Source organism: Halobacillus aidingensis (assembly GCF_900104185.1).
Lineage (GTDB): Bacteria > Bacillota > Bacilli > Bacillales > Halobacillaceae > Halobacillus > Halobacillus aidingensis.
In genome coordinates this window covers 1-57671 of the sequence record NZ_FNIZ01000001.1, presented here as the reverse complement: position 1 = coordinate 57671, position 57671 = coordinate 1, and the positions used below count along the sequence as shown (strand labels likewise).

General features: G+C 41.8%; 54 protein-coding genes, 2 rRNA genes and 1 other annotated feature (1 of these 57 running past the window's edge). Of the genes, 16 read left to right on the top strand and 40 right to left on the bottom strand.

The window, feature by feature from the left end:
* Both BLS23_RS00275 and BLS23_RS00270 read left to right on the top strand, forming a co-directional pair.
* A protein-coding gene (locus BLS23_RS00275) for an NAD kinase (protein ID WP_089650518.1) crosses the window boundary here: on the top strand, nucleotides 1–525 show its 3' portion. It extends 279 nt beyond the left edge of the window; only the last 525 of its 804 coding nucleotides appear in the window; its start codon lies off the left edge, out of view; its stop codon occupies nucleotides 523–525.
* A gap of 216 nt (nucleotides 526–741) precedes the next feature.
* Complete coding sequence (locus tag BLS23_RS00270) at nucleotides 742–939, top strand: hypothetical protein (RefSeq protein ID WP_089650517.1); 198 nt, start codon at nucleotides 742–744, stop codon at nucleotides 937–939.
* Between the two features lie 225 nt (nucleotides 940–1164).
* Here BLS23_RS00270 and BLS23_RS00265 read toward each other — a convergent pair whose 3' ends face one another.
* The 5 genes from BLS23_RS00265 to ezrA all read right to left on the bottom strand — a co-directional run bounded on the left by BLS23_RS00265 (nucleotide 1165) and on the right by ezrA (nucleotide 7476).
* A complete protein-coding gene (locus BLS23_RS00265; RefSeq protein ID WP_208599152.1) occupies nucleotides 1165–2754 on the bottom strand; it encodes an amidohydrolase in 1590 nt (529 codons plus the stop codon).
* 208 nt (nucleotides 2755–2962) lie between these two features.
* Nucleotides 2963–4174, bottom strand: coding sequence for a tRNA uracil 4-sulfurtransferase ThiI (thiI, locus tag BLS23_RS00260; protein WP_089650516.1), 1212 nt, complete (start codon nucleotides 4172–4174; stop codon nucleotides 2963–2965).
* Between the two features lie 5 nt (nucleotides 4175–4179).
* Nucleotides 4180–5319 (bottom strand): cysteine desulfurase family protein, encoded by a 1140-nt coding sequence (locus tag BLS23_RS00255; RefSeq protein ID WP_089650515.1) that lies wholly within the window; start codon nucleotides 5317–5319, stop codon nucleotides 4180–4182.
* Nucleotides 5320–5439: 120 nt separating this feature from the next.
* A complete protein-coding gene (locus BLS23_RS00250) occupies nucleotides 5440–5772 on the bottom strand; it encodes a hypothetical protein (RefSeq protein WP_089650514.1) in 333 nt (110 codons plus the stop codon).
* Nucleotides 5773–5784: 12 nt separating this feature from the next.
* Nucleotides 5785–7476, bottom strand: a complete 1692-nt coding sequence (gene ezrA / locus BLS23_RS00245; protein ID WP_089650513.1) for a septation ring formation regulator EzrA — start codon at nucleotides 7474–7476, stop codon at nucleotides 5785–5787.
* Nucleotides 7477–7635: 159 nt separating this feature from the next.
* Here ezrA and hisJ point away from each other — a divergent pair, with 159 nt between their 5' ends.
* Entirely contained in the window at nucleotides 7636–8439 is an 804-nt protein-coding gene (hisJ, locus tag BLS23_RS00240; protein WP_089650512.1) for a histidinol-phosphatase HisJ, read from the top strand.
* On the opposite strand, the gene refZ is transcribed toward hisJ, so the two are convergent.
* A complete protein-coding gene (gene refZ / locus BLS23_RS00235; RefSeq protein WP_089650511.1) occupies nucleotides 8429–9028 on the bottom strand; it encodes a forespore capture DNA-binding protein RefZ in 600 nt (199 codons plus the stop codon). The two genes, hisJ and refZ, sit on opposite strands and share 11 nt — an antisense overlap.
* Nucleotides 9029–9150: 122 nt before the next feature.
* On the opposite strand from refZ, the gene BLS23_RS00230 reads away from it, so the two are divergent.
* Nucleotides 9151–9630: a GAF domain-containing protein gene (locus BLS23_RS00230; RefSeq protein WP_089650510.1), complete on the top strand. Its 480-nt coding sequence runs from the start codon at nucleotides 9151–9153 to the stop codon at nucleotides 9628–9630.
* 42 nt (nucleotides 9631–9672) lie between these two features.
* Here BLS23_RS00230 and BLS23_RS00225 read toward each other — a convergent pair whose 3' ends face one another.
* On the bottom strand, nucleotides 9673–11556 hold the full coding sequence (locus tag BLS23_RS00225) for a sensor domain-containing diguanylate cyclase (protein ID WP_089650509.1): 1884 nt from the start codon (nucleotides 11554–11556) through the stop codon (nucleotides 9673–9675).
* A 622-nt stretch (nucleotides 11557–12178) separates the two neighbouring features.
* Here BLS23_RS00225 and rpsD point away from each other — a divergent pair.
* Nucleotides 12179–12781: a 30S ribosomal protein S4 gene (gene rpsD / locus BLS23_RS00220; protein WP_089650508.1), complete on the top strand. Its 603-nt coding sequence runs from the start codon at nucleotides 12179–12181 to the stop codon at nucleotides 12779–12781.
* Nucleotides 12782–12941: 160 nt separating this feature from the next.
* Here the strand turns inward: rpsD and tyrS are convergent, their stop codons facing one another.
* Entirely contained in the window at nucleotides 12942–14210 is a 1269-nt protein-coding gene (gene tyrS / locus BLS23_RS00215; protein ID WP_089650507.1) for a tyrosine--tRNA ligase, read from the bottom strand.
* 90 nt (nucleotides 14211–14300) lie between these two features.
* Nucleotides 14301–14508, bottom strand: a binding site (T-box leader).
* A gap of 120 nt (nucleotides 14509–14628) precedes the next feature.
* Between tyrS and BLS23_RS00210 the strand changes: the two genes are divergently transcribed.
* The 4 genes from BLS23_RS00210 to BLS23_RS00195 all read left to right on the top strand — a co-directional run bounded on the left by BLS23_RS00210 (nucleotide 14629) and on the right by BLS23_RS00195 (nucleotide 20398).
* Nucleotides 14629–17805, top strand: a complete 3177-nt coding sequence (locus BLS23_RS00210) for a transglycosylase domain-containing protein (protein WP_089650506.1) — start codon at nucleotides 14629–14631, stop codon at nucleotides 17803–17805.
* 127 nt (nucleotides 17806–17932) lie between these two features.
* Nucleotides 17933–18577 carry a GNAT family N-acetyltransferase gene (locus BLS23_RS00205; protein WP_089650505.1) on the top strand — a complete coding sequence of 215 codons (645 nt, stop codon included), beginning with the start codon at nucleotides 17933–17935 and terminating at the stop codon, nucleotides 18575–18577.
* Nucleotides 18578–18581: 4 nt separating this feature from the next.
* Entirely contained in the window at nucleotides 18582–19229 is a 648-nt protein-coding gene (locus BLS23_RS00200; RefSeq protein WP_089650504.1) for an acetoin utilization AcuB family protein, read from the top strand.
* Entirely contained in the window at nucleotides 19226–20398 is a 1173-nt protein-coding gene (locus tag BLS23_RS00195; protein WP_089650503.1) for an acetoin utilization protein AcuC, read from the top strand. Before BLS23_RS00200 ends, BLS23_RS00195 begins: the two co-directional genes overlap by 4 nt.
* Before the next feature lie 49 nt (nucleotides 20399–20447).
* Here the strand turns inward: BLS23_RS00195 and motS are convergent, their stop codons facing one another.
* The 14 genes from motS to BLS23_RS00125 all read right to left on the bottom strand — a co-directional run bounded on the left by motS (nucleotide 20448) and on the right by BLS23_RS00125 (nucleotide 35571).
* Nucleotides 20448–21233, bottom strand: coding sequence for a flagellar motor protein MotS (gene motS, locus BLS23_RS00190; protein WP_089650502.1), 786 nt, complete (start codon nucleotides 21231–21233; stop codon nucleotides 20448–20450).
* Nucleotides 21223–22050 carry a flagellar motor protein MotP gene (gene motP, locus BLS23_RS00185; RefSeq protein ID WP_089650501.1) on the bottom strand — a complete coding sequence of 276 codons (828 nt, stop codon included), beginning with the start codon at nucleotides 22048–22050 and terminating at the stop codon, nucleotides 21223–21225. Before motP ends, motS begins: the two co-directional genes overlap by 11 nt.
* Before the next feature lie 51 nt (nucleotides 22051–22101).
* The gene (gene ccpA, locus BLS23_RS00180) at nucleotides 22102–23100 is read right to left on the bottom strand and encodes a catabolite control protein A (protein ID WP_089650500.1); all 999 of its coding nucleotides are present in this window, start codon (nucleotides 23098–23100) and stop codon (nucleotides 22102–22104) included.
* Nucleotides 23101–23397: 297 nt separating this feature from the next.
* The gene (locus BLS23_RS00175; RefSeq protein WP_089650499.1) at nucleotides 23398–24456 is read right to left on the bottom strand and encodes a bifunctional 3-deoxy-7-phosphoheptulonate synthase/chorismate mutase; all 1059 of its coding nucleotides are present in this window, start codon (nucleotides 24454–24456) and stop codon (nucleotides 23398–23400) included.
* Between the two features lie 204 nt (nucleotides 24457–24660).
* On the bottom strand, nucleotides 24661–24978 hold the full coding sequence (gene ytxJ, locus BLS23_RS00170; protein ID WP_089650498.1) for a bacillithiol system redox-active protein YtxJ: 318 nt from the start codon (nucleotides 24976–24978) through the stop codon (nucleotides 24661–24663).
* 61 nt (nucleotides 24979–25039) lie between these two features.
* Entirely contained in the window at nucleotides 25040–25462 is a 423-nt protein-coding gene (locus BLS23_RS00165) for a YtxH domain-containing protein (protein WP_089650497.1), read from the bottom strand.
* A 14-nt stretch (nucleotides 25463–25476) separates the two neighbouring features.
* A complete protein-coding gene (locus BLS23_RS00160; RefSeq protein WP_089650496.1) occupies nucleotides 25477–25896 on the bottom strand; it encodes a DUF948 domain-containing protein in 420 nt (139 codons plus the stop codon).
* A 537-nt stretch (nucleotides 25897–26433) separates the two neighbouring features.
* The gene (gene murC, locus BLS23_RS00155) at nucleotides 26434–27729 is read right to left on the bottom strand and encodes a UDP-N-acetylmuramate--L-alanine ligase (protein ID WP_089650495.1); all 1296 of its coding nucleotides are present in this window, start codon (nucleotides 27727–27729) and stop codon (nucleotides 26434–26436) included.
* A 198-nt stretch (nucleotides 27730–27927) separates the two neighbouring features.
* A complete protein-coding gene (locus BLS23_RS00150; protein ID WP_089650494.1) occupies nucleotides 27928–29043 on the bottom strand; it encodes a nicotinate phosphoribosyltransferase in 1116 nt (371 codons plus the stop codon).
* Between the two features lie 105 nt (nucleotides 29044–29148).
* Complete coding sequence (locus BLS23_RS00145; protein ID WP_244157013.1) at nucleotides 29149–32199, bottom strand: DNA translocase FtsK; 3051 nt, start codon at nucleotides 32197–32199, stop codon at nucleotides 29149–29151.
* Between the two features lie 153 nt (nucleotides 32200–32352).
* Complete coding sequence (ytpR, locus tag BLS23_RS00140; protein WP_089650493.1) at nucleotides 32353–32958, bottom strand: YtpR family tRNA-binding protein; 606 nt, start codon at nucleotides 32956–32958, stop codon at nucleotides 32353–32355.
* Between the two features lie 3 nt (nucleotides 32959–32961).
* The gene (locus BLS23_RS00135) at nucleotides 32962–33780 is read right to left on the bottom strand and encodes a DUF1444 domain-containing protein (RefSeq protein WP_089650492.1); all 819 of its coding nucleotides are present in this window, start codon (nucleotides 33778–33780) and stop codon (nucleotides 32962–32964) included.
* Nucleotides 33781–34190: 410 nt separating this feature from the next.
* Nucleotides 34191–34508, bottom strand: a complete 318-nt coding sequence (locus BLS23_RS00130; protein WP_089650491.1) for a thioredoxin family protein — start codon at nucleotides 34506–34508, stop codon at nucleotides 34191–34193.
* Nucleotides 34509–34542: 34 nt separating this feature from the next.
* Nucleotides 34543–35571, bottom strand: a complete 1029-nt coding sequence (locus tag BLS23_RS00125) for a PTS sugar transporter subunit IIC (RefSeq protein ID WP_089650490.1) — start codon at nucleotides 35569–35571, stop codon at nucleotides 34543–34545.
* A gap of 190 nt (nucleotides 35572–35761) precedes the next feature.
* On the opposite strand from BLS23_RS00125, the gene BLS23_RS00120 reads away from it, so the two are divergent.
* Complete coding sequence (locus BLS23_RS00120) at nucleotides 35762–37882, top strand: methyl-accepting chemotaxis protein (protein ID WP_089650489.1); 2121 nt, start codon at nucleotides 35762–35764, stop codon at nucleotides 37880–37882.
* A gap of 92 nt (nucleotides 37883–37974) precedes the next feature.
* Entirely contained in the window at nucleotides 37975–38415 is a 441-nt protein-coding gene (locus tag BLS23_RS00115; RefSeq protein WP_089650488.1) for a YtoQ family protein, read from the top strand.
* A 634-nt stretch (nucleotides 38416–39049) separates the two neighbouring features.
* Here BLS23_RS00115 and BLS23_RS00110 read toward each other — a convergent pair.
* Nucleotides 39050–39550 carry a DUF84 family protein gene (locus BLS23_RS00110; RefSeq protein WP_089650780.1) on the bottom strand — a complete coding sequence of 167 codons (501 nt, stop codon included), beginning with the start codon at nucleotides 39548–39550 and terminating at the stop codon, nucleotides 39050–39052.
* Between the two features lie 145 nt (nucleotides 39551–39695).
* Nucleotides 39696–40763 carry a M42 family metallopeptidase gene (locus BLS23_RS00105; RefSeq protein ID WP_089650487.1) on the bottom strand — a complete coding sequence of 356 codons (1068 nt, stop codon included), beginning with the start codon at nucleotides 40761–40763 and terminating at the stop codon, nucleotides 39696–39698.
* A 151-nt stretch (nucleotides 40764–40914) separates the two neighbouring features.
* On the opposite strand from BLS23_RS00105, the gene BLS23_RS00100 reads away from it, so the two are divergent.
* The gene (locus tag BLS23_RS00100; protein WP_089650486.1) at nucleotides 40915–41232 is read left to right on the top strand and encodes a PepSY domain-containing protein; all 318 of its coding nucleotides are present in this window, start codon (nucleotides 40915–40917) and stop codon (nucleotides 41230–41232) included.
* 34 nt (nucleotides 41233–41266) lie between these two features.
* Here the strand turns inward: BLS23_RS00100 and BLS23_RS00095 are convergent, their stop codons facing one another.
* Both BLS23_RS00095 and trmB read right to left on the bottom strand, forming a co-directional pair.
* The gene (locus BLS23_RS00095) at nucleotides 41267–42121 is read right to left on the bottom strand and encodes a YtnP family quorum-quenching lactonase (RefSeq protein ID WP_089650485.1); all 855 of its coding nucleotides are present in this window, start codon (nucleotides 42119–42121) and stop codon (nucleotides 41267–41269) included.
* 69 nt (nucleotides 42122–42190) lie between these two features.
* On the bottom strand, nucleotides 42191–42835 hold the full coding sequence (gene trmB / locus BLS23_RS00090; RefSeq protein WP_089650484.1) for a tRNA (guanosine(46)-N7)-methyltransferase TrmB: 645 nt from the start codon (nucleotides 42833–42835) through the stop codon (nucleotides 42191–42193).
* Nucleotides 42836–43084: 249 nt separating this feature from the next.
* On the opposite strand from trmB, the gene BLS23_RS00085 reads away from it, so the two are divergent.
* Nucleotides 43085–43270, top strand: a complete 186-nt coding sequence (locus BLS23_RS00085) for a hypothetical protein (RefSeq protein WP_089650483.1) — start codon at nucleotides 43085–43087, stop codon at nucleotides 43268–43270.
* 650 nt (nucleotides 43271–43920) lie between these two features.
* Here BLS23_RS00085 and BLS23_RS00080 read toward each other — a convergent pair.
* Both BLS23_RS00080 and BLS23_RS00075 read right to left on the bottom strand, forming a co-directional pair.
* The gene (locus tag BLS23_RS00080) at nucleotides 43921–44727 is read right to left on the bottom strand and encodes a phosphotransferase family protein (RefSeq protein WP_208599151.1); all 807 of its coding nucleotides are present in this window, start codon (nucleotides 44725–44727) and stop codon (nucleotides 43921–43923) included.
* Between the two features lie 158 nt (nucleotides 44728–44885).
* Nucleotides 44886–45815, bottom strand: a complete 930-nt coding sequence (locus BLS23_RS00075; protein WP_089650482.1) for a diacylglycerol/lipid kinase family protein — start codon at nucleotides 45813–45815, stop codon at nucleotides 44886–44888.
* Nucleotides 45816–45903: 88 nt separating this feature from the next.
* Between BLS23_RS00075 and BLS23_RS00070 the strand changes: the two genes are divergently transcribed.
* A complete protein-coding gene (locus BLS23_RS00070) occupies nucleotides 45904–46923 on the top strand; it encodes an EAL domain-containing protein (protein ID WP_089650481.1) in 1020 nt (339 codons plus the stop codon).
* Here the strand turns inward: BLS23_RS00070 and BLS23_RS00065 are convergent.
* From BLS23_RS00065 to BLS23_RS00045, 6 genes are read right to left on the bottom strand one after another with little or no spacing between them, the layout of a single operon-like run.
* Nucleotides 46910–47827, bottom strand: a complete 918-nt coding sequence (locus BLS23_RS00065) for an NERD domain-containing protein (RefSeq protein WP_089650480.1) — start codon at nucleotides 47825–47827, stop codon at nucleotides 46910–46912. The genes BLS23_RS00070 and BLS23_RS00065 overlap by 14 nt on opposite strands.
* 1 nt (nucleotide 47828) lies before the next feature.
* On the bottom strand, nucleotides 47829–48386 hold the full coding sequence (thpR, locus tag BLS23_RS00060) for an RNA 2',3'-cyclic phosphodiesterase (RefSeq protein WP_089650479.1): 558 nt from the start codon (nucleotides 48384–48386) through the stop codon (nucleotides 47829–47831).
* On the bottom strand, nucleotides 48383–49564 hold the full coding sequence (locus BLS23_RS00055) for an MFS transporter (RefSeq protein WP_089650478.1): 1182 nt from the start codon (nucleotides 49562–49564) through the stop codon (nucleotides 48383–48385). The genes thpR and BLS23_RS00055 overlap by 4 nt, the downstream gene beginning before the upstream one ends.
* Before the next feature lie 18 nt (nucleotides 49565–49582).
* Nucleotides 49583–50686 carry a Sapep family Mn(2+)-dependent dipeptidase gene (locus BLS23_RS00050; RefSeq protein WP_244157012.1) on the bottom strand — a complete coding sequence of 368 codons (1104 nt, stop codon included), beginning with the start codon at nucleotides 50684–50686 and terminating at the stop codon, nucleotides 49583–49585.
* Nucleotides 50653–50958 carry a zinc-binding metallopeptidase family protein gene (locus tag BLS23_RS21945; protein ID WP_244157011.1) on the bottom strand — a complete coding sequence of 102 codons (306 nt, stop codon included), beginning with the start codon at nucleotides 50956–50958 and terminating at the stop codon, nucleotides 50653–50655. The genes BLS23_RS00050 and BLS23_RS21945 overlap by 34 nt, the downstream gene beginning before the upstream one ends.
* Before the next feature lie 2 nt (nucleotides 50959–50960).
* The gene (locus BLS23_RS00045) at nucleotides 50961–51980 is read right to left on the bottom strand and encodes a potassium channel family protein (protein WP_089650477.1); all 1020 of its coding nucleotides are present in this window, start codon (nucleotides 51978–51980) and stop codon (nucleotides 50961–50963) included.
* A 184-nt stretch (nucleotides 51981–52164) separates the two neighbouring features.
* Here BLS23_RS00045 and BLS23_RS00040 point away from each other — a divergent pair, with 184 nt between their 5' ends.
* Nucleotides 52165–52362 carry a DeoR family transcriptional regulator gene (locus BLS23_RS00040; protein ID WP_370551134.1) on the top strand — a complete coding sequence of 66 codons (198 nt, stop codon included), beginning with the start codon at nucleotides 52165–52167 and terminating at the stop codon, nucleotides 52360–52362.
* Between the two features lie 68 nt (nucleotides 52363–52430).
* Here BLS23_RS00040 and BLS23_RS00035 read toward each other — a convergent pair whose 3' ends face one another.
* Together BLS23_RS00035 and BLS23_RS00030 are read right to left on the bottom strand one after the other, a co-directional pair.
* Complete coding sequence (locus tag BLS23_RS00035) at nucleotides 52431–53156, bottom strand: pseudouridine synthase (protein ID WP_089650475.1); 726 nt, start codon at nucleotides 53154–53156, stop codon at nucleotides 52431–52433.
* Nucleotides 53157–53174: 18 nt separating this feature from the next.
* Complete coding sequence (locus tag BLS23_RS00030) at nucleotides 53175–54782, bottom strand: putative polysaccharide biosynthesis protein (protein WP_089650474.1); 1608 nt, start codon at nucleotides 54780–54782, stop codon at nucleotides 53175–53177.
* A 103-nt stretch (nucleotides 54783–54885) separates the two neighbouring features.
* On the opposite strand from BLS23_RS00030, the gene BLS23_RS00025 reads away from it, so the two are divergent.
* Nucleotides 54886–56145 (top strand): BaiN/RdsA family NAD(P)/FAD-dependent oxidoreductase, encoded by a 1260-nt coding sequence (locus BLS23_RS00025; protein WP_089650778.1) that lies wholly within the window; start codon nucleotides 54886–54888, stop codon nucleotides 56143–56145.
* A 442-nt stretch (nucleotides 56146–56587) separates the two neighbouring features.
* On the opposite strand, the gene BLS23_RS00020 is transcribed toward BLS23_RS00025, so the two are convergent.
* From BLS23_RS00020 to BLS23_RS00005, 4 genes are all read right to left on the bottom strand, one after another.
* Entirely contained in the window at nucleotides 56588–56827 is a 240-nt protein-coding gene (locus BLS23_RS00020) for a hypothetical protein (protein ID WP_244157010.1), read from the bottom strand.
* Nucleotides 56828–56894: 67 nt separating this feature from the next.
* Entirely contained in the window at nucleotides 56895–57164 is a 270-nt protein-coding gene (locus tag BLS23_RS00015; protein WP_089650473.1) for a hypothetical protein, read from the bottom strand.
* 184 nt (nucleotides 57165–57348) lie between these two features.
* Nucleotides 57349–57462, bottom strand: a 5S ribosomal RNA gene (rrf, locus tag BLS23_RS00010).
* Between the two features lie 91 nt (nucleotides 57463–57553).
* A 23S ribosomal RNA gene (locus BLS23_RS00005) occupies nucleotides 57554–57671 on the bottom strand; the annotation flags it as partial.

Sequence of the window (57671 nt, the reverse complement as noted above, 5' to 3'; positions counted from 1 at the left end):
ATCGATGCGATGACGAATTCTGAAGTTGAAGTACGCCGCTTCCCAGTCATTGAAACAACAATCAATAATGAATCCACATTCATGTGCCTTAATGAATGCAGTGTCCGCTCAACGTTGATCAAGTCAATCGTCATTGATGTCCACATCGATGACTTGCATTTTGAAACCTTCCGTGGAGACGGCTTAATAATTGCCACTCCTACTGGAAGCACCGCTTACAATAAATCCATCAACGGTGCGGTTGTGGATCCGAAACTTCCGTGTTTCCAGATCAGTGAGCTTGCTTCACTTAACAATAACCGCTACCGTACCCTCGGCTCTTCCTTTATTTTAAGCGGAGAACGATCATTAAAACTCAAAGTCCGCCAAGATGGAAATGACCATCCGATTATTGGCATGGATAACGAAGCCTTTTCCGTTCGTAACATTCACGACGTCACGATCAACCTCAGTGAAAACGTCATAAAGACTGTTAAACTTAAAAACAATACGTACTGGGACCGCGTGAAACGTACGTTCCTATAATATCTTTTAACACCTGAAAAAGGAACTTCCAAAACATCGGAAGTTCCTTTTTAGTTAAAAATATCCATATTATCAGATAAGCTCCCGATTGTGGAAGACAAAGTTTCGGGATGTTTGATGAGTGAATAGCGGCGAATGGAAACCGCTCGCTTTCCATTGGACTGCTAAGAGCACCTATCAAAAGTCAAAGGAAGCCTTGCCTAGATGAAATAATGAATGACGATTCCTAGCCATGGATACGGGGTCAGGGAAACGACGATTTGGATTGTTTTGGATCAGTTAGTAGAGAAAACACACACGTTCATGTCTCCTTTAGGTTTACATGCGGACGTTTCCCAGACCCTTTTTCCTCGCCTTATTGGTGCAGTTTCTATGGTTGAAATCACTAAAACGACATGGTTGATCAAAACTTAATTTCAGATTTCGGCCGTTTATTTTAAGAAAGATTTCGAGAACCTCATAATATAAAGGGGCGGAGGGGAATGGGGAGACCCCGCAGGACGGAGCCCGAGGAGGCTCATCGCGGCTCCCGCGGAAAGCGAGTCATTCCCTGCCGCCCCGATCCACTCACACAAATATCTCGAAATCAAGTCTTCCACAATCCTGCCATATAGTTTAATAACTTGTTTTGATAAGCAATCAGGAGCGCTGATATACGATTTCTTCGTCTACAACGGTCATAGTAACCGTAGCGTCTGCGAGTTCATGAGATTTCAATGCAAAAAGATCCCTATCTAATACTGTAAAGTCAGCAAGGAACCCTTCCTGAATCATCCCTTGTTCATTCTCCTTGTGGATCGCTTGAGCACTCCCTTTCGTATAAAGAGAAATGGCTTCATAAACGGTAAGCTTCTCTTCCGATTGATAAACGGCGTGATCATAAGATGCCCTTCTGTCTACGGCTGCTCTTATGCCAAGCAGAGGGTTGATTTCCTCTATAGGGGCATCCGATCCTCCCGCACACTTAATTCCTGCATCCAACAGCGTTTTCCAGGAGTAGGAATTTTTCAACCTTAAGTTCCCCAGGCGTTCAATGACCCACGGAAAGTCAGATGCAACGAATGTTGGCTGAATATCCAAAACGATATTTAAGCGCTGCAATTGGTGAATTAACGCAGGACTTAGAATTTGCGCATGAATAATACGGTCACGTTCCCCATTCTTAAGAGGATTGGACGCAATGGCGTTGGCCACCGCTTCGACAGCTCCGTCACCAATGGCGTGTACAGCCACTGGCATGTCTCTTTTCCTTGCTTCTTTCACAAGTTGATCAAGCTCTTCATTCGTGTGGATGGCCACTCCATGATTTTCCGGATCATCTGCATACGCATCTTTTAACCATGCCGTCCTACCGCCTAACGCTCCATCAGAGAAAATTTTCAACGCCCCTAATTCTACAAAATTGGTCCCTTTTTTGAATCCCAGCCCTTCTTGATCTACCTGTTCAATCACACCATGGTGAATGAGAAGGTGGGCCCGGAATTTTGTTTCCTTTCCATCAATGACATGCAGAAAAGCGTCGTACGTTTTTCTGAAACCACCATAATAATTCAAGTCTTCACTATGGCCGCCTACAAGACCAAAAGAATGCATATCCATAACAGCTAAGTCCGTGGCTTTTCTTAGATACTCAGGTGTAACTTCAGGCATGGCACCTTTAATAAGTTCCTGTGCCTGATCATGGAAATATCCAGTCGCATCCCCTTGATCGTCTCTTACGATTACCCCTCCCTGCGGATCTGGGGTGCTTTTCTTAATTCCAGCCATGTTCATCGCTTTTGTGTTAGCTAGTAAGGCATGTCGGCATACCCTTGTCAGCATCATCGGGTGTTCGGAAGAAATTTCATCAAGCTCATCTTTATGTATGATGCGTTTTTCTTCCCATTGATTTTCATTCCAACCATCACCAATGATCCATTCTCCAGGCTGCAGTTGTTCTGCATGTTGTTGTAACGCCTGTTTCACTTCTTCTGCCGACTTCATAAACGAAAGGTCAAGCCTCATTAGGCGTTCCCCATGGCCGATGATGTGTAAATGACTATCCGTAAATCCAGGATACATGACAGCCCCTTTTAAATCGTGTTCTTCTGTGATTTGATCTTTGTAGGTTTGATATAAAAGCTGTGTATCGCCAACTGCTTTCACCTTTCCCCCGGAAGTCACAATCGCTTCCACCCATTCTCCTTCTTTTTTCATCGTATATATTTTTCCACCATACCAGAGCTTCACTTTTAACACTCCCTCTTTCTTCCTTTTATCTATACCATAATCTATATGTGGACAGAATTGAAGTACAAGCCATTGAAAGAGCAAACAGAAGTATCTGGGCTACAGTAGCGAAATGTTCAAGTTTCGACCGATTGATCTACAGCTTAAGATTTAATTATTTCCTAGACAATAAAAAACCCCTGGCCTTTGAGGCCAGAGGATAAATGATTTACAGTAAATCATCAAATTCGTCGTCTTGTTGACCCGATTGTCGATCCGGGGAGACTTCAACGATATAGGATTCTTCCAATGCTTTTTCAATATCACGGGTGAAATCTGAATTAGATTCATAATAATTGGCATTTTTTCGTGTGGGTTTCGTCTTAGGTGCTTTCGGCACAAAAACTGTACAGCAATCTTCAAAAGGGCGGATGGAAATGTCATACGTTCCAATTTTCCTGGAAATATCAATAATCTCTATTTTGTCCATAGAAACAAGCGGTCTGATAATTGGGTAATTGGTAACCTCATTGATGGTATTCATGCTTTCCATCGTCTGACTGGCTACTTGTCCTAAGCTTTCACCTGTAGTGATGGAGAGAAGTTCATTTCTAGCGGCCACTTGTTCACTGATCCGCATCATCATTCGGCGCATGATTGTCATGCTGTAACCTTCTGGCATTTCACGATGAATTTTTTGCTGGATTGCCGTAAATGGAATGACGTGAATTTTCACTCTCGAACCGAACTTGGATAAAGCTTGAGCAAGATCGATGACTTTCTGTTTCGCCCGTTCGCTTGTGTATGGAGGCGAATGGAAATGAATCGCTTCGATTTCAACTCCGCGTTTCATTGTCAGATAACCTGCGACCGGACTATCAATTCCGCCTGAAAGCATCAACAAACTCTTCCCTGTCGTACCAACCGGCAAACCACCCGCTCCTGGGTAATCTTGTGCCGTAACATAACATCCCTCATGACGAACTTCTACTTTTATTTCTACATCAGGATTATGCACATCGACCTTTACATCTTCCGTTTGACGCAGGATATGTCCACCTAATAATGGGTTAAGCTCCTGTGAAGGGATAGGGAAAGTTTTGTCCGTACGCTTTGATGATATCTTGAACGTGCGAGCATTCCTTGCGTCATGAAATGCCAGCATCACAGCTTCTTTCATTTGCTCTTCTTCTTTTTCCACCATCACAGCGAAACTAAGGCTGTGGATACCGAATACTTCCTGGCATTCTTTCATTACTTCATGAGGTTTTTCCCCATTCAGCAGGACAAACATGCGCCCTTGAGTTTTCTTTATCGTTGTATTTGGATATTTTCTCAGCTTTATGGCAATATTGCTTTGCAGTTTTTGTTCAAATGCACGTCTATTTTTCCCTTTCAACGCCATTTCACCGTACCGAATCATAATCCGATCGAAATTCATTATGCTCACCCCATCGTCGCTTGTAAGTTTTCAACTGTTTGATCTAACTTTTTCAAAAACAGATCGATTTCATCTTTTTCATTCGTTGTAGAAAGACTAACGCGTAAAGCAGAAGTCGTCCGCTCATAATCCAAGTTACACGCCTTGAGTACAGCACTCACGTCCGGCTGTTTGGAAGAACAGGCAGATTTAGTGGAAATGAAAATCCCTTCTTCCCCTAGGGCGTGAATAATGACTTCGGGTTTATATCCTGGAATGGAAAAATTTATTATATGAGGGGCCCCGTCCTCCGGTGAATTGATTTTACAATAGTCTCGAAGCATAAGCCCTTCCCATAGTATTGTTCTCATTCTACGTAAGTGGTTGACTTTTTGTTTGTGATCTTCATGAAGCAGCCGCAGGGCTTTTACAAACGCTACCGTTCCAGGTAGGTTTTCTGTTCCCGCTCTGACCTCTGCTTCTTGGCTTCCTCCATGCAACAGAGGAAAAACACGCACATGCTTTTGCATGAGTAGAGCCCCGGTCCCTTTCAATCCATGAATCTTATGCCCGGAAAGGGTACAAAGGTCAATGCCCCATTCTTTAACGGAAAGCTCTATTTTTCCTAACCCTTGAACATGATCGACATGAAAGAATACTTTAGGGTAAGCCTTGAGCAGTTCCCCGATTTTTTGAACGGGCTGAATGGTACCAAGCTCATTGTTCACACTCATCACGCTGACAAGAATCGTATCGTCTCTTAACGCTTGCTGAATATCTTCGGGATTAACTTTCCCGTTCTGATCAACATTTATATAAGTGACTTCAAAACCCAATGTTTCCAGTGCCTTGAATGCTTCCATCACAGAAGGATGTTCAATCAGAGTCGTAACTAAATGTTTCCCTCTATTTTGATGTTGAAGCGCAATCCCTTTGATCGCCATGTTATTTCCTTCGGTCCCCCCGGATGTGAAAATCACTTCCTGAGGATCGACGCTCAAAAGCTGGGCCGCTTGTTTCCTCGACCGATCCAATAGACGTTCAGCCTCACTCCCGAAACGATGAACGGATGAGGGATTGGCAAAATATTGGTCTGCGACCTTTTGAAAACTCTCCAACACTTCATAGTGTGGATGAGTTGTGGCACTGTTATCTAGGTAAATCATGGGCTTTGACTCCTTTATTTTCGAATTGCAGCTCATTATTTTATCATAACACGAAGTCAAATGAAACACCTGCCCTATTAACAATAAAAGAGCATCTGCTTTATGCAGATGCTCTTCACCCTAACTATTGTCGGTATCATTTAATTCAAGAGATTCAAGGAGGGTATCGATACTTAGTTTTCCATCTTCACGAACATCGTTGACCCAGTCTTTCGTCAATGTTTTTTCTCCAATGATCGTTCGTACCTCATTGTCCACTTCTATGTTTCTTTCAAAAAAATCAGCGGATATTTGATCATTCAAGCTTTTGCCTTCAGTATGGATGGACCTAGTAAAACCATGCTCCTTGCTATCTAAAACCTTCGCATTCGAAGTCAGAAAAAAAACCGCAAGAACACTTGACCATATGAGAACTGTTCCCGAAATTAATCCGATGATGATTCGCTTCTTCAACTGAACCACTTCCTAAACCAGGACTTCTTCCTCTTTGTCAATTTTGGACAGCGCGGCCGGATCCACTTCTTTAATGGCCTCTGTAGCAAGCGTCAGTGCTTGATCATAGTGATAAGACCTGAATTTTTCCTCTGCTTCAAGGAGTTTAGCTGCTAAGATTGGATATTTGCTTCGATAGCGATTGCCGCATTGAATCACTCGTTCTGCAAGCTGAGCTGTTTCCATAATCTTTTCAGCATCCTGACTCAACTGCTCTGTCATTTCCATTGCCTCATCCAGTTTTTCATTGACTACAGCCATATCAAGCGGCTGTGCTTCAAGACTTTGAAATACCTCATCCACTTTATGGCTCGCTGCTTTCATATCTTCATAGATGGATGTGGGGATTCCTGGGATATTGCTTCTCTTCAATCGACGATGAGTATCTAAAAGAAGGCTTTCCATCTTCGTCATTTTCTGCTTAGCTTCTCGTTCATCTTTTCTCAGGTTTTGAACACGCTCATGGAAATACCCATGCTGTTCTTCGAGCTCTTGCAATTGTTTCTCCGTATCTTCCACTTCTTCACGGAGAAGGGCGTAGGAGGTTTCTCCATCTGCTCGTCTGAAATCGAGACTCGTTACGCGTTTGCGCATTTGATTAAACCACTTGATCAAGCTTCGGTGAGACTCCAAATGTCCTTCCTCCACTTGATACGTTTGTTGTATTTCCTCTAATTCCCGCTCCGTGTCCGCCAAAACATATTCCAACTCATCCAACTGAGCTTTAAGTGGTACAAATTGCTTCTCCACATAATGATGAGCCACTGCTTCTCTTTCTAGCAGCTGATACATTTCCTGGATTCTTGTTTGAATTTCTGTTAAAGCATCTTCAATCCCTGATTGGTCTCCCTGCTCCATTTGCACAAGCATTTCCTCCAGAGACCGCTCATAGTTATGTAACTCTGGAAGAAAATCGAAATGAGAGATGCGGTAACCTTCCGCCTTCATCTCTTCCACACCGCTTTTAAGCTCTTTCAGCTGTTCAGGTAATTCAATCTTCACTTGTTTCAAACGATCAGGGAAGTGATGGACATCCTCCTGCAATTGTGTAGTCTCTTGACGTATCGTTTGCACAAGGGTATTGGCTTCGATGTAATCCCCTTGATCGGTTAACTGTTCATATTCACTGAGCTTATCCTTCAATTCACCCACTCTTTGTTCAAAAACACGGACCGCTTTGCCATATTGATGGCGGTTTTGAATAAGGAGTTTAGTAAGTTCTTTCAATTCCGGCTGCATCGATTCAATTTCCAAACGGCTTTGCTTTTCAGAATCAAGGAGGTCTTCCAGTTCTTGAAGCATCATTTTAATGTCTTCCTCAATGGCTACTAACTTTTTCTCTGTGTTTGCCAAGACGACTTTAACGCGTTTAAAACGATAGCGATCCGCCGCTTCTTCTGCATCGAAAAGGTCTTCCTCCAGCTCAGGCAGCTCTTTTGTCAAAATTTGATCCCAACGAGCCCGCCACGCTTCGAACTTTTCCTGAGTCTCACCAGAAAGGTTTAAACTTTTCACTTTGGATAATTCTTCGGTGACGCGCCGGTTCATGATATCCATTTTCCAACCTTCCAGGCGATCCACTTCATCATAGACCTTTTTCCGCCAGATCAGCCCTATGATGAACAATGCGATGAGTAGTAAAATAGCCCCGATGACGTACTTCATAAATAGCCTCCTTACAATAAACGTGCCATACGGATGTATTACGTTCCGAATTGTGATTTAGTTGTTTATAATGATACCATGTAAAACATCCTTTTGGCTAAAATATTTCAAATTTATTATCATATTGACAAAAAATTCAAGCACAAAGGAGAGACGACTATGATTGATGGTCACATCCATACACCTTATTGCCCCCATGGCTCTTCAGACACCCTTAAAAGTTACATTGAACAAGCCATAAAACGTGGGTATCAATCCATGACTTTCACAGAGCACGCGCCGCTTCCTTCCACATTTGAAGATCCCGTTCCAGACAAGGATAGCGGGATGTCTTTTCGACAAGTGGAAGAATATTTAAAGGAAATCGACCGGCTAAAAACAGAGTACCAACGGGAAATTTACATTCAGAAAGGATTTGAAGTAGATTATATCGAAGGGTATGAAAAAGAGGTGGAAAGCTTTCTAAATACCTATGGACCCTCTCTTGATGACAGCATCCTATCTGTTCACTTCTTAAAAGGTCATAGTCAGTGGTACTGTATCGACTACAGCCCGGACATGTATAGAGAAGCCATCCATGATTTCGGTGGAATCGATCAACTTTACCAAGCCTACTACAACACGCTCAACCAATCGGTTCTCAGTGAGTTAGGTGAATACAAACCGAACCGTGTCGGACATATGACGCTTGTGAAGAAGTTCCAATACCTCTATCCCGCACCGGAAAATTGGGAAAAGCAGGCTCATTCGTTCCTCGAACTCGTTCAGGATCATGGATATACCCTTGATTATAACGGGGCAGGAGTAGTGAAAGAACATTGCAAAGAGACTTATCCGCCATTACAAACGGCCAGACAAGCCTCTTCTATGGGCATACCTTTAATCTATGGTTCTGATGCTCATACGGCAGCAGGGCTCGGACAAGGATACGATTCTATCGACTCTCAGCTTCTCAAGCTTTAGCAAGCTCCTGGACGGAACGGTGATCGTTCATTAGCCCGCTATACATTTCTACAAAATGATTAAGAGAAGCGTCTGTAATAAATGGATCTTTAAACTCATGTGGCATCATGAACGGAGCGTTTAATAATCCCTTTAGTTGTAGTAAACATAGCTTTTCTTTGAACGTGACATCAATATGGGAGTTTTTATGGAAAAGAATTTGAGTAAGTAAATGATTCTCTTTCGCCAAATAAGTGACAAGCATTTCTCTTGCAAACGTTGTGTTCAACGTCAGCTCCCTATTTAACAAACAAGATAGTTGATAATTCGACTGTTTATAATGTAGAATTTTTTTCACTAAATCATTTAGACGATATTCGCCTTCTGAGGGTTGCTCGTTTTCCAGCATTTCAAGATAGGGCTCAAAATAGCTGACGGCGAGCGATTCAAAAAGGCCTTGCTTGCTCTTAAAGTAGTAATGGATCAACGAGACATTTACATTAGCTGCCTTCGCGATATCTCGGACGGATGTTCCATTGAAACCTTGGCTGTAAAAAAGGCGGCAGGCAACATCTAATACTTTGTCACGCGTTACATTTGGTCGGCTCATTATTTTTCCCCCTCAGGAAAAGATTCTCTCTATTTGTTGGATTTCCTGCTTGCAATCGTCCATCAAATACCGACAGAAAATTCTGTTTTTTGTCGAATACTATAAACTCAGGAGGTATATTGATGTTTCAAACCACTTCTTATACAGGTTCAAAAAAAGAAAAATACGATCTGGTCATTAAACAATTAAAAGCTCTCATCGAGGACGAACCCGATCAAATCGCAAACTTGTCTAATGCATCCTCCCTTCTCAACCAGTTCTTGGATGATGTCAATTGGGTCGGCTTTTATTTGTGGAAAGAAAGCCAGCTTGTTCTTGGCCCTTTTCAAGGCCTTCCTGCATGTGTTCGAATTCCATCAGGTAAAGGGGTTTGCGGAACAGCAGTAGCCGATAACAAAGTTCAGCGCATTGAAGATGTTCATGCGTTTCCAGGCCATATCGCCTGCGATGCCGCAAGTCAATCTGAAATTGTTGTCCCTATTGTAAAAGGTGATGAAATTTTTGGTGTCCTTGATATCGACAGTCCTTCCAAAGGAAGATTCGATGAAGTGGATGAGGAGAAACTAGTCGAATTCGTACAAACTTTACAAAATTATATTTAAAAAGAAGCCGCTGAAGTGTTTTTCACTCCAGTGGCTTCTTTTTTAGCTTCTCTCTTTAATAGGATGAGCCGTTACAATTCGGTTTCTTCCAGAACTTTTAGCTTTATATAAAGCTTGGTCCGCCTGTTGGACAATCTGCTTCCGGTTCGGCCTGAGCCATTCTGCCTTCCACGGAGCAATCCCACAGGAAACCGTTACACCAGGGGAAGTCGAAATCGCAATCTTTTCACGAATCATTTCAGTTAAATCATGGGCTTTTTCAGATGGAAGCATTGGAAGGTATACCGCGAGTTCTTCCCCTCCCCACCGTGCGGAAAGACCTTGACCCCCAATGACTGACTTGATGATATCAGCCACCTGGCAAATGACCTCGTCGCCTACCTGGTGGCCATAGGTGTCATTGATGTTTTTAAAATTATCAATATCAAATAGAATCAGACAACCCTTCTCATCATCCTTGACATGTTGTTCCACACAATGGTCCAAGTGAACCCTGGAATGAAGTTTTGTTAGATAATCAGTGATGACTGCCTTCTCCAACTCTTCTCTCAGGATTGAATTCGCAAATGCCAGCGTAGAATGGGCGACAAGCGATTGCAGAAGTTTGAAGGACTCAAACGTAAAATAATACGGCTCTTTATGGAGGACAATGGCAAGACCGCTGATATGTTCGTGATCTTTCATTGGCACGGCCATCAAAGAACGATATTGGGGTACATGTTCAATCGGTTTCGTCTCCAGATCACTTATGAAAAGTGGGGCATCTTGATGACATACGGATTCTTTCACATAATGCACCAGCGTACTTGATTCGGATGAAGCAAAGTATTCTGTACTCCCCTCAAGAACGTGATGACTTGAAAGTTCTTCATACGTAACAAAACCAACTTCATCCGCATGAAAAGACTGTTGAATTTTATACGCCATATAACTAATCTTTTCAGTTAATCGCATGTTGGAGTTGAGTTTTTGTGAGGTGGAGTTAATTAATTGCAGATCACTGTTTAACTTTCTTGATTGCTGGTAAAGCTGGGCATTTTCAAGAGCTTTCCCAGCTGTGTTTGCTATGAAGATGAAAAATTCGACATCTTTTTTAGGAAAATATAAATACCCAGGGGTCACAACCTTCAATACTCCATAGATGCCTTGTTTACCTTTAAGCGGAGCATATAAAATCGAGCACTTTTCTACTAGGTGATCTTCAATTTGTACTTCTCCTGTTATATAGGCCTGTGTACTTGCACTTGACTCAAGGTCCATATCGTAGGTGAGCTCGCGGACAGGGAGATCATTATCTTTCGTATAATCATTCGACAACAATAAAAAGTATTGAAAATCTGGATAGGTTTTTCTTAGGGTGTCTATAATTTCTTTTAACACTCCATCTGTATCAATAGAGGAATGGAAGTGAGAAGTCACTTTGTATAACAACTCGTATTTTTTCTCTTCCTCCATGGACGTGTAAAAGCCTTCGACCTTTTTTATACATTTCGTAACCTCTGAACTAACAGCCCGCAGCAACTCCTCCTCCATCTGTACAGCAGACGTCCCCTTCAGAACTAGATATCCAAAGATCGTTTGCCCAGAATGTAGCGAGGTGACTCTTAAAGAAGAACCAACTGCTTTTGCATCGATGATGTGTTGCACGTCTGATTGACTTTTCGTTTGGGTATATAAATCATCCAGAGAAAAGTGACTTCTTAATGATTCTTTCACAACCCCATCCTTTGAATGTATTTGAAAACGACCTTTCCACACATCCAGCAAATAAATGGCACAAAAAGAAGCTTCGGAAAACTTTTTTATTTCATCAGTCAGGTTGACAACAAACTGTTCATAGGTAAAGGGTGATTCTGAAATAAAGTATTGGAACAGACGGCTTTGTAGTTTTTCAATTCTCTTTTTTATGAGGGATTGGACAATCATTCGACTCACCTATCTTCCCTAACAAACGTTTTGAGTATATTGTACCATTACTTTAATCACAAAAACGACCATGAATATGTAAAAAGATCTTTATAAACTGTTCACTATTATATCATTCTATTTCTCTTTGGTTAGAATCATCTATCTTTGAACTTTACCCTTAAGTCGTACCTTCTTTTGTGAGAAAAACGCTTCTTCAAAACAGAGAGGACCAATAGGGAGTAATAGTAAGTAACCTTACAAAGATATAAGATTAATGAAAATTATAGAACTGAAGATGATTCAGGGATCCCTTCCCCTCACTATCACCTAGAGTTCTTATTTCAAATATCGTGAAATATAATGATTACAGTGTTTTCATTATCATCTAACCAATTCCCTATCATCATTTTTTATTTCGATCCCCTTGACTTCCATCCCTAATAAGATTACAATATTCGTTGTGTAAAATAAATGGCAGCCTATGTGAACCACCATTGTCATCATTTTGTTCCTCTATTTGAGGTGCATCGTGTAACTCTCTGCTGCTGGGGCGAAGGTGCATGAAAACATAATGAGCAATGATCGAAGGGACACACTGTTTTTATTTTATGCAAAATAAAATAAAAAGGAGGAAATTCCTATGGCACGTTATACAGGTCCAACCTGGAAAAAATCACGTCGTTATGGTATTTCTTTAAGCGGAACTGGTAAGGAGCTTGAAAAGCGCCCTTACGCTCCTGGACAACATGGTCCAAACCAACGTAAAAAACTATCCGAATTCGGTCTTCAACTACAAGAGAAGCAGAAGCTTCGTTTCATGTACGGTTTGACTGAGCGTCAATTCCGTCGCTTGTTTGAAGAAGCGGGTAACATGAAGGGGATCCACGGTGAAAACTTCATGATCCTACTTGAATCCCGTTTGGATAACCTTGTTTACCGTCTAGGTCTAGCTCGTACGCGCAACCAAGCTCGTCAGCTAGTTACTCACGGTCACGTTACTGTAGATGGCGGTCGCGTTGATATCCCATCTTACCGCGTAGCTCCTGGTCAAGCGATCAGCCTTCGTGAAAAATCTCAAAAGCTTAACGTCGTAGAAGAAGCAATCGAAGTTAATAACTTCGTACCAGAATATCTTACTTTCGACGAAGACAAGCGTGAAGGAACGTACACTCGTTTCCCTGAGCGTTCTGAGCTTCCTTCTGAAATCAACGAAGCTCTTATCGTTGAATTCTACTCTCGTTAATCTCTGCTTTAGCAGAATTACGACAAAAACGCCTTTGGAATGTTACTCACATTTCAAAGGCGTTTTTATTATTGTCAGGACAGAAAATAAAATACCGGAAAAGCTGGTATTCTCACCATAAACATAGAGGCAGACCGAAGTGGTCTGCCTCTTACTTTTATTATTGGAACTTAACCAAGAAGTACTTTTTCTTTCCGCGACGGATAATGGTAAAGCGATCCTCGATGCGATCTTCCTCACCAATCGTATGTTTAAGATCTTGGTTACGTTCTCCGTTAATATAAACAGCACCATTTCCGATATCCTCACGTGCCTGACGCTTGGAAGAGGAAATGCCAGCATTTACAAGAAGGTCCAACAGCTGTGGCTCTTTTTCTTCAGACTTGTAAGTCGGAACATCTTTGAAGCCTTGCTCAATTTCTGCACCTGATAATGTCTTGATATCTCCGCTGAATAAAGCAGCAGATATGCGCTCCGCCTGTTTCAATGCTTCCTCGTCATGGACGAGCTTTGTCATTTCTTCAGCTAGACGGCGTTGAGCCACACGTTTTTCTGGTTGAGTTTCTACTTCTTTTTCTAGTTCTGAAATTTCTTCCAAGCTTAAGAACGTGAAATACTTCAAGAAGCGAATCACATCACGATCATCCGCGTTGATCCAGAACTGATAGAATTCGTAAGGGGACGTTTTCTCAGGATCTAGCCAGATCGCTCCACCAGCTGTCTTCCCGAACTTCGATCCATCCGCTTTCGTAATCAATGGAACAGTCAAACCATAGGCTTCCACTTCTTCTTCTCCTGCAGCAGATCGTCTCAGCAATTCAAGCCCCGCGGTAATGTTCCCCCACTGATCGCTTCCACCGATTTGAAGCGTGCAATTCTCTTTTTGATACAACTGTTGGAAGTCAAGAGACTGCAAGATCATGTAAGAGAATTCTGTATAGCTGATTCCCTGCTCAATACGAGACTCTACAGAATCTTTTGCCAACATATAATTGATTCCAAAATGTTTTCCTGTATCTCGAAGGAAATCAATGATTGTCATTTGTGATAACCACTCATGGTTATTACGTGCTACCGCTGCATTTTCACCTTCATCAAAATTCAGGATTCTCGCCAATTGTTCTTTAATACTTTCACTGTACCCGTGAACAACCTCTGCACTGTTCAGTTGTCTTTCACTTGATCGGCCGCTCGGGTCCCCGATCATGCCTGTACCGCCGCCAACAAGTGCTATAGGACGATGTCCTGCTTGTTGGAACCTTTTCAACATAAGTACTGGAAGCAGATGCCCAATATGAAGACTGTCCGCTGTCGGATCAAACCCACAGTAAAGCGTTACCTGTTCCGTTTCGAGGTGCTTTTTCAATCCTTCTTCGTCTGTCATCTGGTTGATCAAACCACGTTGTTGCAAATCCTTCAAAATATCCATTGGATCACTCCTCAATCTGTTATAAGTAGACTTGTGCTAAGGTCTCAGAGATGAATTTTCTGAAAACAAAAAAAGACCTCACCCCTTGTGAAAAGGGACGAGGTCTCGCGGTACCACCCTTGTTGCACACACGTATGATGTGCCACTCCGATCGATAACGGCATTTCACCGTCTTCTGATTCATACCAGAAGAATGCTCCAGGTCGTAATTCAAAAACAACTGTGTACCGGCTCTCACCCACCGCCGGTTCTCTGAGACAGGGAATTGTTTTTTACTCCAGTCCTTCAACGCACATATATTCATCTACGTATATATTTATCACAACACAATCCAAAAAGCAATAAACCAGGGGTAGAATTATATCCTATATGCCCTGGGTATGTTATAATATTGGTGGATTTTTTAGGAGGTATTATCATGTCTAATAAACCGGAAAACGGGCGAAAAAAGCTGGATATACGCTCTTTATGGCAGAGTGGCACCATCCAGAAAAATGGCCGGATCACCTATGATGTCGTATGGAACGTCATCTTATTTTTTATCATCATCGGTGTTATCGGGTTATTTTTCGCAGGTGGTGTAGGCGCCGGCTATTTTGCTTCTCTTGTGAAAGATGAAGAGGTCAGAAGCGAAGAACAAATGAAAGAAACCATTTATAACTATTCAGAGACCTCGACCATGTTATTCAATGATGGAAAAACAGAGATTGGAGACGTCAGGTCAGATCTCTATCGTGAGGAAGTCCAATTGGAACAGGTCAGTGAAGATTTGAGAAATGCTGTGATTGCTACAGAGGATGAATATTTCGGAGAACACAAAGGTGTGGTTCCTAAAGCGGTCATGCGAGCCGTCGTTCAAGAAGTGACCAACTCCTCCGTAAAAACAGGTGGAAGTACATTGACCCAGCAGCTGGTCAAAAACCAAATCCTGACGAACGAAGTATCGTTTGAACGTAAAGCCAAGGAAATGCTGCTGGCTTTGAGAATTGAAAGATTCTTAGATAAAGATGAGATTCTGGAAGCCTACTTAAACATCGTACCTTTTGGCAGAAATGCGAATGGACAAAATGTGGCAGGCGTACAAACTGCCGCTCAAGGCCTTTTCGGTGTTGATGCCAAAGACTTAACTTTAGCACAATCCGCTTATATTGCAGGATTGCCTCAATCCCCGTTCGGATATACCCCTTTCTATAATGACGGATCTATTAAAGAACCTGAAAATTTAGAAGCGGGAATCGACCGCATGCACGAAGTTCTGGAACGTATGCATGAGGCCGGGTACATCACTCAGGCAGAGTATGATGAGGCGATGAAGTTCCAAATCAATGAAGAAACATTAACAGATCCAAAAGCTACTGTTCTAGGTACTTATCCTGCCATTAACCAGGAAGTGCACAAAAGAGCAAAAGACTTAATAAAAGATCACTTGATGAAGCAGAACGGTCATACAGAAAAAGACCTCTCAGAAGATGAAGCCTTACGTGAGGAATATAACACTATGGCAGAGCGTGAACTTTCTTCCGGTGGTTACCAGATTCATACAACACTAGACAAAGAAGTCTATGACGCCATGCAGAAAGTGAGAGATTCCTATACGGAAGGAAACTGGCCTTGGGGGCAAGAAACGGTCTTGAACAGTGATGGGCAGGAAGAAAAGGTTGACTCTCCTCTTCAGCTGGGGAGTATGATTATCGAAAACTCTACAGGTAAAATTCACGGTTTCATCGGTGGATATGATTTTGAAGAAGAAAATCTCAACCACGCAACCCAAGCCCGCCGCTCGAACGGTAGTACAATGAAGCCGCTCCTTGTATATGGACCGAGTTTTGACATGGGGGCAGCTCAGCCTGGCTCAGTCATTGCAGATGTTCCATACTACTATGATAGCGGGAAAGAAGTTCGTAACTTCTCGAGAAACCATAGAGGTTTTGTTTCTGCGCGTTATGCTCTTGCCCAATCTTATAACGTGCCAGCAGTAAAACAATACAAAAGTATACAATCTCAAGAGCCTGTAGAAAACTATCTGGTTAAAATGGGAATGGAAGAAAATTTAGTCAAAGCCGACTACACGAGCGAGTCGATGGCGCTTGGTGGTCTTACGTACGGAATCACTGTTGAAAACAACGTAAATGCCTATGCAACATTTGGAAACATGGGTAAATTTGTCGATGCATATATGATTGAAAAAATTGAAACGAAAGATGGAGAAAAAATCTACGAACATCAGGTAGAAGAAACAGAAGTGTACAGCCCACAAGCGGCTTACCTTACTGTTGATGTCATGCGTGATGTATTGGAATACGGAACAGGATCCAGGGTCCGTGGTATGTTGTATAACCGAGGCGTTGACTGGGCCGGAAAAACCGGAACATCCCAATCAACCAAGGACTCTTGGTTTGTAGCGACAAACCCTAATGTCACGGTCGGAATGTGGACAGGTTTTGCCGAAGGAAACATGCAGCACTTGAACTATAACCAGCGTACGCAAGGCTTATGGGCAGATGTTGTCAATGCTGTTTCTGAAATCCGCCCAGAGTTGATGGTTCCAGAGAACGATTTTCAGAGCCCTGGCGGATTGGTCACACGTTCTTATTGTGCAACATCAGGTTTGCTGGCATCTGATCTATGTTCCTCTGTCGGTCTTGCCAAGAGCGATCTCTACGATGCTGACTATGCACCAACGAAAGTAGATGACAGCTTGATCAGCGGTGACTTTGTACGCGTCAAAGATCAGCTGGTCGTAGCAGGTCCGAATACGCCTGGCGAATTTATTATCGATGGTGGCGGGGTTACACTCAGCCCTGAATTCTTAGAAGAAAATGGATACACAAGCTCTGAAGTACTAAGAGAACTCTTACCGAACTCAGGGGCATGGTCCAATGTGGCTCTTCCTTCCACACAAAGTATAGGATCAACAGCTTCTTCCATCGATAATGATGGACAGGCACCAGCGGCACCAGGTTCCGTAAGTGCCAGTGGATCAGCAATTTCTTGGACACCTTCATCTAGTAGCGATGTTGTAGGATACCGCGTCTATCGCGCTTCTACTCCAGGGGGATCCTTCACGTTTATTGGAAATACGACAGACAACTCCCTCGGCTACTCAGGAGGAAGCGGGATTTATGCTGTAAGAGCCGTCGATTACTTCGGCCAATCATCAGGATTATCCGGAACGACGACGGTAGGTAATCCTGGCGCACCAGAACCTTCGGATGATGAAGACACCTCATCCAATAACTCTGGAGGAAGTTCCAACTCAGAGAATGGCTCTTCCAACAACGGATCATCCAATGATGGAAACGGAAACTCTAATGGTTCAAACGGAAATGATTCTGGAGAGAGTAACTCTGGTGAAGAGAATTCAGATGGTGGAGAATCAAATGGTGACGATGAAACTGGAGATAATGATTCAGGAGATAATGATTCAGGAGATAGTGGGTCCGGAGACGACGACTCCGGAGATGATTCTGGCGGAGAAGGCTCCGGCGATGGCACTGGAGATGGTTCCGGTTCTGGTGAAGGCTCTGGATCTGGTGATGGTTCAGGAGGAAATGATTCCGAATCAGATGATGGATCAGACTCTCAGGAAAATTAAACAATAAATAAAATCCGATCGGCTTGCCGGTCGGATTTTTTATTCATCATGAAAAACAAGCATGGTTTCATGTATAATGGAGGAAATTAGTAAAATAATCTATTAATCTATGACAGGTGGTGGCTGAATGAATCATGAAAAGACCTATCATTACGAGGCATTTGACACAGAACATGGACCTGTCATCGTAGAAGGTCCATTACCCTCTGAAGATCTTGAGAAATACACATTCCATGAAGGTTTGACGGCCTTCCGTCCTCCAGAAAAACAATTCGAGGCCATTAAAGGGATTGCAGACTTTGAAGAAGGTCGCATTATTATCGCAAGGCACAATGAAGAAATCATTGGATATGTAACCTATCTGCATCCAGACCCTCTAGAACGATGGTCAGAAGGCAGTATGGAAGATCTCATAGAGCTTGGGGCTATTGAAGTCATTCCAGAGTTCCGTGGCTATCGGATCGGCTCACGTCTATTGAGAGTCTCCATGATGGATGAGTATATGGAAAACTATATCATCATTTCTACCGAATATTATTGGCACTGGGATCTCAAAGGAACGGGGCTGAATATTTGGGACTATCGAAAAGTCATGGAAAAAATGATGGCAGCGGGTGGACTCACTCCTTCTCCAACCGATGATCCAGAAATTATATCCCATCCTGCAAATTGCTTGATGGTGAAAATAGGACGCCATGTCTCCGATTCTTCTGTGGAACAATTTGATAAATTGAGGTTCTTAACAAGACATCAATACCGGACGAGGAGGTAGTTATATGTTAGTGGAAGAAATCATGAAAGAGAAAGTCATTACCCTTTCTCCTGAAGAAACCATTGAAAAAGCTCTGAAACTCCTTCACGAACATCACATTCGCCATATCCCAATCATCAACGAAGAAAATGAAGTCATTGGCATCGTCTCAGACCGTGATGTCAGAGATGCAAGCCCTTCAATCTTTGACAAAGAAACCGATCATGAAGAGCTGAAAAATCCAATTCGATCCGTCATGACCTCACCCGTGACAACGGTCCACCCACTGGATTTCGTAGAGGAAGTGGCATCGATCTTTTATGAGCAGGAAATTGCCTGTGTCCCCGTGACTCGAGATGAAAAACTGGTCGGAATTATTACTGAAAAGGATATGTTGTACACGCTCATTCAACTGACAGGCACACACGTTCAAAGTTCACAGATTGAAGTGAAAGTGATCAACAAACCTGGAATACTTCCACAGGTCACTCAAGTGTTCGGTAAAAGAAAAGTGAATATCAGCTCTGTCCTCATCTATCCTTATAAACCTGACCCTAAATATAAAATCATTGTCGTGAGAATTCAAACAATGAATCCCTTGCCTACGATTGAGGACTTAAAATCTGAAGGTTACGAAGTTCTGTGGCCTCAAATGCCAGGGATTCCATCATGACGTGTCATGCTGGATTTGTGTATTCCGAAGAATTTACGACATACCGCTTTCGAGACGATCATCCTTTCAATCAAATGCGTGTGGTAATGACAAAAGAATTGTTAGAAGCTGCAGGTGCGTTATCTGAAAAGGACATTATTGCTCCACGATTGGCTACAGAAGAAGAATTGTCGCTGGCGCACAGTAAAAAGTATATCGAAGCTGTCAAAAAAGCAGGGCAAGGGTTATTGACAGAAGATGAAGGTATGGAGTATGGGATAGGTACCGAAGATACTCCGATTTTCAAAGGCATGCATAAAGCGTCTCAGTTGCTTGTCGGGAGTACATTATCTGCAATAGATGCAGTAATGGATGGAAACGTGCAGCACGCATTGAACCTTGGCGGTGGCTTGCACCACGGTTTTGAACGTAAAGCTTCTGGATTTTGCATCTATAACGATGGAGCCGTTGGGATTAAATATATACGAGAAAAGTACAAGGCTAAAGTCCTGTATGTGGATACCGATGCGCACCATGGGGATGGTGTGCAGTGGGCATTTTATGATGACCCGGACGTATGCACTTTTTCCATTCATGAAACAGGGCGATACCTCTTTCCAGGCACTGGAAACGTGAATGAACGTGGATTAAAAGAAGGCTACGGCTACTCATTCAATATACCAATCGATGCTTTTACAGAAGATGAATCTTTTTTAAGTGTTTATGAATCCGCTTTCAGAGAAATTGTCGATTTTTTCAAACCGGATGTCATTCTTACACAAAATGGTGCGGATGCCCACCATTTTGATCCTTTAACTCATTTATGCTCCACAATGAAAATTTACGAAGCCATTCCCAAATTAGCTCATGAACTCGCTCACGAATATTGTGAAGGGAAATGGATTGCTCTCGGAGGTGGCGGATATGACATCTGGAGAGTGGTCCCACGTGCGTGGGCACAAATTTGGAAAGTAATGAGCGATCAAACCCCTTTCCGAGGTTCCTTACCAGTGGAATGGGTTCAAAAATGGCAAAAGGAAGCGCCTGTGAACTTGATGGAAACATGGCATGATCCACCTGATGCTTTCAAGCCAATTCCACGCCGGGAAGAAATAACGGAAAAAAACAAAAAAGTGTTGGCCAAAGCCTTACAACTAATCCACAATCAAAAAAAATTCAATTCTATGTAATAATAAAGAAGCCACTACTAAGAGACTCTTTTCAGTAGTGGCTTCTTTATTAAGTAGAGGAGCTTTCATAATCCGGATCAAGAATCACAATTTCCACTCTCCGGTTTTTACTCCAATTCTCTTCCGAATCATTCGGTGCTACCGGTCTTGTGTCCCCATAAGCGACGGCAGTAAAACGTTTGGCATCTAAGCCTTCCGTATTGGCAATGATATAGCGTATGACGCTGCTTGCTCTAGCACCAGATAACTCCCAATTTGAAGGATAACGATAAGTGTTGATCTGACGGTTATCGGTATGACCCTCCACTTTCACGAAATTAGGAATGTTCGTTAACAGTGTCCCGACTTTCGTCAAAAAAGGTTTCGCCCCATCCAGAATTTCAGCACGGCTCGTTTCAAACAGCAATTGTTCTTCTAATACCAGTACGACACCCCGCTCTGTTTGAGTGGCAGCAATGATGTCACTGAGTTCGTTTTCCTTTAAGTATTCATCAACTTCTTTTTTTAATTCTTCAAGATCTTCCGTCTGCTCAGCCTCATTAGATGCCACATGATCCGGGTTTTGTGTGGGGTCTTCAAACTCATTATTTTTCTCCCCATTTTCTTGAATCTTCGTCTGTTCTGTAGGATAGTCGCTCTCAATAGCCGATGGATAAAAATCAAAAATCATCCGATTACGAAAGGACTCTGCTATGGCTTCAAATTTCACTAGGTTAATTTGAGACATGGAGAATAAAAGAATGAAAAACACGAGCACCAATGTGATCATATCCGCATATGTAGTCATCCATTTAGGTGCACCTTTCTTTTTATCCTTTCTTCGCTTAAGATTCATTAGCCGTAGCTCCTAATGTATCTTCCTCTTGTTGTTCCTTTTCTTCTACTTTTTTATCACTTTCAGATAAAAATGCGCTCAGTTTCTCTTCTAAGATTTTAGGGTTTTGCCCAGACTGAACTCCAATGACACCTTCAATAATGATTTGTTTTATGAATATTTCTTCATAAGTTTTGTTTTCAAGCTTACCAGCCAAAGGGATAAAGACGAGGTTGGCAAGCAATGTACCGTAAAAAGTAGTGAGCAGTGCTACAGCCATTTGAGGGCCAAGAGTTGCAGGGTTGGATAAGCTTTGTAACATGAGAACAAGTCCGATTAGTGTCCCAATCATTCCCCAAGCAGGTGCATACTCCCCTGCTTTCTCAATGATTGCTCTGCCTCTTTGATGACGCTCCTCAACGGCCACGATTTCAGCTTTCATAATGTCGTTGATGACCTCTGGTTCAATTCCATCTACAGCAAGAAGAATTCCCTTCTTAATAAAAGGATCTTCCACTTCTTCCAGTTCTGTCTCAAGAGCAAGTAAACCTTCTCTCCTTGCTTTCTCAGATAAGCTCACGAACAAAGAAATCAATTCTCTTAAATTCATGTCACTCGTTTTAAAAGCCTCTTTGGTCACACGGAGCGTCAGCTTTACTTCACTCAAATTGAAGTTTACTAGAATTGCTGCTGCAAGCCCCCCAAGAACGATAAAGATCGAAGACACTTGAATAAACGACTTAAACCCTCCGAACCCGGCGTTTGCCATGATCCCAAACATGACCATGGCAAAACCAACCGTGATTCCGATGGGAGTCAATAAATCTTTTTTTGTCATTCCACTCTCTCCTCAGTTTCGAACAAGTACCTTATAGTACATATATCGGTACTATTTTTGCTGAGTTGAGTTTCTTTCGATAATTCTATGTGGCAAAATGACGTTCTGTTCTTCCACTTCTTCTTTATTCATGAATTTCGTAAGAAGACGCATGGCCACCGCACCAATATCATACATTGGTTGCACCACTGTAGAAAGCGTTGGACGTACCATCGTGGCTAGACGGGTGTTATCAAAGCCAAAGACCTCCATGTCCTCTGGAACACGAATGCCGCGGTCTTGTGCCCCGTGTATGACACCAAGAGCCATTTCATCGGAAGAAACGAAAATAGCAGTTGGCTGGTTGTCCATCTCCACGATCTGTTCTAAAGCTTCGAGCCCAGAATCATAAGAGTAATCACCCGTAACCATCCATTTTTCCGGCTGGTCCTCGCCACTTTCCTTCATGGCACGTTTAAAGCCTTCTACTTTTTCAGTATTAATGACCGTATTTTCAGGTCCTGAAACAAAAGCGATTTGTTTGTTATTCTCAAGCAGCACCTTCGTTGCATCATATGCAGCTTCTTCATAATTAATATTTACGGATGGAGTTTCTTTTGTCTCATCCACCGTTGCAGCCAGTGCAATCGGGACAGATGAAGTTTTGAATTCACGGATATGATCTTCAGTAATATCTCCGCCCATGAAGATCAGTCCATCCACTTGTTTTCCTAACATGGCATTGATCAAATGAAGTTCTTTATCTTTATTCTGATCAGAGTTACTCAGAATAATATTGTAATTGTACATGGTTGCGATATCTTCAATTCCGCGCGCGAGTTCAGCAAAGAAAATACTGGAGATATCAGGAATGATCACTCCGACGGTTGTCGTTTTCTTGCTTGCTAATCCACGAGCGACAGCGTTTGGTCGATACCCTAGTCTTTCTATGGCGTCATGTACTTTCTTCCGAGTCGCCGGTTTCACATTCGGGTTCCCATTCACAACCCTTGATACCGTCGCCATCGATACATTAGCCTCTCTTGCTACATCATATATTGTTACATTCATCATGCATCCTCCTTCGTCAATTCCAATCGTTCATTTTGTTCAATAGGATAATCATACGATAAATCGCTTACCCGCGCAATATTCGCAGCTTTTCTCTGTATTATTATACCCTAATTATTATAACGGATAGCCGTTTCGCTGCAAATGAATAAGATAAAGGTAACCTCAGATCTTGAGATTTCCATCGATTAGTCAACATGGGAGTCGGAAAACACAAAAAAGTTAGGCTAGCTGACCAGCCTAACTTTTTCTCTCAATTGCTCCATAACTTAGCGCCCATGACATATGGGCCTTTATTTATTTTTTTAACTCTTCCATGAAAGCATGGAACGTAGGGATATCCATCTGTTGTGCTGAGTCGGACAGGGCTACTGCTGGATCTGGATGAACTTCTGCCATGACTCCATCAGCACCAATGGCTAGAGCGGCTTTCGCAGCAGGTAGTAATAGATCACGGCGTCCGGTAGAGTGTGTAACATCCACCATGACAGGCAAGTGAGTTTCTTGTTTTAAAATGGGTACAGCAGAGATATCAAGGGTGTTTCTCGTCGCTTTTTCATACGTTCGAATGCCACGTTCACAAAGGATGATATCCTGGTTCCCTCTTGAAATGATGTATTCCGCTGCATTGATGAACTCAGAAATTGTAGCAGACATTCCTCTTTTTAGTAGTACCGGCTTATTAACAGAACCTGCCGCTTTCAGAAGTTCAAAGTTTTGCATGTTACGGGCACCAATCTGAATGACATCCAAGTAATCCAGAGCTTCTTCAAGATCCGCAGGGTTTACGATTTCACTGACAACAGCCAAATCTTGTTCGTCTGCTGCCTGCTTGAGCATTTTCAAACCTTCGATACCCAGCCCCTGGAAGTCGTAAGGCGACGTTCTCGGTTTAAATGCACCTCCACGCAATAGTTTAAGCCCTTCATCTTTCACAGCTTTTGCAACCGTTGATACTTGTTCATAACTTTCTACGGAACAAGGACCCATGATGAACGAAGGAGCTCCATTGCCGACCTTTTCTCCTTTGATTTCTACAACGGTGTCTTCAGGTTTCTTCTTCCGTGATACAAGCAGGGCTTTCCTGTGATCATCTTCTTGCAGCTCCAGGGCTGCTTTGAAAATTTCTTTGAATAAGTGAACGATTGTTGAATCCTCGAAAGGACCCTTATTATGTTGAGATAATTGATTGAGCATTGCTCTTTCCCTCACAGGGTCAAAGCGGTTCATCCCTTGCTGCTCTTTGATTTGACCAATTTCCTTTACCAGATCACCGCGTTTATTGATTAAATTCAGAAGCTGTAAATTAACCTCATCTAATTGGCTACGTAACTGGTCAAGATTTTGATTACTCATTATGTTCGTCCCCCTACCAAGAATTTTGTGTGATGAAATGGATGAATACTTTAAATAATTAGGGACAATTATAGCTAATATTTCGACAGTTGTCACCCCTAGAAAAGGTTTTCATGAAATTCTTTCACAAAAGTTTGCCAAACCTTCATCCAACGTATTGTCCTAAACAAAAAAAGGCCTGCTTTTTTACAGGCCTTGACGAAGTTAAACTTCCAATAATCTTTCTTTAGTAATGGCCGAATGACTGTCATGCCAAACAGCTTCTCCTTCTTGGAACTGAATGACCTGAGGAGACTCATGACGAATTCCTGTGTATTCAGCAATATGGCTGGATAACTCTCTTGATTCCTGTACATAAAGGATGAAGCACGGAACCGATGTTTCTTCAGCAAAACGCTCAAACTGCTGATGAGCAGCTGCACTGATTGGGCAAGTTAAACTATGCTTCAATAAGAAAAACTCTTTATATGCTTCTACGATGTTGATAAATTCCTCTTTATTTTTAATTACTTCTTGTTTCACGTTTATTCCTCCTCAACAGAAAAGATGGAGGTTGAATGTTCAACCTCCATCTCATTTTTCATTATAAATTAGATGATGTCGTGGAATCTTGTTGTTTTTCAAGCTCTTGTGCAGCTTCTTCAATGGCTTCTGCCACTTCTTGAGCTGCTTTTTCAGCTTCATCTTCTTCATTCGAACGGAAGTTCTTCACTTTATCTTTCACAGCTCCACTGAACTGCTGGGATTTTTCTGTTACGTTTTTAGAAAGTTGAGAAGAAGACTCTACAGCTTTATCTTTCCATACGCCACTTTTTTCATAAGCGACGTCTTTCCATTCACCAGCACGCTCTTTCCATTCACTGGAATTGCTATTGATATTTTCCCTAAGTTCACGACCAGACTTTGGTGCAAAAAGTAGGGCTACGGCAGCTCCTACGAGTCCACCAATTAAGGAACCTAGTACGAAATCTCTTCCATTACCATTTTGTTGATTTTGTTGACTCATAACCGAATTCCTCCTTAAGATTTAGTCTCTTCTTTCTTTGCTTTTTTCCACAAATTGATGGCCACTTGACCCCATTTCATGGCTTGAGCTGCTGTATCCGTGTTTTCATGGGCTGACTGGGTTAACCCTTTGGATACAGATCGAATGGACTGGTTGAACTCTTGAACTGTGTCACCAATTCCCTTGACTCCGTCAACTAAAGTATTTAACTTTTGTGACTTTTCTCCTACATCTTCAGCCAATTTATTGGTTTTATTCAAGAGCTCGGTTGTCTCTAAGGTGATTCCTTCCATTTGCTTTTCCACACCTTCAAGTGTGTCAGCAACATTGTTCATTGTACGGCGCACGGCCGTCAGCGTTCTCGCCAAAAATATGACAAGAACAGCAAAAGCCACTGCTGCAATTAATGCAGCAATGTACAAAATAATAATCATTCCCCCTGCACACTCCTTCTTATGTAATCAACACAGTTTAGTTTATACCCTAAATGGGCATTTCTAAACGTGGTGGCTACTATAAATGGACTTATTCGCTATCCTATCCCCAAATTCCTTCACCATTCGGATATTTTGTTCGAAAAAGTTCCCTTTTACTTTTATCCTACAATTAAAATTACATTCCACCGAACGCTTACAATACTGGCAGACTCATTTTCGTCCAAAGGCTTACCATGATAAACAGCTGATTATAGAATGCTTACTCTTATAAATCATCGAGGAATTAGAATATCCCTTTGAGTACAGGGTTCGTTTTTCCTCTCCATCAAATGGGGGTGGTTGGGAAGCTGCGAGACTTACGCTGAATGGATGGGCTGCGATAAGCCCATGGAACGAAGCTCGAAAAGGCTTGAGGTCATATGGATACAGACCCTAGTTATTCCGAAATCAAGTCATCCACAATCCTACCATTCACTTTAAAAAGGCTCATTGAAAAAGAAAAAACATGCGGCTTTTTTAAGCCGCATGTTAGTTTTAGTCGTTCTGCTTTTCATAAGCCTCTTGGAACTTTTGAATATCTCCTGCTCCCATAAACAATAGAACACCATTTTCATGTGCTGAGAGTTGTTCGACTTCCTCTAATTGTAATACGCGGGATTCTGGTATCAATTCCTGCAAATGATTGATGGTCAACTTCCCTTCATTTTCTCTTGCAGAGCCGAAGATATCACAAAGATATACTTCATCCGCTTCGTTCAGACTTTCTGCAAATTCATTAAGGAACGTTTTCGTTCTAGTGAATGTATGAGGCTGAAAAATCGCGACAACGGGGCGATCCTTATACTTTTTACGAGCCGTTTCAATCGTAGCGGTAATTTCGATTGGATGGTGGGCATAGTCGTCTACTAATATCTGATCATGCCACTGTTTTTCTGTAAACCGCCGTTTGACACCCTTAAATGTAGCAAGCTTTTTTATTTCCTCTGGTTGCATGTTTTCATAGTGACATAATGCTATGACACTTAACGCATTCAATACGGTGTGATTGCCATACTGTGGAATGGTAAAGGTATCATAATAATTGTTTCTGACGAAAACATCGAATGAAGTTCCTTCTGATGTTTCGGTTATGTTCTGAGCTTGGAAATCATTTGTATCTGCCAGTCCATAATACAGAACCGGTACATTTGCTTGAATATGTTGGAGATGCTCATCATCCCCGCAAGCAATGATCCCTTTTTTCACTTGTTTCGCCATTTCCTGAAAGGCCTGGAATACATCATCAATACTACTGAAATAATCAGGGTGGTCGAAATCAATATTCGTCATGATGGCGTAATCCGGTTCATACGAAAGGAAGTGACGTCGATATTCGCACGCCTCAAAAGCAAAGTATTGACTATTTTCATGACCCTTACCTGTACCGTCTCCAATAAGATAAGAAGTTGGATAGTTCTCAGATAAGACATGGGCCAATAATCCTGTCGTAGAGGTCTTACCATGAGCGCCAGTCACTGCAATACTTGTATAGTTTTGCAGCCACTCCCCTAAAAATTCATGATAACGATAAAATGGTAATCCCTGTTTTTTTGCTTCTTGAATTTCCTCATGATCATCGCTAAAAGCATTTCCAGCAATGATCGTCAATCCTTCTTGAATGTTTTCCTTTGAGAAAGGCAAAATTTCTATATTCTTAGATTCTAAAACTTCTTGAGTGAAAAAACGTTTTTCAACATCTGATCCTTGAACTTTCTCACCAGAATCATGAAGAATCTGGGCAAGCGAACTCATTCCTGTTCCTTTGATACCAATGAAATGGTAAGTTGTCATAAACAAGAACCTCCAAAATAAAGTGGGTCACTTTAAGTATAGTATATGTAATATTCATGGATATGCGATTTAAAGTTGCACTCTTAAAAAACTACGCATCTGCATTTCCTAATCATATCACGGAATGGACTGCAGAAAAAGTAAATATGACCCAATCAAAAGGCACAAACAACCAATGTCCGTGCCTTTCTCAAGCGATCATTCCTCTGCTCCAGTATATTCAACATATTCCAAGCGTGGATTATGTTTGTACCTTCTACCTTCTTTCGCTTCAGGTTCACCATCGATTAATACATTATCCCCTGTAAAACCGATTCCTATTTTCAATAAACTACCACCGACACCATACATATCTACAGGTACTTTCTTTTCTTCAAACGCACGAATTCGTTCCTTCGTGAATCCGCCGCTGACTACAATTTTCACATGCTTAAACCCTTCCTGATCCAAGGCACGTCTGAGGGCAAAAATTAACTCAGGGTTCACTCCCCTCGGATCAAAAGTACCCATGAGATGCTGATTTCTTAAAAAGTATTTATCCACCAAGTTACGTGAAGTATCTAGACGAACACCTTTCAATTCATCACCAAATTCTCGAGCTACCTTTAAGGAATCAGTAATGACATCATTGTTGTAATCAACCAGAGCCATCAGCTGGTCATCTGGAAATTGTTGATGATAGGCTTTCGTTGCGGCTACAACATCCCCTTTGAACATCTGGATCAGTGCATGAGGCATTGTTCCCATGCCCTCTTTCCCCCACCATTCATTCATCGCGTGTGTCGCTTGTGCCGTGGATCCACCGATAAAAGCAGAATATCCATCGCCGGATTGCTGTGTGAAATGATCATCCCGGTCCCCCATAAAAATGATTGGCTTCTGCTTGCCGGATGAACGAGCTGCTTTGACGACATTATATACATTGGTAGCGACAGAGGTTCTTCTCGCTAATATCCCGTCAATGATTCCTTCTAAAAACCCAAAATACTGATAAGGACCAGTCACTGTAAGAACTGTTTCATAAGGACTGATTTTATCTCCGTCTTTCAGAGAATGGATCTCTAGCTCTCCCGGTTGCTCGGCGAACGTATGGATCAATGCGATGACTTCATCGGTTCCACACAATACCGCATGATCCTTTTGAAAGAATTGCATCGTTACTTTATTATCAGGTAAGTGATTTTCTACAATATCTCTTGTCTTTAAAAAGTAGACAGCAGAAAACCAGCCTTCTGCTACACGTTCATCAAACTTAAACGTTTTATTTGTTAATCGGCTGATTTCTCCATTTAACTTCAGTGCTATTTCCTTCATGGCTTAACTCCTTAAACATAGAGGTCATGATCACTCTCGTTTTCATTCATTGTTAATCATATAAAATTGAGAAGTTTTGCACAAGGTTTTTGCCGAAATGATGAATTACTCCATCATTTCTTCAATTTGCTGCCTCGTTAATAAAATGTCTCTCGGCTTGCTTCCTTTTTGTTCTGAAATAATCCCATAAGCTTCCATCTGGTCGATTAATCTGGCAGCACGATTATATCCTACTTTGAAACGGCGTTGAATGAGTGAAGCACTCGCACCATTCTGCTGAACCACAAATTCTACAGCTTCATCAAATAACTCATCCGTTTCTTCTTCTGTTGAAATCTGCTTCATCAATTCTTCCTGGTGAAAGAGGTATTGAGGTGGAGCGATCTTTTTAACATAGTGCGTCACTCTTTCAATCTCATCATCAGAGACGAAAGCTCCCTGAATACGGACAGGCTGACCTGAACCATTCTCAACAAACAGCATATCCCCTCTGCCAAGAAGTTTTTCAGCTCCCCCTGAATCAATGATGGTTCTAGAATCCACTTGTGATGACACACTAAAAGCGATTCTTGTCGGGATATTCGCTTTGATCAATCCGGTGATGACATCCACAGAGGGACGCTGGGTTGCTAACAGCAAGTGAATCCCACATGCCCTTGCTTTTTGTGCAATGCGGCAAATGGCATCTTCGACATCCTGTGGGGAAACCATCATTAGATCAGCGAGTTCATCAATGACAATGACTAAATAAGGAAGTTTTTCAGAGTCTCTCTGTTGCTTCTTCATTTTTTCATTATATCGTTCAACATCCCGAACGCCTTCTTCTACGAATTTCTCATATCGTTCTTCCATTTCTTTTACAGCCCACTTCAATGCTGTTGTGGCAGCTTTGACGTCTGTAATGACCGGAGACACAAGGTGTGGGAGGTCATTATAGGGTGCAAGTTCTACCATTTTTGGATCGATAAGCAAAAACTTCACATCTTCATGATGTGCTTTATACAAAAGACTGATCAAGATGGTGTTGATGCATACACTCTTTCCTGATCCCGTCGCACCCGCAATCAATCCATGGGGCATTTTTTTCAGATTCGTAACAATGGAATCTCCACCAATATCCAAACCTAAACCAACAGTCAAAGGAGAATTGTCATTTTGGAAGGCTTCGGATTCAAATATCTCCTGCAGTCCGACCATCATGGATTGTTTGTTAGGAATTTCGATACCCACGGCTTGTTTTCCAGGGATCGGTGCCTCAATTCTTATATCTCTGGCAGCCATACTAAGTTTGATATCATCCGACAGGTTTGTGATTTTACTCACCTTGACCCCGGGTTCCGGCTGCACTTCAAATCTTGTGACTGTCGGCCCCTTCATTGCATTAACAACTTTAGCACGCACATGGAAGTGTCGAAGAGTCGTTTCAAGAAGCTCCATCTGTTCTGTTATCCAACTATCATCAAGTGATGTCGGACGTACCGGGTCTTCAAGTAAGTGTAGAGGCGTGTGATACTCGACTCTCTTGCTTTTTTCTTCTTCCACATCCCTAGCTGCAGGCTCATCTTTTTTTGGTTCAGTCTTCTCATGCTGGTTGTTTGTTTTTTTCTCGTGATCGCGGTTTCTTTTGTCCCGTGGCGTCATAAGGACATTAAAAGGCACACGACGCTTTTGTCCATCTTTCTTTTTCGAAGGCTCATGCGAATTCGAAGATGTTTTATTTTCCGTTTCATTCTGTGATTGAGGCTGTTCTTCCCTATTAGTTTTTTCCACTTCCGCTTGTTGATACATTTCCGTTTCTTCTTCGGAAGGTTCAGTTGAGGTCGAGTCATCGACTCCATCCTCAACAGGTTGTTCTTTAGCCATCTCGGATTCGGATTGCTCCGTTTTTCCTTTGGCAATCATCTCATCTTCTCTATTAGAGGGGAAGGGTTCTTCTTGATGGCGAGCTAGCACTTCATCATGGTTCACTTGCTCGCTTTCTATATCTGTTTGTTCATCGTTCTCCTGCGTCTCCGTCACTTCAAGCTCTGAATCATCCAGCTCTCCATCTTCCATACCATCCATGGTCAAGAGGGATTCCTCTTTCTCATCCAGCATGGACAAAGTTGATTCTTTGTCTTGATTGAATTTTGGCAGTTCCCTATGTTTTTCTTCATTTTCTGTCTCTGAACTTGTCTGCATTTCATTCGTTTCTTGTTCACCATCAGAAGCTTCTGATCTCGTATACTCTTCTTCTTTATCTTCGCTCGCTTCTGCCGTTTCTAATGAGTCTTCTTCTCCTCTTTTAATTGCCTCTTGCAGAGATTCTGAAAGGTTCTTTGGTCCATCCTTTACTACTCCAACCTCTTGGTGCTTTTCATCTCTTGTAGTTTCTAGAGTTTTATCCTGTTTGTCCGTTTCACCAGGACTTTCATTTTCCAGGGGTGAATGTTCATCGAGCTGTTCGTTTTCTGCTTGACCCAGCTCATCATCAGCGAATGTAAGGCCCCGATAATCTTTTGATATATTCGGTCTAATGTCTTCTGTGTACTCACTTCTGCGCTCCTCGACGGTCTCTTCAAATAAGGTGGTTTCCGAAGTAGCCGCCTCTTCCCGGTCAAGAATTTTCGGCAGCTCGGAAGCAGGTTTTGGCCTAGAGTTTTCTTCATCAACACGAGCTCTCATACGTTTCCGTAATTCCTGCCATTGTTTTTCATCATTGGAATCAGTGAAAAATTCCGGCTGTGATTGTTGTTCTTCTACGGCATACTCTAACCTTTCCAATCCTTTTGTGAGTTGTCGTGCCTGGTAGCCGTATATTGGAGATGGAACATCGGTCGGTGTAAAAGGAATCGAGGAAGTTTCCGGCAACTCCTCATGAGTCTTTTCTTCCTTCCTAGGCCTTTTCTTTCTTTGAGACATACCCTCCACAGGTTCTTGTTTTTCAACGGGCTTTTTGCGTCGAGGGCGTTGATAACTTTCATTTTCATTTTGAGCTTTTCCTGGTGCATCTGGAATGACAGGAAAACGAAACTCTCCTTGTTTCGGATAGCGGTAAGTCATTTTTGTTTTAGCGTTTACGTCATTTCTTTCTTCTATATTATGTAGCGTCTCCTGGTCTTTTTTTTCTTCTGTATCCAGCAATTTTTTCATCTTATTTCTTAAGTCTTTCCACATTGCGTTCACTCTCTTTTCAATTTTAAAATCACTTATAGGATTATCCCTATTTTAACAGGTTTGAGGCATTGGTTGGTTTACAATACCTTTAAAAATGACTTTTGAATCAAAAAAAGCAAAGCAGCTGGGCTACTTTGCTTATCTCTATCCTGATTAAACTTCAAAAGGCTGCCCAATAACAGCATCTTCGTCAAGAACTAAGATTCCTTTTTCTTTTGGTGCATCTGGTAGATTCAACTCTTTTGCGGAACAAATCATGCCTGATGAAGGAACGCCTCTCAACTCTGCATCTTTGATCTTCATCCCACTAGGCATAACCGCTCCTACTTTGGCAACAACGACTTTCTGCCCTTGATCGATGTTTGGAGCACCACAGACAATCTGCAACGTATCCTCTCCGACATCCACTTGGCAGACACTTAATTTGTCGGCGTTCTCATGTCCCGTTTTTTCCTTCACGTAACCAACGACAAACTTAGGACTTAAATCGAAGTCGAGTACATCGTCGAGCTGATTTTTTGTAAATAGGTCTTTGATTGGGGTAAGCATATCTTCGGTTAAACGCATTTTCCCCTGTCCATCGATATTAAAATACTTAGAAGCATTGAAGATATTGTAGCCGAGCAAAGAACCGTCCTTGCTATCCGTTATTTTCACTACATCTCCGTAAGCTTCTTCTTTAAAAGTATCGCGGTCTCCTTCTTTGATTGGAATAATCAGGACATCTCCAATTCCTTGCTTGTTGTAAAATACATCCATGTTCTACTCTTCCTTTCGATCCTTATTCGGTTTCTTCTGAGCAAGAATGAAAATCGGTTCCAGCTGCTTATCCTCATATAAAAACGATAAGGAGGTAACAGGCACCGTTCCTTCTGCAAAGAATTTCATAGCCATCTGAGCTAATATATCATATCCTTCTGAATTTTGGACATCTGCAAAAATAATGACATCCTGGTGAGGAATGCTGATGGCAAGCTCTCCTTTACACTCGGCTTTGAGCTTTTCAAGAAGGGCTTCATTTAGGATACGGCTAGCATCATAGCCGTCTCTTGCCGAATGGAAATAAAAGTCATTTCCATATACGCTGTCTTTTTTCATCTCAACAGGAAGAGAACGCACATTAAAGCCAGCCACTTCCTTGATCCTGTCTAGAGACCAACCCTCGTCTTCTAACATTTTCTCATCAATTAATTGATAAGATTTGCCTAAATCCAGAGCATAATATATACGTGTTTCTGCCGTATGGTCGACATAAATCAACTTTTTCCCCTGCTCGGTTTCTGTCGGAAAAGAACCGGCTCGTATGACAGGGAAAATGTGCTGTTCTTTCCCTGTCAGCTTATGATCTTCATTCATAACCCGAAGAGCTTCTTTCACATGGTCTTCAAGCTCATCAATGGCTTCTTCCCCGCGTGCTTCATACTTTGAAATCACATTTGGCAATGTAATAGTAATTCCTTTTCCAGTGTTGTTCCACTCGACACGGAAAGTATCTTTATCTCTATTGAATGTCGTTTTCCATTGGTCATTCGCTAGACGTTCTTCTAGTTTTTTCTTCATCTTAATACTTGTCATCTTCATCTTTTTTCCTCCTTTATTATGGGAAGAAAGAATTTGTTCTCTATTTTCGTTTCTTCAAACTACATCGTTTTCTATTATACACATTTACCCCTACATAACAAAAGCACAACGCTATTCAACTATCTGGCAGGATTGTTGAATACTTGATTTCGAGACTTTTGTTGAGTGAATTGGGGCTGCGAGACTCCCGTGGGAGAAGGAGATAGGCGAGATCCCACAGGGCTTTAGCCCGAGGAAGCTCGCCACTCCCCCACAGGAAAGCGAGTAGCTTCCCAACCACCCACGGACTCCAAATACGGAAAAGGAACACCGGTTATCTCGAAGCTGATTCTTCCACAATCGGAGCTTTAGTGATGAAATTAGATTGAATATAAAGAAACAGGCCGTGCTTTGGCACGGCCTGTTTCTTTTTACTGGTCAAGTTTGTTTATGAAGTCTTCAATCTGTTCTTTAGTTTTTCTGTCCTTACTGACAAAGCGGCCGACTTCTTCGCCGTCTTTGAATGCGAGGAAACTCGGAATGCCGAACACATCGTTTTCTGCGCAGATGTGAATGAATTGATCGCGATCAACATATACGAATTTCCAGGCTGTGTACTTTTCCTCCAACTCTGGAAGGAATGGTTCAATCACTCTGCAATCTGGACACCAATCTGCAGAAAATAAGAAAATAACAGGTTCATTATTTTGAAGTTCTTTCATTTGTTGATCTGATTCTAATGTAATCATTTCAGGTCACCTCCAACGTTATTCTAGCACACCATTAATCGTATTGAATAATCATATCCCCTGGTTGGATCCACCCTTTCTTGCGGAACCAATATGCCACAAGATAACTAATCAGGGCTGGGCCAATAAAATGAAAACTGATGATGATCCAGAGGATTTCCCAAGAAAAACCCATGGACTCAAACGTCATAATTTGACCGACAAATCCGCTTGTCCCCATTCCTGAACCAGCTGCATTGTTTTCTACACTTAACCAAACGGTTGCGATAGGGGCCAAAACAGCTCCTGCTATGGTTGGAGGAAGAATGATAAGCGGTTTTTTGACTACGTTTGCAATTTGAAGCATGGATGTTCCGACTCCTTGAGCGAGCGCACCGCCAAATCCGTTATCTCTGTAACTGATGGTGGCAAAACCGATCATCTGTGCTGCACAACCTACAGTGGCTGCTCCGGCTGCCACGCCATCTAAGGAGAGCATCAAAGCAATAGCAAGGCTGGATATAGGTGCTGTCAAAGCAATTCCCATTAAAACAGCCACAAGTGCTCCCATGATGATCGGCTGTTGTTGTGTCGCCCAGTTAATAATGCCCCCTACTCCTGCCATAAAGCGCCCAATAGGCGCCCCGATAGCTGCCGCCACACAATAACCCACAATAATAGTGATAAAGGGAGTCAATATGATATCTATTTTGGTTTCTTTACTGACGATTTTTCCGAATTCCGTGGCTAATAAGGCTGCTATATAACTTCCTGCAGGGCCACCTAGCTCTGCGCCGGAGGCTCCACTGAATAAAGCTGCAAAAATTACGAGTGGAGGCGCTTTAAGACCATAAGCAATCGCAGCTCCAATAGCTCCACCCCATATTTTCGTGTCCATTGCAAAAGTACCCATCTCGATGAATGATTCAGAAAGAACGATTATATCTGTCTGCTCGCCAATCGTTTTAATAATTAATCCAATAATTAGTGAAGAAAAAAGCCCCAATGCCATGTAGCTTAACGCTGTGACAAAATAAGCCTGAAAGGACAATTGAACGCCTTTTCTTTTTAAAAAAGTAAGCATTGCTTAACCTCCTGAACTGACCAAAACTATCATACACCCAATTCAAACAGGTGTAAATACACTTCCGTTAAGTCGATATAAGTCAAAAGACTCCCGCCATTGCGTGTTTCCCTATTGTTTTACTAGATAAAAAGATCTATAATTAATCAGTATATAGAGAAATTTGCGAATATTTAAAAGGAGGGGTCGAATGAAGTCGATTAGAAACCGAATGCGTTTTCTGTTAATCGTGGCGGTTGTTGGAATCTTTGCCATCTTTAGTTTTTCTACATATTTCTTTCAAGAACAAAAAGAGATGGAACAGCGAACGCAAGAAGTGCAGCAGTCACTCGCTGATAGTCAAAAAATTAATTACTTAATGTCTAAAACCTTGATTGAGCAACAAAAGTTCTTTCATAACCCGAGCGCTGAGCAAGGGGAGGCAACAGCAGCCGCCATCCAATCAGTGAAAGAAACAGCTACTAATTTTGCCAACGCTTATAAAAATTATCCTAAGATCGAAAGTCAGTTCACTGAAATCACTAAGAAAGCTATAGAATATGAAAAAGAATTAGGTCCTTTGGTCAATATGTATAAATTAGTGGGGTTTACTGAAGATGAAGGGTTGCATCAACACATTCAAACGTCCTATGAAAGTTTCAACGGTGTCATTGAGTCCGTGAATAGTGACCCATTGAAAAATTCTTTACTTGCCATGAAGGTAAGCGAACGCAATTACATCAACGAGCCAAACTCCGAGCAATTAACCGCATTTAAAACCAGCTCTCAAAATTTCAAAGACACGATTAAAGAAATGGATTTGGATGCCGAGCAGTCTGCCACCTTAAACCGGAACCTTTTAAAATATGAACAGACGATCAACTCCATGGATAATACATTCAATCAGGCCAACGCCATCCGCACGTCCTTTGAAAGTATTGCAGCAGATGTTTCCAGTCAAGCTGATCTCGTCATGACCACAGCCAATGAATTACATGCTTCCCTGCTTGAAGAACAGCAACAGCGACAGCAGTGGTTAACAACATTACTCGCTATTATTGGTGGAATCATTTTATTAGTCATCTTGACCACGGGGGTCTTCTTAATTCGTTCCATTAAAAAATCCATAGACAGTCTTAAAGAAAGCGCCACGATTATTGGTGATGGCGATCTATCTCATCGTGTAGATTTGACTTCCAAAGATGAGATGGCTGAGCTAGGTTTACAGTTTAACCACATGGCCGCCAGAATGGAACAGTCCGTACGTAAAGTGCTTCAAGCAACGGGTGTCCTTAATACATCTTCTGAAAGTCTGACTTCTATTTCTGATCAAACAGCAAATCAAGCAGAAGAAGTGAACGAAGCCATTAGTCAGGTAGCAGCTGGATCTCAGGATCAAGCTCAAAAAATCGATGAAACCCATCAATTCATCCAGCAAGTCACAGAAGCTATCATCGATACAAAAAAAGCATCAGGAACGATCGAAACGAAACTGATGGAAGCAGAAACCGAAGGACATGCCGGTTTACAAACGGTCGCTGAGTTAGAAAAGACTTCAAGAGATTTTATCGAACTTGCTTCACACATGACAGAGGAAGTTCAGAACGCTTCAAGAAAATCTGAAGAAGTCAATAAAGTGGTCACAACAATTGAAGGGATTGCAGACAGTACAAATCTTTTAGCCTTAAATGCCGCAATTGAATCCGCCAGGGCTGGTGAAGCAGGAAAAGGTTTTGCCGTCGTTGCCGATGAGGTTAGAAAATTAGCGGAGCGGTCGAAACAGGAAGCAGGAAGCATTCAAGAAATGGTCGCAACCATGTCCAGCCAAATGACGACTCTTTCTGATGAAGCAGAGAAATTTAAACACTTCCAATCTTCACAAGATATAGCTGTCACGCAAACCAAAGATGCTTTCGACCGGATCGCCTCCTTTGTACAATCTATGAATGAACAAATTCAGGAAGTAAATGAAGCCGTTGAAGGTGTGGATCGTGTAAATGAGGAAGTAAAAGAAAGGCTGCAAAGTATTAGTGTGATTTCTGAAGAAGCAGTAGCTACAGCAGAAGAAGTCGCGGCCTCTAGTGAAAATCAATTAACATCAATAGAAAAAGTTCACCATTCAGCTACTGACCTTCAAGAACTTTCTCAGGAACTGTCTGCTGAAATCAGCCAGTTCAACATCAATGAAAACCCATCAATAGAAGGAAATTCTGATGAAGCGTTTAAGGAAGCGGGAGAGCAATTGGAAACAAAAGAAATTAAAGAAGATCCAAATTCAGAAGCACATAAAAAAGTAGAACTTATCCATGAAGAAGAAAGACTTTCTTCATAACCATCAGGAAGTCCAGCAGAAGTTCCTTTGCTGGACTTCCTTTTTCACATCTTTCATACTAAAGAAAAGGGAAATTTAAGGAGGATGAACCAATGGAATTAACCATTTATCTAGCAGGGCAGATTCATGATGATTGGCGAAATGAAATACGAAAAAAAGCAGAAAGAGAAAAGTTATCCATCCACTTTGTAGGTCCTCAAGAGAATCATGCACTTTCTGACGATATTGGGGAGAAGATTCTAGGGGAGCAGCCAAATAAAACCTATCGTGATGATGCTGCATCGAGCATAAATAATTTCAGAACACGTGTGTTACTCCAAAAATCCGAGGCCGTCATTGCTTATTTCGGTGAGTCATACAAACAGTGGAATACGGCCATGGATGCAGGTGCTGCCATTCAGGCAGGAAAGCCGTTAATTTTAGTAAGACCTGAATCACTTGTCCATCCACTCAAAGAATTATCTAACCAGGCCGATGTAACCGTGGAGACTCTGGACCAGGCCCTTGAGGTCCTTACCTACTTATACGAATAAACCTCAAAAAATTATTAAAGTATATGACAGGATTCTTGAAGACTCAGTTTCGAGATGTTTTTTGAGTGGATGGGGCTGCGGGGAATGACTCGCTTTCCGCGGGAGCGCGGTGAGCCTCCTCGAGCTTCGCTCTGTGGGGTCTCACCAAGCACTTTTTTCCCGCAGGAGTCTCCCCATTCCCCTCCGCCCCTTTGCCATGGAAGATTCTCGAAACCACTTCTGGAAAAATCAGCTTGTATGATTGAGGGAAGTGGATAATATAACCCCCTCCACAGCTGGCATTCACAACGTAAAAGCTTGATACAGAGCGCTTTATGCATGCTTAGGAGAGAAGGATGGGAGAAACTCCTTCTCGGTATAGGGGTTCGTTTCTCCCTTATATGGAATGGGGTTGTTGAAAAGCTGCGAGACTCCCGTGGGAGAAGGAGATAGGCGAGATCCCGCAAGGCAATAGCCTGAGGAAGCTCGGCGCTCCCCCACAGGAAAGCGAGTAGCTTCCCAACAACCCCTGACTCCAAATACGGCAAACGAACCCCGGTTATCTTGAAACTGAGTCTTCCAGAAAAGGGAGCTTATCTACAATAAACTGTAAGACATAAGAAAAGGATGCATCTAATAAAGATGCATCCTTTTCTTATTGATCATAGGACCACTGTCCTTTTAATAATTTCACTACATGGGTGAACATTTCTTCCCTGTGAATGACACCATTCGTAAAAATACCGATGGCCCCTTCGTTTTTTCTTACATCATGTTTGTCCGTAAATTCATCCATGACTTCTCCAAGCTCTTTCCCCTTTTCCAACCCTGCTTTAATTTCATCAGGGAGGAGGATACGAGCACCACTCGCGGTGTAGACGTTCTCTTTACCGTCTACTAGTGCCCCCCAATTACATAAGTAAAGGTCATCTTCAATCTCCATAACTCCACCTTCAAGTCCAATTCCTATATGGGCTTTGTTTTGAGATGCACATTCTCTCGCACGATTGATCGCCCCTTCTAATGTCTCTTCATCAGAAAAAGGTTGAGCTGCAACTTTCGATTCTACTTCCATTCCGATGACTTCCATCTCCGGAAATACACTTTTTACGGATTCAATTTTCGTAGGGTTTTGGGATCCCACATAAATTTTCAGCATAGCGAGCACCTTTCTCCTTCTCTAGCCGTTTATTGCCATTATCTCTCTTGATTGAGGACTTCATACAAGATCAATGGGACCTGTTCACCAATTTTAGCATAAAGTCACTTCGGCTGAAATCAGCTGGTGTGACTTCTATTTCTTACACATTTCTTCTGATTTGTTCCACGGTGTTTTGATCTGTTGTTTTTACCAGTTGAATCAGGAGTTCTTTCGCTGCAGCATAGTCATCCACATGAATAATAGAAGAGGATGTATGGATATAACGGGAACATACACCAACAACCGCGGATGGAACCCCGTCGTTCGCCATATGAACTCTTCCGGCATCCGTTCCTCCTTGAGAAACAAAATATTGATAAGGAATATCATGGGTTTCAGCAGTATCTAGAATAAATTCACGAATCCCTCTGTGTGTAACCATCGAACGATCTAGAATTCTTAGGAGTGCCCCTTTACCTAACTGGCCAAACTCCTTCTTATCCCCGCTCATATCATTGGCAGGAGACGCATCTAACGCATAAAAAATGTCTGGTTGGATCATATTAGCGGCTACTTGTGCCCCCCGCAGTCCAACTTCTTCTTGAACCGTAGCACCTGAGTAAAGCTTGTTTGGAAGCTTTTCTCCTTGCAATTCTTTTAAAAGCTCGATGGAAAGGCCGCAGCCATAACGGTTGTCCCATGCTTTTGCCAGGACTTTCTTTTCATTAGCCATTGGAGTGAACGGGCAAATCGGGACAATCGGCTGCCCTGGCTTTATACCAATTTCCTTAGCATCATCTTTGTCATCTGCACCGATGTCAATGAGCATATTTTTAATTTCCATCGGCTTTTTCCGTTGTTCTGGTGTCAAGTTATGTGGAGGGATGGAGCCAATTACTCCTACTACAGGGCCTTTCTCTGTCATAACCTGAACACGTTGTGCAAGCATGACCTGATTCCACCACCCTCCAAGGGTTTGGAAGCGAAGCATGCCGTTATCGGTAATTTGAGTAACCATGAATCCTACTTCATCCATATGGCCTGCTACCATAACGGTAGGTCCTTTTCCATTCTTCAACCCAAAAATGCCACCCAAACGGTCTTGTACAATCTCATCTGAGTACTTTTCAAGTTCCTGCCTCATGAACTGACGGACAAGGTGTTCATTCCCAGGCGCGCCTGGGAGTTCGGTCAATGTTTTAAAAAGACTTTGCGTTTCTTGATTCATATGTACATCTCCTTTTTTTCCTTCTTTCCATAGTTTAACGGAATTTTGAAAACGTTTCTACAAATGAGTCATGTTTATAAGTTTTGATTTCCTTTTATCGGGTATATTTAGTATACTGGAGATTAGAAATAAGTTGTGAGGTGATTGGTTGATGAACTGGAAAAAAGTCGCAATAGCAGCTGGTGTAGGAGCATTGGCAGGCTACGTAGTAAAAGAGCAATTAAGTAACGGCCAAGGAGTGACTCCTGAAAAAGCATTAAAAATTGCTAAAGAAGCTTTTAAAAAGCAAGGACCGATCAGTGGCTCATGGATTTACATGAAGCCAGAAGAATTGAACAAAAACGGAATTAATTACGATGTGTACCGTGGAGGCATTTCAAAAAACCAGGACGGCGAAACATCTCAATTTGAATTTTACATCGATACGGAAACAGGAACAATTGTTGACGTTGCTGAAACTACAGCTTAAACACAAAAATACCCTCGTACTCGAGGGTATTTTTTTATTGATAGTGATGTTCTCTTTCCTTTAGCTTGTCCAGGATCTGTCCTTGCTCATCAAATTTCAATGCTCTGTATATGGCATCATGGTAAAAAACATACCAAGCACGACGTTGATAGCCATACTCCATCCACTTTTTCTTCTCATGCACAGAAGTTACAGGATAATCATCATACGCAAGGGCCCAGAGTGGATTTTGATGAGCATGAGTTGGCATAAGGTCTGCCATGTGAATGAATACATCATCACCATCTTCAAAAGTGATGATCGAGTGTCCATTACTATGGCCACTTGTATGAATCATCTTCAAACCAGGCAGCAAATCAAACGAATCTTTAAACGTATGTACTTTTCCTTCGACCGCTTCCCAATTTGCTTGCCAATACGTATTTTTTGACCTCATGTTCGGATGGCGCATTTCCTGCCATTCCACTTCGCTCGTATAAATGGTAGCGTTGGGGAAAGTAGGAACGAGCTGATCCTCTTCCCACCTCGTCATTCCGCAAGCATGATCAAAATGCATATGAGTCATAAGCAATGCGTCAATCTCTTCCGGCTTGATATTTAAGCTATCTAAACAACGGAGGACGGATGACTCTTCCCAAACTCCAAAATTCCTCTTCTGCTTATCTGACATCTTTTCATTGCCTATACCTGAGTCGATCAGCATCTTTTTCCCATCAACCTCTAACAAAATCGGGTCTGTTCGCAATTCAATTTGATTGTTTTCATTCACGGGATATTTTTTGCTCCATAAAGGTTTCGGAACTACTCCGAACATCGCTCCTCCATCCATGTGAGTCACCCCACCATTCAACCACGTCAATGAAGCTCGTCCCACTTTCAGGTTTTCCACCGGCAATCTCCTCCCAATAACAAAGATAGCTCTAGTTTATCATAATAACTAGAGCTAATGAAAACGGTATCATTTAGGGAATCGTGCCGTACAACGATAGATGGGTTGTCCCTTTGCAGAAAACTTTTCCTCATATTCTGTCTCCACATTTAAAGGGTCTTCATCTGCATGCAAGTCAACAGAGACATCTTCCAGTATCATACCGAAATTTGAAAAGCTGACGAGAGAATACTCAAAGAGCCCTTTATTATCTGTCTTCAATGTAACTTGTCCTTCTTCCTTCAACACGGCTTTATACTGTTCTAGGAACGTATGGAAAGTCAACCGGCGTTTTTCATGTTTATTCTTCGGCCATGGATCTGAAAAGTTCAAGTAAATATGATCCACTTCGTTATCTTCAAACAAATCCCTTAGGTCTTTGGCATTTTCGTTGACCATACGGACATTGGTTGTTTCAGCTGCCAGGACTTTCTTGACCGCTCCGACAATCACACTCTTCACGAATTCCAACCCGACAAAGTTAACATCCTGATGCTGTTTCCCCATACCAGCAATAAACTGACCTTTACCTGAACCTATTTCTAAATGCAAGGGCTGCTCTTGGTTATCGAAAAGCTCCTTCCATTTTCCTTTCATATCAAACGGTTGTTGGACGACAACTTTATCATTTTCCCTTAAAAAGTCATCGGCCCACGGTTTATTTCTTAAACGCATGTATTGGATTCCTCCTTCTTATCGATAAAATGGTACCATGAAGCTGCTAAAAATAAAAATTTTTCTCGTTTTCCTTGTTATATGAGGAAAAACAGATCTAACTCGTTTATATAAGACAATGCATGAGCTAATGATGCATCAATATGATTATCAACGATAAATTTCGAAATATGAATGGTTTATGGGGTTGGGTTGTAAGCGCTTACTGATATAGTATTAGAATCGTGCATTATTAAATAAACAGGAGTGATGATCGAAATTATGAAAATGATCTCTAAAGCGATTGAACTGACTGTATTGGCTGTTTTCTCTGTCCTATTCGCAGGTTATGCACTATTTATATACCCTTTTGAAAAATTATCAGAAACGATGAGCGCTGAAGTAAAAGAAAAGAAACTAAAATATACACCAGCTACAGAAAAAACCGTTGCGTAAGCAGCGGTTTTTTTCACATCAAACCCTCTCCTCTTCCACTAACGCTCCCTTTTCTGGAAGACTCAGTTTCGAGACTTTTGTGTGAGTTTAGGGGCTGCGGGAAAAGGTTCGCTTTCCATGGGGCGGGCGGTGAGCCTCCTCAGGCTACGCCTTCCGGGGTCTCACCTGTCCCACACGTCCCATAGGAGTCTCACCGTTTCCCTCCGCCCCTTTGCCATATAAGTGTCTCGAAACCACTTCCAGAATAAGTTGCTTTTATGCACAGATTTAATGGAGGATACGAACTTGCAGGCACTCTATTCTGGGTGCGGAAAGCTTGTTATGTAGCGCTTTATGCATATAACACAAGGATAGTGGAAGACCCCCCACACAGTAATGGGGTTCGTTTCTCACATTCATCGAATGGGGTGGTTGGGAAGCTGCGAGACTCCCGCGGGAATGGATTGGCTGGCGAGACCCCACAGTGCGAAGCACGAGGAGGCTTGCCGTCATCCCCACAGGAAAGCGAGTGGCTTCCCAACCACCCCTGACGCTCCACACGGCAAACTAACCCCGAAAAGTCTCGAAATCGAGTCTTCCACAATTCTGCCATTTAGTTGAATATGAAATTTAAAAAAGTTCCATCTGAATAAAATTCAGATGGAACTTTTTTATATGATTTCATGCTTTTTCATAATTTTTTTCAGCTTCTCGGTCCGAATGGAAGCTTCATCGTATTCACCTCTCATTTGATGCCATTGAATGAAAGCCAGGGCCTGCGATACAGAGTACCACTTCATTCGTTCAAACATATGAGAGTCAGGGTAGATTCCATATTCTTTTAACCATACGTTCCAATGATCTTCGGGGATATAATTATACAATAGCATTCCAAGATCAAGAGCTGGATCTGCTACCATTGCGTTATCCCAGTCGATAAGGTAAAGCTGGTCTTTGGAAGACAACAACCAATTATTATGGTTTGTATCGCAATGACAAACGACGTGTACATCATGGTGGACATGGTGAGCGTGTTTTTCTAAAAACTTGATGGCTTGATGAATTTCGATCCGGGGATCTACTTGATCCAGAACCTTTTGGTTTTCTTTTATATCTCTCAGTACTTCATCTGGTGTTAACGGATGTTTTCCGAGCCTCATGAGCATATCAAGAAGTTCTGTGGAATGATGGATTTTGCTAAGAAGGTTTGCCACACGTCTATGTTTCATCTCCTCAGGCTTCAGTTCGCGTCCTTCCAGCCACTCCTGTGCTGTAATTACATCTCCGTTCTCAAGCCGTTTGGTCCATACAAGCTTTGGCACAATACCTTCAGCAGATAAAACAGCTAAAAAGGGGGAAGAATTACGTTTTAAGAATAAACGTTTCCCTTCGGTCTGAGCGTAGTAGGCTTCTCCTGTCGAACCGCCTGCTGGTGTTATCGTCCAATTACTACCAAGAATATGTTCCAACCATTTCACCTTCAATTCCTCAAATCCTCTTGTGATTGAATCACGACTTTGTTTGTTGTTCTAGTATATCGTACTTTGGTAATGATCCAAAATTTTCATGATACCGATTCAACAGTTACCTTATTTTAGATTAACCCATCAATCTGTCAACTTTCAAGAGATATCTATCAATCCAAGTAGAATGTTGTCGATGTTTCCGCTTTCTTGATGCTGCAATCACAGCAAGAGCCATTTTGACCATCCACTTGAAAAGGGAGCGGTTGTCCCGAACTTATATGCACAGAGGAAGCTTTCCATTCTTCCACTTCCTTCATCTTTGTATGCAGACCAAAAAATACGCTGATAAACATGGCCAGCAGCTTCTTTTTAGATATCGGTTTGACTACAAGGATGGATAACCCTTTACTGTTTATGTTCGCCTTTGGGGCAATCTTCATTCCACCACCATAATAAGGATGATTGGTTATGGTCACCATCATGGCTTTATGGATGTTCATTTGTTTCCCATCAAGAGAAAGCTCAAATTGGATGGGTTGGGCCTTCGATATGGATCGCAGAAGAGCAAGAGGATAAGTAAGTTTAGTTATATGAAGCCTTTTTGTCCATGAGCGGTATTTTTGCTGATTGGCTGCCGCTACCACCACACCATCAAGCCCAAAGCCGATACTATTCATAAACGTACGCCTTCCATGCTTCTTCCTATTATTAAGACTGTAGTTTGCAAGATAGACCTTTGATTTCTTTGGGTTTCTCACATAGGATCGAAAAAGTTTTAATCCTCGCTTCTTCAAGGACATCCCTCTGGCAAAATCATTCCCTGAACCCGCTGGTATAAAACAAACAGGAGTTTCAGAATAATTTATTATTCCATTCACGACTTCATGGAGCGTACCATCCCCTCCAAGGACAATAATCCCTTTCAAAGACTCATGATGGATTTTGGTCACTTGAAGAGCCAGTCTTTCTGCATGCCCGGTTTCTTCAGTTAGGAATGACCGACAATTCTCTTTTTTATATAGCGGTTCTTTTTGTATGCGCCGAAACAGGCTCATTGCTTTACCATTACCAGCTACTGGATTGACAATCATTATGTACATGAGACATTTCTCCTACCTATGTGATTATATCATTATACAACATCCCTATTATTCTAGTATACTATTAGTAAAAAAGGAGGGGTATACTTTGGCAAAGGATTGTCAATATTGTGGTACTTCTGTATTTATTCCAGAACAGGGAGCATTAGTTTTGAACTCCATACATCCTCATCAAGGAGGAAAGGAATTTCCACTTCGTCTCACCTATGAAAGTCCGGAGGCAAAAGTTTATAGCTATAAGAATAAAGATGAATTAAGACTTGCTCTGGTGGATTGGTTTGAAGGTTCAACGCCAGATTATTGGGTACATATTCTCAATACCGAAAACTCTCAATCATTTCCGATTTCTATTCAACATTTATATGAAAGATTGCAATACCCTGAATTAGCGGAGTTGATCCATTCCGGATCTTTTCAATCGCACTTACAGCCCATTGTTGACATGAAGAACAACCGCGTTTACGGATATGAGTCTCTACTTCGGACGAAAGACCTTTCTGTACCACCCGGCGAATTATTTTCATATGCCAGCCGCTCTGGTCTCCAATCCATGCTTGATCAAAAAGCACGCAGAACAGCGGTAAAAGCAAAGTCAGAACATCTGAATGCGGGAGATAAGATATTCATCAACTTTCTACCATCGACGATTTATGTACCGGAATTTTGCTTGAAGCACACGTTCCAAATCGTTAAAGAATTTAACATTGATCCAGAAGATCTTGTTTTTGAAGTCGTTGAAACAGAAAAAATCGATGATGTGGAACATTTAAAATCCATCCTCGAAACCTATAAAGCGTCGGGAATGAAAGTGGCATTGGATGATGTCGGGTCCGGTTACAGCACATTAGAGATGCTCAGTCTGCTTCAACCGGATTATTTGAAAATAGATCGTTCTTACATTCAAAATTGTCATTCGGATGTGAACAATCAAGCTTTTCTATTCGATGTGATGGAACGAGCAAACCAGTTGAACATCCACGTTCTCGCTGAAGGGATCGAATTGCAAGAAGAATGGGAATGGCTTCAACAATTAGGTGTTGATTTTGGCCAGGGTTACTACATCGGAAAGCCACAGGCTGTCCCGGAAAAGGAATTCATCCTTCCGTAAAACTGTCTTCCATGTCCCATTCCGGGCGTTTAACAGCGATTGTCCTGCAATGTTTCAACAAAGCTTCTGCTACCTTCAATTGGTCATGCTTCAATGGAGATTTTAACGCCCTTTTCTCATGAAACCATGAGGTATATTGATCTTTACCAATCCAGTCGGTTCTATAGGGAACTTGTTCCGAAACAAATCGCATATTTTTAGACAAGACGACTTTGCGATATGGAAAGTCCAATTGATATTTATTCAGTACACTTTTTACAAATGTTTCTGTTCTGCGGAGGGAGTGCATCGGGCTCAACACCTTGCTTTGCACCCCCTCCTTTTCAATATTCCAGCTATTTTCTGAAGTAGGATGAATGGATTCGCCGTTTGGGTGAGAGAGGAGAGAGATGATTTCAATACCAGATGGACCGATAAGCAGATGGTCGATCTCCACCTCTGCGTTTTTCATTTGCACAACAGGTTCAAACATAAGAAGAAAAGTATCCGGAAACCTTTGTAAAAAATACTTCAAGTCAGAATTTTGCTTGTAAGAGGGATCCAGAAATGATTTTTCCATTAGAGTAGTCGTCGCCCATTTCAACTGAAAGGGAATTAAACCATCTAAGTAGTATTGTTTTAATTCTTCCGTTGAGGAAGGAAAATCATCTTCGCTCAGAGGATTTTTTATGGATTCTTCCGCTTCTTCTTTCGATTTCTTTTTAAAAAACTTTTTAATCCCTTTCTGCTCCTCTTCTTCTATTCTTTTGCCATTTTCGATTGGCTTTTCAACCCAACCTTGTTCGAACCGTTTTTTCATTTTATTCCAATGATCACTTTTTAATTTTACATATTGGCTGGGATACTGATAGATATTTGTTTCATATCTGGAAATATAATCATTTAATTTAATCAATTGTGCCATATTAAATCTTCTGACCACCTTTAATCGTCGCAACTGTTTCATACTTTGGATGCTTTCCAGGATGGATTCGGAAAATGGAAAATTCGTTCACGACCATTTCATACGTTTCAAAAAGGGTAGAGGCCTCGGAAGCCTCCATTAATGGGGAGACCCCTTCTGCCTGCTTTTTCGCTAATGTGATATGGGGATTGAACTCGCGTTTTTCCTTTTGAAAACCTAACTTTTCACCAATCCCATCCACTTTTTCTTTTGTTTCCAATAAGGAAGGTGCCTTCTCCACTTGTGCATGGAAAACCCTCGGTCGCTCCTGATCACCGAAACAACCAGCCGGACCCACAGTTAAAGAATACTCAGAAGGCCAGCTTTCATTTTTCAAACGTTGGACATATCGTTCAATCCTTTCATCGGAACAACTACCGAGAAACTTTAATGTGACATGCAAATCTGCTTTCGCCGTCCAATCTTTATAGTTCATTGTCTCTCTCAGAATGGATTGCCAGTTCATCAATTTTTCACTAATCTCAGAATGGACTTTTATACCAATAAAATAATGACTCATGCCATACGCCCCTTCATTTCAGGTTGAACCATTTTATTAACGACCAGAAGAATGATGATTCCTATAAAAGTCATGAAAGAAAACACACCATACATGAACGACACACTATAAAGATCAATCACCAATCCTCCAACGAATGTAAAACAAGCATTCCCAAGTCCGTTTCCGACAGCTGAATATAAGCCCACAGCCGTAGCCCTTACATCGTCCGGCGCCAGTTCCCGAACCAGGATGAGAGCAGCGGGTATGTAGAGTCCCACGGAAACCCCCTGGGCAATCGTCGTTGCGTAGACGACTGTACTAGAGGGTTCAAAATAATAAAACAACCATCTTAAACAAGAGACCGATGCACTGAAAATGATAATAAATACAACGCCAAAACGATTGATGACCATTTGAGCGAACTTCATGAATGGTGCTTCACTTCCAGCGGCAAGCAGAAAGGCAAGTCCTACCCCTGAAAGCGTCCCTCCTACAACTAATATAAACGTACCAAAATAATAATTATTCGCTAAGACAGGACCAAAGATGAGAAAGTTAGATACAAGAAAAAGCAGGAATGGCTTTTCTTTAATTAAGGTCTTTAATCCCTCTCTAAAGGAAACCGTCACCTCATCGGCGCGCTTTGGAAATTCAAATAAAGTCAGTAAAGCGAGCAGTAATCCTAATGAAAAAGAATAAAAAATCCAATTCATTGAACCAGTCGCTTCTGTCAAACGTCCTAAAACAAATACAGCCACAGCGAAACCAACGGCTCCCCAAAGGCGGATGTTACCATATTCCTTTCCATTCCGTTGGACAAAATTCAATGATAAGCTGTCAGACAAAGGAACGATCCCTGATTGAAACAATGCGATACAAATGATGCCTAGTAAGAGGACGGGGAACAATTGCAGCCAGGGATAAAAGATTCCCAGCACGGAAGCGAAAATGGAAGCGATCATTAACAACCGTTTAGGATTCCTTGTATAATCACTCAGCATCCCCCAAACCGGTTGTACAAAAATGGTGACCAGGGGGAGGGCTGCGATAACGATGCCGATTTGTGTGTGATTCAGCCCTTTTTCCTCTTCTAAAAAGACAGATAATAGAGGAAAAATCGAACCGAAGGCAAAAAAAGTAAAAAAGTAAAACATCTGAATAAAGCGATATGTTTTCTCCGTGGAAGGTTCGGACATTACGTGGTCCCTCTTTCTTTATCTTGTCAATGCATATAGACTTTCGGCATAGATTTCAATGGCCTTGATCATATCTGAAATTCTTACATGTTCGTCCCTTTGGTGAGCCGTATCCGGGCTATCATCAAATAAGGCCCCGAAAGCAACGCCTGCATCAAGGGCTCTCGCATAGGTCGCCCCTCCCATCGTCTTCGCTTTCGCTTCTTCACCAGTGACGTTGTTATAAACAGAAAGCAATGTGGTGACAAACGGATGGTCCTTTTCAAGGTGAATCGATGCTAGATGGTCGAAGACTTCATACGTGCCCTCATTTTTTGCAGCGAGATCTTTTAATTTCTGATCAACGGCTAAATAATCTGCACTCACAGGATACCTAAGGTTGAAACCAAGCTTACAGGTATGCTCATCCATCGCAATCGACCCGAGGTTTGAAGTGAGAGATCCGGAAACTTCATCCATTTGCTTTACATTTAAACCTTCCCCACCTGTAGATTCAAAGGCCTTAAACATATTTTGTATAAATAATTCGTACTCATCATTTAGCGGAAGGGATTGTAGAAAACGTAATAAGGCTGTAATGGCATTCTGTCCTTCTTCTGGTTTGCTTGCATGCACGGCAATGCCTTTCACTTTCACCTCATATTGTCCGCCTGTAGACTTTACTGTCCCCTCAAGCTTGTGTTGGGCTAGATATTCGTTAAAAACCTCGTATATATTCAGGGGAGATTCAATCCATGCCGCTGCCTCATCAGGGACCATATTTAAACGGTCTCCACCTTGCACGGAGATTACCTTTGTTTCTCCCTCATTTTCAGGTAGCGTATAGGTGATGTAGCTGTCTAACAATCCTTTTTCAGCATGAATGACCGGAAAGGATGCATCGGGAGTGAAGCCTAGAGAAGGCATCGTCTCCTTCTTAAAATAATAATCGATTCCCTTCCAGTCTCGCTCTTCGTCGGTACCAAGAATTAAACGAATTGTTTTCTTAGGTTCAAACCCTTGTTCTTTTAAAAGTTTCATAGCGATGTAGGCAGCCATCACAGGCCCTTTATCATCTTGAGCACCACGGGCGTATAACTTGCCGTCCCTTATGGTCGGTTCAAAAGGGGGGGGGTGGTCCAACCGGCTCCTGCCGGCACAACATCCAAATGGCCAAGAACACCAATGATTTCATCACCATCCCCAAATTCAATGTGGCCGCCATGTCCATCTACATTCTTAGTAATAAATCCATCTTCTTCCCCAATACTCAGCATTTTTTCCAAAGCATCATGAATAGGTTTTCCATAGGGATACACAGGATCTTCTTCGTAAACACTCGGAATTTTCAACAACTCCATCACGTTCTCTAAATATTCCTTTTCGTAATTCTTACTCAACGTATGAAAGTCCATACTCATTCTCCTTTACTTAGAATTTTTTCATATGTCGGTTTGTCACATACAGCATATAACTCTGCCCCATCCGGTATAGATTCATCCAATTTGCGATTGATGGTTAGATCATTCCGATCAGCAATTAAAGTCGCACCATTATCAAGTAAAGACTGAAAAGCATCCCGATATGTTCTCCAGTTCCCTTTTTTCGGAATATAATATAAGTCTTCTCCCACCGATCTCTTAAGCAACTGTCCATAGATGCCGGAGACACCTTTTCTGAAAGCTGAACGGACGGCAAGGGAAGAAATCGTTTCATTGGAAACGATGAATTCATCGATTTGGGCATGTTTGAAATTTTTCACATGTTTTTCTTCCATAATTTCTGCAATGGTATGAACATTGGGTGCTACCGTTTCAATAGAAGAAGCAATTAAGAGAGTTTTCCCATCTGTCATTTGTTCATTGCCCATTCGCTCATCGGCAAATATAAGAACGGCTTTTGCTTGAGAAATGTTCGCCTTTTCTAACGTATCTTCGTCCGAAGCCTCGCCTTTTATGTAGTGGATATTTTCTGTAAGAATCGGAGCTTCTTTTAATTGATCTATGATGACAATATTGCATTCCTTATTTGTTTCCATCATTTCCTTTACCGCAAAATGGGCTTTTTGAGACCATCCAATAATAACGAAATGACCACTATCTTTATACACAATATCACCTTCCAGTCGTTTTTTTCGAAAAATGGCTAGGCCATCAATAATTTTTCCTATCACAATACCAATAAGTCCAATACCTATGACATATAATAGTATCGCAATGGAACGTCCTGCCACCGTCACCGGAAAATAGTCCCCATAACCTACAGTTGTAACCGTTGTCATCACCCACCAGAAACCATCAAAAAGAGTTGGGAAAGTATCATTTTCTACAACAACGATTAAAATACTGGAAACAAGAATAAGAAGAGCGCTCGCAGTAAACAGTACAGTATTGTTTACTCTTACCATTTTCAAGAAAATCTTCCGAAGTAAAATCATAGTACCAGCCTCCTAACTTTTAATATTTTGTAAATTAGATGAATAATCTGTAAATTAAAACGATTATAGTAGCACGTTCCGTCTCATTATTGTAGAATGAAACCAACTTCAGAGATTCACATGCACCACAAGTTCCATACAATGACGATTAAGGAGTGGTTTTTTGAATCATCCATCATCCCGCATGCTCAATCGGATCAAAGCTGTTTACCTCTATATTAGAGACCGGGGAACAGTATCGACTAATGAGTTAGCAGACGAGTTCGGTATCACTGACCGTACTATGCAGAGGGACTTAAGCATTTTGGAATACAACGGGCTTGTATCAAGTCCGCACCGTGGAAAATGGACAATCACTGAAAAGAAAGTCAAAATATCATAGAAGATGAGGATATAGATGACACCCGGAAAAGATTCCGGGTGTTTTTTTGGTTGATCATTCAAAGTTGTCTACTGTTCTAAGTTTGTGATTCCCATCAAATAGTCAATTTCTTCATCTGTCAGCTCTCTGTACTCGCCAAGGTCAAGATCTTCATCCAGCCCAAGTTCGCCGATCATCACCCTTTTAAGATAAGTCACCTTTTTATCAACGGCTTCAAACATGCGTTTCACCTGATGAAATTTCCCTTCCGTGATGGTCAACTCTATTTCGGAAACATCGTCAGATTCGAGAATGACCAATTTCCCTGGCTTGGTCTGATATCCATCATCCAGAGTGACTCCTTCAGAGAATTTCCTCACATCTTCTTCTGTTACTTTTCCATCGATGACAGCGAAGTAAGTCTTCCCTACATCTTTTTTAGGAGAGGTTAGTCGATGATTAAGTTGTCCATCATTCGTGATCAACAACAACCCCTCTGTATCCTTATCCAGTCTGCCAACAGGGAACGGGTCAAATACCTGGTCCTCGGGCTGCAAAATATCAATCACCGTTGGATCATGCGCATCTTCCGTCGCAGAAATCAAATCGCCTGGTTTGTTCATCATCAAATAGATGTATTCTCTATACTCTACTTCTTCCCCCATCACCGTGACCAGATCTTCATCAGGATTTACGTGGGTTTTCGGACTTTTCTCAGGGTTGCCATTGATTCGTACGTTTCCGCCCTTCAAAAGTGTTTTCACTTCTTTTCTCGTACCATAACCCATGTTGGCTAAAAGTTTATCAATTCTCATCCTGGACCAAATCTCCTTTTATCCTCTTTTTAAAAATCTATCCAGTACACGAACACGCTCACCTAAGACACGCTCGAGCAATGTTGTCTGATAGGTTAACCACAGGTAAACAAGACCTCCAGCACCTATACTGAAGAACAGAACGATCAGTGCATCCAGTCTACTTTCCATCGGATCTAAAATGAAGCCAAGCACCCATTTGATAAAGAGCACGACAATGGCCATGATCGTTGTCAAAATCAGAACAAGCAACGTCCTCTTAAACAACTGTTGGTAAGAAAATTCAATGGAAGTGAAAATACGTCCAAAGTTAAGGATAACCGATGCAGCAACACCGATGCCTGTGGCAATGATCGCTCCTTTTGCTCCAAATAGTTGAATGAGCCACCAGTTCAGTCCCAGTTTTAGTAGAATTCCTGTCCCAAGACTTATGACAGCAAAATTCTGTTTATTGATCCCTTGTAGGATGGATGAAGTTACTGTATATAAGGCCAGGAACAATCCTACTGGCGCATACCAGCGCAATAGATCTCCCCGATATTCGAGCTCCTCAATCCCATAAAATGTACCATAGGCCTCAAAAGCTACAACTGAAAGACCGACGACAGCTGGGATGATCAATAAGGCGACGATTTGTAGTGCCTGGTTAATCTGGTGATTCAGACGATTCATCTCATTTTTAGTAAAAGCCTGAGTGATCGCTGGTAACAATGCTAACGATAATCCAAGTCCTAATGTGACCGGAATCATAATTAATTTATGACTCAGGAAATTGATAATCGAAAAAGCATTGTTATACTCCAATCCAGAGGCTTTGATTGCTTTCTCTAACGTAAACTGATCGACAAGCTGATACAATGGTGTAGCAATCCCCACTAAGATGAATGGGCCTGCATAGGCGAATAACTCTTGGAACATTTCCTTGTTGGACAAACCATATGTGTACTCCTGGGCCTCTAACTGGCGATCCAAGAACGGTTTTCGCTTTCTCCAATACCAATAAAGGACGATACAAGAAGCAATTCCACCAATGAATGCGGCAAACGTTGCAAAACCGACCGCTTGAGGAATAGGCCCTTGTAAGACTTGAACAATAATAAAAACAGAAACAAGCAAGAACACAATTCTTACAATTTGTTCAATGACCTGTGAAACAGCTGTAGGCGCCATGGATTCATGCCCTTGGAAGAATCCCCTCGTAATACTCATAGGCGGAATCACAAGCAGTGCAAAGCTGACCATTTGTATGACCATTGTGGCATGTCCAAGTCGATCAGAGTTTTCACCAATCGTCCATGCAGCCACCTGCTCTGCAGAAAAGAATAAAATCAAGAATGCTAATACACCAGTAATGGACATAAGAGTCAGACCAGCTTTTAACATTTTACGACCTGTTTCATAGTCTCCCAAAGAGTTATACTTTGAAACAAACTTGGAGACAGCTACAGGTACCCCCAAACTGGAAAGACTAAGTAATATGCTGTAGGGAACGTAAGCAATCGAAAATAGATCTGTTCCTTCCGTACCTACCATATTTTCAAACGGAACGGTATAAATCATTCCTAGAAACTTTGACAAAAATGTTCCGGCCGTTAATAACATCGTACCTTTAAGTATCTTTGACATAATTCGCTTTTCACCTTCAATTTTATTGTAGAATCGACCTCATCTATTTTATCATAGATAAAGGAAGAACAAGGAACGAATGACCCAAGAAAGGAAGACATCCATGACTTACCAAGTAACAGTTATTGGTGGAGGGCCTTCAGGACTCATGGCTGCTATTGCTGCAGCCGAGCAAGGTGTCGACACTCTGCTGATTGATAAAGGAAAAAAACTAGGAACAAAGCTTGCCATATCGGGAGGAGGACGGTGTAACGTCACCAACCGCCTTCCAGAAGATGAAGTGATCAAACATATCCCGGGAAATGGAAAGTTTTTATACAGCCCTTTCTCTGTTTTCAACAATTATGACATCATCGATTTCTTCGAAGGACTCGGTGTAGGTTTGAAAGAAGAAGATCACGGACGAATGTTTCCTGTCAGTAACAAGGCCAAAGATGTAGTTCAAGCCCTTTTAAATCGTATGGAAGAATTGAATATTGAAGTTCGTAAAGAAACTCCCGTCGAGGCCATCCATTATGGAGATAACGAGCACCAAGTCATATTGAAGTCTAAGGAGAAGATATTGACCCGATCACTGATACTGGCTGTAGGTGGTAAAGCTGTGCCCCATACAGGCTCCACTGGAGATGGATATGCATGGGCAAAAAAAGCGGGCCATACGATTACCCAGCTTTTCCCGACCGAGGTTCCCCTTCTTTCCAAAGATTCTTTTATTAAAAACAAGACATTGCAAGGACTTTCTCTAAGAGATGTCGATGTTTCTGTGTTAAATGAAAAAGGAAGAAAAATCGTTACACACCGGATGGACATGTTGTTTACTCACTTCGGCTTATCAGGGCCTGCCATTTTAAGGTGCTCTCAATATGTTGTCAAAGAATTCATGAAAGGACACCGACCTGTAACCATTGAAATTGACGCTCTACCTGATGAGAAAGAAAATGTTTTATTAGACAAACTTCAAAAGATGATGGAAGAACATTCAAAGAAAACCTTTAGAAATGTGATCAAAGGGATGGTACCAGAACGACTGCTTGATTTTGTTCTTGAGAAATCTGAGATATCCCCTGATGAAAAATCTGCCAACATCTCAAACGAAAAGTTGCGGAATTTCACTCAATTGTTAAAGAAATTCCACGTCCATGTTCATGACTCTCAGCCGATTGAAAAAGCCTTCGTCACAGGCGGTGGTGTTTCAATAAAAGAGATCATCCCGAACACGATGCAATCCAAGCTTATGGAACGCCTCTATTTCTGCGGGGAAATTCTTGATATCCACGGTTATACAGGTGGATACAATATCACCTCTGCCATGGTCACCGGCAGGGTCGCAGGAATGCACGCAGCATGGGAAGCGATGGCATAACTTTAGATCTTTAGCTTCCATACGTTGTTAAACTAAGTTACAGGTTTCTTGAATACTTGATTTCGAGATGTTTGTGCGATTCTTGGGCTGCGGGGAAAGTTTCGCTACGCCCCTTTACCATGTCAGTGACTCGAAATCACTTCCGGAATAAGCACCTTGTATGTATAAGGAAAAGGAAGGGATATAAACTTCATTAGCACCCATTCTGTTTGCGAATTATTGATATAGAGCGTTTTATGACTGCTTCCGGGTGGGAGTGGAATACCCCCCATATTAGTATAGGGGGTCGTTTCTCTCCTGAAAGGTTGGAAAGCGAGTTGCTTCCCAACCTTTCCTTACGCTCAATTTAGCAAACGAACCCCAATTATTTCGAAACTGTGTCTCCCGCAACCGGGAGCAAAAATGAGTAAGGTTGGAAGAATAAAAAGAAGTCGAGAGAGGGTCAGCCCTTTCTCGACTTTCTTTGTTCATATTCTTTCAATCTACCTAATTCCTCATTTATAAGATGCTGCATCTCTTCACGATCCCCCTGAGAAACAAAAGGATCAACCTCATCCCAATCCACCATATACACAATATAAAACCTTCGAATTCGTCTGAAATAAACCGTAGAATGCGGAAACTTATCAAAATACCCTCGGACCATTTTCCTTCTCGAGTGGCTCCAACGCACTAGTTGCATATCGGTCCCTCCGAACATACATTCTCTTACTCAGTATAACGAGGAATATTAAGAAACTCAAGAATTTCTACCAAATAAATACAAGTCCTAAATAAGCGAAAAGAAGACTGCTAGATAAATATAAGAATCCATACATTTTTAACCTTTCGTAGCGGTTGGTGATCCCAAATACTCCAACAAATGCCAGCCATACAATAATCCCTACAAAGAAAATATGTTGAAGAAAACCGATTTCTTCCTTTAATGATACTAAATAAAAACCAAACGGGATTAATAATAACATTACTGCATACTTCCAATTCCAAAACGTATTCCTTTTCCTTACCAATTCTGCCATTACCTACACCCTTCCTTTCATAAATAACTCCCAATTCACCATTTCAGTTCCCTTACATGTGCTCATATGTTGGCTCAGCTCTAAAACCATATGAATCCTATGTATACTATTATTCTATCAAATGTTTTGCTAATATCCATAAATAAATAACCCTTCAGGGATATTCCTGAAGGGTTATCGTATGATGTGGCGGCGTCCTACTCTCACGGGGGTAAACCCGACTACCATCGGCGCTGAAGAGCTTAACTGCTGTGTTCGGCATGGGAACAGGTGTGACCTCTTCGCCTTCACCACCACATCAATATAAAGTTTGAGGTGAACCCTCAAAACTGGATAAGGAAACATCTTGTTTGAAAGAGTACAATCTTTTCACGAATGATTTTTATCAGATAGATAAGTCATCGATCCATTAGTATCCGTCAGCTCCACGTGTCACCACGCTTCCACCTCGGACCTATCAACCTCATCGTCTCTGAGGGATCTTATTTGCTTAAAGCAAAGGGAAAT

Bases quoted from the DNA above. Each gene is read 5' to 3' on its own strand.
- BLS23_RS00085 (WP_089650483.1), top strand. From the start codon at position 43,085: ATGATCGAAATTATGAAAATGATCTCTAAAGCGATTGAACTGACTGTA.
- BLS23_RS00065 (WP_089650480.1), bottom strand. From the start codon at position 47,827: ATGGCACAATTGATTAAATTAAATGATTATATTTCCAGATATGAAACA.
- BLS23_RS00115 (WP_089650488.1), top strand. From the start codon at position 37,975: ATGGAATTAACCATTTATCTAGCAGGGCAGATTCATGATGATTGGCGA.
- BLS23_RS00020 (WP_244157010.1), bottom strand. From the start codon at position 56,827: ATGCAACTAGTGCGTTGGAGCCACTCGAGAAGGAAAATGGTCCGAGGG.
- BLS23_RS00225 (WP_089650509.1), bottom strand. From the start codon at position 11,556: ATGATTGTCCAATCCCTCATAAAAAAGAGAATTGAAAAACTACAAAGC.
- BLS23_RS00255 (WP_089650515.1), bottom strand. From the start codon at position 5,319: ATGATTTACCTAGATAACAGTGCCACAACTCATCCACACTATGAAGTG.
- refZ (WP_089650511.1), bottom strand. From the start codon at position 9,028: ATGAGCCGACCAAATGTAACGCGTGACAAAGTATTAGATGTTGCCTGC.
- BLS23_RS21945 (WP_244157011.1), bottom strand. From the start codon at position 50,958: ATGGACTTTCATACGTTGAGTAAGAATTACGAAAAGGAATATTTAGAG.
- BLS23_RS00175 (WP_089650499.1), bottom strand. From the start codon at position 24,456: ATGAGTAATCAAAATCTTGACCAGTTACGTAGCCAATTAGATGAGGTT.
- BLS23_RS00040 (WP_370551134.1), top strand. From the start codon at position 52,165: ATGCTCAATCGGATCAAAGCTGTTTACCTCTATATTAGAGACCGGGGA.
- ezrA (WP_089650513.1), bottom strand. From the start codon at position 7,476: ATGAAGTACGTCATCGGGGCTATTTTACTACTCATCGCATTGTTCATC.
- BLS23_RS00045 (WP_089650477.1), bottom strand. From the start codon at position 51,980: ATGATTTTACTTCGGAAGATTTTCTTGAAAATGGTAAGAGTAAACAAT.
- murC (WP_089650495.1), bottom strand. From the start codon at position 27,729: ATGACAACTTACCATTTCATTGGTATCAAAGGAACAGGAATGAGTTCG.
- BLS23_RS00030 (WP_089650474.1), bottom strand. From the start codon at position 54,782: ATGTCAAAGATACTTAAAGGTACGATGTTATTAACGGCCGGAACATTT.
- ccpA (WP_089650500.1), bottom strand. From the start codon at position 23,100: ATGAATGTAACAATATATGATGTAGCAAGAGAGGCTAATGTATCGATG.
- BLS23_RS00025 (WP_089650778.1), top strand. From the start codon at position 54,886: ATGACTTACCAAGTAACAGTTATTGGTGGAGGGCCTTCAGGACTCATG.
- BLS23_RS00075 (WP_089650482.1), bottom strand. From the start codon at position 45,815: ATGTACATAATGATTGTCAATCCAGTAGCTGGTAATGGTAAAGCAATG.
- thpR (WP_089650479.1), bottom strand. From the start codon at position 48,386: ATGAGTCATTATTTTATTGGTATAAAAGTCCATTCTGAGATTAGTGAA.
- BLS23_RS00270 (WP_089650517.1), top strand. From the start codon at position 742: ATGACGATTCCTAGCCATGGATACGGGGTCAGGGAAACGACGATTTGG.
- rpsD (WP_089650508.1), top strand. From the start codon at position 12,179: ATGGCACGTTATACAGGTCCAACCTGGAAAAAATCACGTCGTTATGGT.
- BLS23_RS00195 (WP_089650503.1), top strand. From the start codon at position 19,226: ATGACGTGTCATGCTGGATTTGTGTATTCCGAAGAATTTACGACATAC.
- BLS23_RS00200 (WP_089650504.1), top strand. From the start codon at position 18,582: ATGTTAGTGGAAGAAATCATGAAAGAGAAAGTCATTACCCTTTCTCCT.
- BLS23_RS00230 (WP_089650510.1), top strand. From the start codon at position 9,151: ATGTTTCAAACCACTTCTTATACAGGTTCAAAAAAAGAAAAATACGAT.
- hisJ (WP_089650512.1), top strand. From the start codon at position 7,636: ATGATTGATGGTCACATCCATACACCTTATTGCCCCCATGGCTCTTCA.
- BLS23_RS00120 (WP_089650489.1), top strand. From the start codon at position 35,762: ATGAAGTCGATTAGAAACCGAATGCGTTTTCTGTTAATCGTGGCGGTT.
- motS (WP_089650502.1), bottom strand. From the start codon at position 21,233: ATGAATCTTAAGCGAAGAAAGGATAAAAAGAAAGGTGCACCTAAATGG.
- BLS23_RS00165 (WP_089650497.1), bottom strand. From the start codon at position 25,462: ATGAGTCAACAAAATCAACAAAATGGTAATGGAAGAGATTTCGTACTA.
- BLS23_RS00105 (WP_089650487.1), bottom strand. From the start codon at position 40,763: ATGAATCAAGAAACGCAAAGTCTTTTTAAAACATTGACCGAACTCCCA.
- BLS23_RS00130 (WP_089650491.1), bottom strand. From the start codon at position 34,508: ATGATTACATTAGAATCAGATCAACAAATGAAAGAACTTCAAAATAAT.
- BLS23_RS00210 (WP_089650506.1), top strand. From the start codon at position 14,629: ATGTCTAATAAACCGGAAAACGGGCGAAAAAAGCTGGATATACGCTCT.
- motP (WP_089650501.1), bottom strand. From the start codon at position 22,050: ATGACAAAAAAAGATTTATTGACTCCCATCGGAATCACGGTTGGTTTT.
- BLS23_RS00055 (WP_089650478.1), bottom strand. From the start codon at position 49,564: ATGTCCGAACCTTCCACGGAGAAAACATATCGCTTTATTCAGATGTTT.
- trmB (WP_089650484.1), bottom strand. From the start codon at position 42,835: ATGCGTTTAAGAAATAAACCGTGGGCCGATGACTTTTTAAGGGAAAAT.
- BLS23_RS00100 (WP_089650486.1), top strand. From the start codon at position 40,915: ATGAACTGGAAAAAAGTCGCAATAGCAGCTGGTGTAGGAGCATTGGCA.
- BLS23_RS00035 (WP_089650475.1), bottom strand. From the start codon at position 53,156: ATGAGAATTGATAAACTTTTAGCCAACATGGGTTATGGTACGAGAAAA.
- BLS23_RS00150 (WP_089650494.1), bottom strand. From the start codon at position 29,043: ATGAAGGAAATAGCACTGAAGTTAAATGGAGAAATCAGCCGATTAACA.
- BLS23_RS00145 (WP_244157013.1), bottom strand. From the start codon at position 32,199: ATGTGGAAAGACTTAAGAAATAAGATGAAAAAATTGCTGGATACAGAA.
- tyrS (WP_089650507.1), bottom strand. From the start codon at position 14,210: ATGGATATTTTGAAGGATTTGCAACAACGTGGTTTGATCAACCAGATG.
- BLS23_RS00015 (WP_089650473.1), bottom strand. From the start codon at position 57,164: ATGGCAGAATTGGTAAGGAAAAGGAATACGTTTTGGAATTGGAAGTAT.
- BLS23_RS00205 (WP_089650505.1), top strand. From the start codon at position 17,933: ATGAATCATGAAAAGACCTATCATTACGAGGCATTTGACACAGAACAT.
- BLS23_RS00160 (WP_089650496.1), bottom strand. From the start codon at position 25,896: ATGATTATTATTTTGTACATTGCTGCATTAATTGCAGCAGTGGCTTTT.
- BLS23_RS00135 (WP_089650492.1), bottom strand. From the start codon at position 33,780: ATGAAGATGACAAGTATTAAGATGAAGAAAAAACTAGAAGAACGTCTA.
- ytpR (WP_089650493.1), bottom strand. From the start codon at position 32,958: ATGGATGTATTTTACAACAAGCAAGGAATTGGAGATGTCCTGATTATT.
- thiI (WP_089650516.1), bottom strand. From the start codon at position 4,174: ATGAATTTCGATCGGATTATGATTCGGTACGGTGAAATGGCGTTGAAA.
- BLS23_RS00125 (WP_089650490.1), bottom strand. From the start codon at position 35,571: ATGCTTACTTTTTTAAAAAGAAAAGGCGTTCAATTGTCCTTTCAGGCT.